This window comes from Terrabacter sp. FW104-15G4B (assembly GCF_058790095.1).
In genome coordinates this window covers 1-56,135 of record NZ_JBYTCI010000020.1, presented here as the reverse complement: position 1 = coordinate 56,135, position 56,135 = coordinate 1, and the positions used below count along the sequence as shown (strand labels likewise).

Genomic DNA, 56,135 nt, shown 5'->3' with positions numbered 1-56,135 from the left:
GGCGCTGCCCTCACCGCGCTCTTCGTCGCCGCGCTCGTGGTGCTCGGCACCGGCCGCACCGACACGCAGTCCGGGCGCATCGTCCTCGCTTGCCTGGGCGTCGCGATGGTCCTCGTCGTCGTCGCCCTGGTCGTCGTGCTGCGCCGCCACGAGCGCGCGCACGACACCCTCGCCGAGCGCGTACGCATGTACGACGCGCGGCTGCTCGAGCTGCGTCCGCGACGCTGACCGGCCGCTGACCCACCTCCGTCCCGGCCGGGTCGCCCACGGGCCGCCCAGCCGATCTGGCCATACTGGCGACATGACCGAACACGTCACCATCACGACCGACGCCGGCGAGATGCCGGCGCACCTCTGGCACCCGCCGACCGGGCACGGCCCCGGCATCGTCGTGCTGCAGGAGATCTTCGGGGTCAGCGACTACGTCCAGCGCCGGGCCGCCCAGCTCGCCGAGGGCGGCTACGTCGTGCTGGCTCCCGAGATCTTCTGGCGTCTCGGCGTCACCTCTCCTGTCGAGGGCGAGGACGCCCTGCAGCACGGCATGGACCTCGTGCAGCGCCTCGACTGGCAGGCCGCCGTCGCCGACGCCGTCGCGGCGGTCGAGTGGCTTCGCGACCGCGACGAGGTCACGGCGGGTGTCGGGGCGGTCGGCTTCTGCTTCGGCGGCGGGCTCGGCTACAACGTGGCCGCGCAGCTCGAGTCCGAGGGCTCCGACGGGACCGAAGGCACCGACGGGTCCGCGGGGCCGGCGCCGCTCGAGGCGCTCGTGAGCTACTACGGGTCTGCGCTGCCCAACCTGCACGACTCCCTCACGGTGACGGCGCCGAGCCTGCACCACTTCGGGCTCGCCGACTCGTTCCTCGACACCGAGACGGTGCGCCGCATCGAGGCCTCCCTGAGCCGGCAGCCCGCGACCGTCATCGAGACGTATGCCGGCGCCGACCACGCGTTCGACAACGACGACATGCCGTGGCACGACCCCACCTCCTCCACGCTCGCCTGGGCCACGACCACCGAGTTCCTCCGCGAGCACCTGCCGGTCTCCTGACCTCGGCAGGACCGGCGTGGCCGGCCGTGTCGAGATGGCGCCGCCTTGATCGACGTTGAGGTGAGCCGGCGACCGAGCCGGACACACCGCACCAGCAACACACACGAGGAGCACTCCCATGACGCAGTTCCTTCTCTCCGTCCACCACCGCGCCGGCGCCGCGATGCCCTCCGACGACGAGATGCAGCAGATGTACGCCTCCGTCGACGCCTTCAACCGCAAGCTGCAGGAGACGGGCGCCTGGGTCCACGCCGGCGGTCTGACCGACGTGAGCCAGGCCAAGGTGGTCGACGCGTCGGCCGGATCGGTCACCGACGGCGCCGTCACCGACGGCCCGTTCAGCGAGGCGCGCGAGTGGCTCGGTGGCTTCTGGCTCATCGAGGCACCCGATCTCGATGCGGCCCTGGCCCTGGCCCACGAGGGTTCGGCCGCCTGCCACGGGCCGGTCGAGGTCCGGGCGCTGCAGGATGAGTGACACCCAGCGGCTGCGCGGGGCCCATGCGAGGTTCGTGGCATCGGCCCCGCGCCGGCAGCTCCGTGGCCTGCCGGACCGGGTGGACGTGGGCGAGACCGGGTATGACCTTCAGGGCTGTGCTACTGCACGCCCGCACCGAACTGCCGAGGAGTACCCGTGGAGCTGGACCAGGTCGAGGCGGTGACGCCCGGCCTCACCGGGCGGATCGCACGGGCCGAGCGGGGCCAGGCACGACGCTTCGCCTTCCGTGTCGCGCGCCTGGCGTGCGCCGTGGCCGGGGTGCACGACGGCACGGCGTTCGAGGTGGCCCGCAACGGCTTCGAGCGCTACCCCGAGGTCGAGGAGCTCGTGGGGCTCTGGGACCTCGAGCGACGGCTCGACTCGGACTGCGAGGCGCGCCTGGGCTCGCACCCGAGCACCTGCAACCTCGACGAGCTGCGTCTGCACGACGAGTGCATCGAGGCGCGCGCGGTGGCCGCGGTGATCGCGGCGCTCAAGCCCGACCCGGTCGTCGCGGCCCATGAGGCGCTTCGAGAGGCCCGCAGCGCAGGCTGCGACCGGGCCGAGCTGGAGAAGCTGGCCGACGACCTCCTCTGAGGCGGTACCGGTTCGCCCCGTCCGCCGGTAGGCGATGCGTGACATCGACATCGGCGACGTCGTCACGCTGATGCGCGAGCGGGCGGTGCGGCGCATCCCCGTCCTCGACGGCGGCGTGCCCGTGGGCATCGTGTCGCTCGGCGACGTGGCCATGCACGAGGAGTGCGGACCGTCCTGGCCGAGATCAGCGCCGCGGCCCCCGACCGGCTCTGAGCGGCGCGGACGGCTCGCCGCTCGGCTGGCGGCGGCGGACGCGGCTGAGGCGGCGTGCCCAGCGGTAGGCGGGCTCGCGCATCACGACGACCCACGCCGGCGCGCTGGTGCCCTCGAGCTCGTCGACGATCGGGTCGAAGCGGGTGCGGGCGTCAGGCACCTCGTGCAGCAGCCGCACGAGGCCGAGCACGTGCCAAGGTCCGCGCCCGACGCAGATCGCGAGCTCGTACTCGTGCGCCTCCTCGTCGTCCCGCGCACCGTCCCGTACGCATGGCCGCACGAGCAGCTCCACGGAGCGCCCTCCGGCTCGCGTGGGCAGCAGGGTCGTCAGCGGGGCAGCGGTCGCGTGTCGCACGGGCCGCAGCACGTGCCGGCTGAGTGAGCCGGTGCCGGTGGTGGCGAAGAGCAGGTCGGCCGGCCGTCCCAGCACGCCGGCCTCCGGGATCCGCAGCGCGAGACCGCCGACGTCCCAGAACCCCTCGGGTGTCCCCACGGCACGTGACACCCGCACGGTGCAGGAGTGGACGCCGCGGTCCTCGAGGAGCGGGATGCCGAGCTCCGGCATCGGCGAGTCCACGCGCAGCTCGGACTCCCATGTGCGGCCGACGGCGTGGAGCGGTTTACGTCCGGTGGCCAGTGCGACGAGGCCCAGCCCGGCCGCCAGCACCGCGCCCACGACCCGAGGCGGTTGCGTCGGCAGACGGGCAAGGTCGGGGAGGTTGGTGGGCGGACGAATCACTCCTCTCACCTACCCAGCGCAACAGGCCGTCCGTCCTCCCGTGGGTCAGTCGGCGCGACGCTCCCCGGGCGACCGGAGGCGGGTGCTCATGGCGGCTGGCAGGTCGGCGGGGTCGGCCGCCGGCCAGCTCGCCGGCTCGGGTCCGAGCTCGACCAGGTGGGCGACCTGCTCACGGCACCAGGACGACACCTGCCGTCGCCCGGTGAGGACGTCGGAGGCGAACGTGCTCCACGGCACCCATTCCGCCTCCTCCACCTCCGCGGGGTCCGGGTTCGGCTCGGGAGCCTGGCCCTCGCAGCGGCCGACGAGGACGGGGCACAGCTCCCACTCGACGACGCCGTCCATCTCGGCGCGGTAGGAGAAGCGCGGCAGCACGAGGCGCAGGTCGCGGACGTCGATGCCGAGCTCGTCACGGCCGCGGCGGAGCACGGCGTCCTCGACCGCCTCCCCGGGCGCGGGGTGCCCGCAGGCGGAGTTGGTCCACACGCCGGGGAACGTCGCCTTGCTGATCGCCCGGCGCGTCACGAGCACGGAGCCCGCGTCGTCGTAGAGGTAGACGGAGAACGCCAGGTGCAGCGGGGTGTCGGCGTGGTGCACCGTCGCCTTGGGCTCGGTGCCGATGGCCCGGCCGTCGGGCGAGACGAGGACGACGAGCTCCTCGCCGGTGGTCGCGGTCATCGTCCGGGCCTCGCGAGCTCGTTGACGGCGACGCGGAAGACCGGCGGCAGCGTGGCCGCGGCCGGCACGAGCAGCCGCCGGCTCCAGGCGGGACGGGTCACCTGGACCAGGGTGTGGGTGAGCACGGCGTAGCGGCGGGTGGCCACGCGCCAGCTCCTCTCGTAGGACTGCGGGTCGCCAGCGGCGATGGCCGCGACCGCGGCCCGTGCGTGGGCGAGACCGAGCGAGATTCCCTCGCCGGTCAGGGCGTCGACGTAGCCGCTGGCGTCACCGGCGAGCAGGACGCGGCCGGCGACGCGTCGGGTCGTGCGCTGCCGGAGCGGTCCTGCCCCGCGGACCGACGAGACGACGGGCGCGGCGTCGACCCGCTCCCGCAGATGCCTGAACTCGGCGAGGGCGTCCGGCAGTGAGCCCCGTCGGCGGCTGAGGACAGCGATGCCGACGAGGTCGTCGCCCACGGGGGTCACGTACGCCTCGCCGTGGGCGCCCCAGTGCACCTCGACGTGGTCGCTCCAGGGACGTATGCCGTAGTGCTGGCGCAGCCCGTAGCGGCGCGGTGGGCGCGTCTCGCCGAGGTGGTCGCGGTCGAGCCCGAGTGAGCGGCGGGTCGGCGAGTGCAGCCCGTCGGCGGCGATGGCCCACGGCGCGGTGAGCGTCGGCCCGACCCGTCCGGCGTCGTCGGTGCGCACCGTGACCCCGTCGTCGTCCTGGGTGACGTCGGTCGCACCGACCGCGAGCACCTCGATACCGGCGTCCCGCACGGCCGACGTGAGGGCGTCGTGCAGCGTGGTGCGCCGCACGCCACGGCCGGGGCCGGCGGTGAAGTCGGCCTCGGCGACGCGGCCCTGGGCGACGTAGCGGATACCCCGGAGGTCGTGCCCGGCCGGGTCGACTCCGAGCTCGGTGAGGGCCGAGAGACCACCGGGCATGAGCCCCTCGCCGCAGGCCTTGTCGATGGTGCCGACCCGGGGCTCGAGGACGACGGGCTCGAGACCGCAGCGGGCGGCATACAACGCGGTGGCCAGCCCGACGGGACCCCCGCCGACGACGATGACGCCGGCGGTCACGCCCTCACCTCGCTGGAGGACGGTGCCGGGGCCGCGAGCTCGCGCAGGGCGGCGTTCTCGCACCGGAGGCGGACGACGAGCAGGGCGGCGTTGGCGACGGTGAACACGAGAGCCGTCACCCAGGCGGTGTGCACGAGCGGCAGGGCGATCCCCTCGAGGACGACGGCGACGTAGTTGGGGTGCGGTACGAGGCGGTAGGGGCCTCGGCGCACGAGCGAGAGTCCGGGCACGACGATGACGCGGGTGTTCCACTGGTTGCCGAGCGTGGCGATGCACCACCAGCGCAGCGCCTGGCTCAGGGCGACGAGGGCGAGCATCACCCAGCCCAGTGCCGGCACGAAGGGCCGGGCGCCGACCCAGACCTCGGCGAGCGCCCCGACGAGAAGCCCGGTGTGGAGGACCACCATGACGGGGTAGTGGCCCTGTCCGCGCTCGACGCCACCACGAGCGAACGCCCACGCGGCGTGACGGTTCGAGACGACCAGCTCGGCGAGGCGCTCGAGACCGACGAGCAGGACGAGGGCGGTGAAGAGCCACTCCGAGGTCACGCCGGCTCCTCGTCAGTCCGCCGCGCGAAGGAGCACGAGCTCGAGGCAGAAGCCCGGACCCATGGCCATCAGGACGCCCCACGAGCCTGGCTCGGGGGTGTGGTCGCTGAGGGTGTCGGCGAGGACGTGGAGCACGGAGGCGGAGCTGAGGTTGCCGATCCGGTCGAGCGAGCGCCACGTCACGCCGAGGGCCTCGCGCTCCACCTCGAGGGCCTCCTGCATGGCCTCGAGCACCTTCGGGCCGCCCGGGTGGGCGACCCACCAGCCGATGTCGGCGCGACTCAGTCCCTGGTCGGCGAGGAAGCGGTCGACGTCGTCGCGGACGTTCTCCCTCACCAGGTCGGGCACCTCGGCCCCCAGCACGATGCGCAGCCCGGTGGCGCCGACGTCCCAGCCCATGGCCCGCTCGGTGCCGGCGTAGAGCCGGCTGCGGGTGGCGACGACCCGTGGCTGGGCGGGTGCGAGCTCGGCAGCGCGGTTCGCCCCGACCATGACCACGGCGGCGGCTCCGTCGCCGAAGAGGCCGCTCGCGACGAGGTTGGCCACCGACCGGTCGTCGCGCTGGACGGTGAGGCTGCACAGCTCGACGGAGAGCAGCACCGCGACGTCGTCGGGGTGGCCGAGGAGGTAGTCGTGGACGCGGGCGATGCCGGCGGCGCCGGCCACGCAGCCGAGCCCGACGAGAGGGATGCGCTTGACGTCGTCGCGCAGGCCGATCTCGGCGGCCACGCGGGCCTCGACGGACGGCACCGCGAGCCCGGTGATCGTCGTGGACATGATGAGGTCGACGTCGCCGGGAGTCAGGCCCGAGGCGGCGAGCGCCTTGGTGACGGCGAGCGAGCCCAGCTCGGTGGCGACGCGGATGAACTCGTCGTTGGCCTCGCCGAAGTCCTTGAGCTGCCAGTAGCGCTCGAGCGGCAGGGCGAGGTGTCGCTGGCTGACCCCGGCGTTCTCGTGGAAGCGGTGCAGCAGGGCGCGGTCGGAGCCGGTCGAACCCAGCACCTCGGCGAAGGCCGCGGTCACCTCGGCCTGAGCGTACGTGTGCTCGGGCAGGACGCCGCGGACGGCCGCAAGGTGGCTCACCGGGCCAGCCTAGGCGGGGCGGGCGCGATCCGGGCTCGACGTTGGACAGCGCTTGTCATGGGGGCTGCGTACCCGCGGCCCCTAGGCTCACCCCGTGGCGGTTGGGCGGACGGTGCGCGGGCTGGCTCGCGCCTGCCATCCGGGACCGACCGTCGCGGTCACCGCCTTCACGGCGCTGCTCGCGGTCTCGGCTGGGCAGACCCTGTCTCGGGGAGCGCTGGTGACGGCGGCCGTCTTCACCGGTCAGCTGTCCATCGGGTGGTCCAACGACCTGCTGGACGTGCGCCGCGACCGGGCCGTGGGCCGCACCGACAAGCCGGTGGCCTCGGGTGAGGTCTCCGAGTCCGTCACCCGTGCTGCCTGCGCGGCCGCCCTGGCCGTATGCGTCGTGCTGTCCCTCGCGTGTGGGTGGGCCTCCGCGGTGGTGCACCTGCTGCTCGGCGTGGCGGCCGGGTGGTCCTACAACCTGTGGTTCAAGCGCACCGTGCTCTCACCGCTGCCGTATGCCGTCGCCTTCGGCGCGCTGCCCGCCGTCGTCACTCTCGCGCTGCCCTCCCCCGTCTGGCCGCCGCCGTGGGTGCTGCTCACCGGGGCGCTGCTCGGGGTGGGCGCTCATCTGCTCAACGCCCTGCCGGACCTCGCCGACGACGAGGCCACCGGGGTGCGCGGGCTGCCGCACCGTCTCGGCGCGCCCGTGGTGCGGTGGCTGGCACCTGCGGTGCTGCTGGCGGGGTCGGTCGTGGCGGCATACGGCCCCGGCCTGGACGCCACCGGGCTGGTGCTGCTCGCGGCCTGCGTGGTGCTGGCCGTCGTCGCCGTGGTGGCGCGGGGGCGGCTGCCGTTCGTCGCGGCCGTGCTCATCGCGCTCGCGAACGTCGTGAGCCTCGTGGCGCGCAGCTGACCTCAGTCGGTCGGGATGATGTGCAGGACTGCGCGGTCGCTGTTGCCGCGGCGCAGGACCCACTCGATGGCCATGAAGAGGCGGAACTCGAGCCCGTACTTGCGCTCGAGCCGCCGGTTGACGGCCTCGGACGCGATCGAGTCACGGATGATCTCGGCGCGGCCCTCGACCAGGGGGGCGCCGGGCCGCACCTTGCCGCGGCGGTCGCACGGCTGAAGGGTCACGCGCGGGTCGTGGGCCAGCCGCTTGAGCTTGCCAGAGCCCTCGGGCGTGCTGACGATCGCGGCGGCGGCCGCGTCGGGGAGCACCCACACCGGCGTCGAGACCGGCTCGCCGGAGCGGCGATAGGTCGTGAGCAGCACGAAGCGCTCGCCGCCGAGGTTGTGAAGGGTTGGCGCCTGGGTCATGGAGCACACGTACCCGCTAGGTGGGCGGTTGATCCCGGACTGTCCACGCGGGCGCTGTGCCTTGGGTCACCGGACGACTCGCGCGCCGCGCGTTCGGTGTCCCTGTCGCCGGGCGTGGCTACCATCGGCGGGTGAGCGCCAAGCCCGCCGTCGTCGCAGCGCCCAGTCCGTCCAGCCCGTCGGGGGTGCGGGAGGTGCGCATCTCGAGCCCCGACCGGGTGCTGTGGCCCGCCGAGGGCATGGCGGACGGCAAGCCCGTCACGAAGCTGGACCTGGCGCACTACCTCGTCGCGGTCGCCGACCCGATGCTGCGCGCGCTCGGTGACCGGCCGGTCACCCTCCAGCGCTTCCCCGAGGGCATCGAGGGCGAGGAGTTCTTCTCGAAGAACCCTCCCCAGGGCGCACCCGATGGGACACGGACCGTCATGTGCACCTATCCGTCCGGGCGCAAGCACCCGCAGCTGGTCATCGACGAGATCGCCGATGCCGTGTGGGCCGCGCAGATGAACACCATCACCTTCCACCCGTGGCCGGTCCGGACGGCCGACGTCGACAAGCCGGACGAGCTGCGCATCGACCTCGACCCTCAGCCCGGTCGCGGCTTCACCGACGCCGTCGAGGCCGCCGTTGCGCTGCGCGAGGTGATGGCTGAGATCGGGCTCACCGCCTGGGCCAAGACGTCGGGCAACCGCGGCGTGCACGTCTACGCGCGGGTCGCGCCGACGCACGAGTTCCTCGACGTCCGGCACGGCGTCATCGGCATCGCCCGTGAGCTCGAGCGGCGCCTACCCGACCTCGTGACGACGTCGTGGTGGAAGGAGGAGCGCGGCGAGAGGGTCTTCGTCGACTTCAACCAGGCGTGCCGCGACCGCACCATCGCCTCGGCCTATTCCCCGCGGCCGCTCGCCGGCGCACCCGTGTCAACCCCGGTGACGTGGGACGAGCTCGGCTCGGTCGACCCGAAGCAGCTGACGGTGCGCACGGTGCCGGACCTCGTCGCCGAGCGCGGCGACGCCTGGGCCGGCATCGATGACGCCGTCGGTGACGTCGCCGCCGCAATCGGCATGTGGGACAAGGACGTTCACGAGCGCGGGCTGGGCGAGCTCAACTTCCCGCCCGACTACCCGAAGATGCCCGGCGAGCCACCGCGGGTCCAGCCGAGCAAGCGGCGCCAGGACAAGTCGGACGGTGACTACATGGCGCCCAAGGCGGACCGCGACGCCGAGCTCCGGACCAGCTGGGGCATGCCGGTCGTCCCCCCCGTGGCGCCGATGCTCGCCAAGCCGGTCAAGGACTTCTCGGCCGTCAAGGTCGACGTGCTCTACGAGCCGAAGTGGGACGGCTTCCGGTCGATCATCTATCGGTCGGGCGACCTCGTCGAGATCGGCTCGCGCAACGAGAAGCCGATGACCCGCTACTTCCCCGAGGTCGTCGAGGCGGTGCTCGCGAACTTCCCGGAGAAGTGCGTCGTCGACGGCGAGATCGTCCTCATCTCACCCGAGACCGGAGACCGGCTCGACTTCGACCTGCTGCAGCAGCGCATCCACCCGGCCGCCTCACGCGTCAAGAAGCTCGCGGCCGAGACGCCGGCGTCGTTCGTCGCCTTCGACCTGCTCGCCCTTGGCGAGGAGTCGTTCATGGATACGCCGTTCGCCGAGCGGCGCGCGGCTCTCGAGGAGGCCCTGGGCGGGGCCGAGGCGCCGATCCACCTGACGGCGGCCACCGCCGACCGCGGCGTCGCCACGGGCTGGTTCACGCAGTTCGAGGGCGCCGGGCTCGACGGCGTCATCGCCAAGCCCGTCGACATCGCCTACGAGCCGGACAAGCGGCTGATGTTCAAGATCAAGCACGAGCGCACCGCCGACTGCGTCGTCGCCGGCTACCGCGTCCACAAGAGCGGCCCGGACGCCATCGGCTCGCTGCTGCTCGGCCTCTACGGCGACGACGGCCAGCTCGCCTCGGTCGGCGTCATCGGCGCCTTCCCGATGGCCCGTCGTCGCGAGCTCTTCGAGGAGCTCCAGCCGCTCGTCGCCGACTGGGACGAGCACCCCTGGAACTGGGCGGCGCCCTCCGAGGACAGCGGCGGGGTACGCACTCCGCGCTCGTCGGAGTACTCCCGCTGGAACAACCAGAAGGATCTCTCCTTCGTGCCGTTGCGTCCCGAGCGGGTCGTCGAGGTGCGCTACGACCACATGGAGGGCACGCGCTTCCGGCACACCGCGCAGTACGTCCGGTGGCGCGACGACCGCACCCCCGAGTCGTGCACCTTCGAGCAGCTGGACGAGGCGGTCCGCTACGACCTCGCCGACGTCCTCTCAGCCGGTCGCGACTGAAGAGCGCGCCGTTCTCAGTGGCGCGCGGCGCGCAGGCGACGGTGATGGTGACGGTCCGCGGTCTGGCGCAGCTGCGAGACCACCTTGGCCTCGGCCTCGGCCAGCGCGGCCTTCGTGTCGGTGAGGTGTGACACCCCCACGAGGGTCGGCAGGCCGCTGACGCAGACCTCGACCGAGGTGTGCATCCCGGGCTGTCCGCGGTCCTTGACTCGAAGCCCGATGTGCACCATCGAGGGGTCGAAGCGCTCCAGCTGGTGGAACAGCCGGGTCAGCGTGTGCTCGATGAAGGGGAGGTCGTCCTCGTGGTACCCGTCCTCGAGGCTGACCCGATCCATGAAGAGGCTGGTCGTGCTCATCGTGAGCTCCTTTGCCGCATGGGCGCCGGTCCGACGTCCACCTCGACTCTAGCGAGCCCCCCTGAACGTGCAGCCGTTCAACGGTATGAGAGTGGTCACCCGAGCAAGGCGGTGAGCCGTCAGGTGCCGCCGTGACCCGGCATGCTCGGGAAGCGGGACCGCGGCGTCGACTCGTCGGACCACCGCAGCAGCGCTCCGACACCGTCCGCCGGGTTGGCCTGTCCGGCGTCGAGCAGGGTGACGCCCGCCCGCGAGCACACGGCGGCCCACAGGAGCGCGTCGTCCGCCGGAACCGCCACGGGCTCGGCGGCGCCAAGGGCCTCGGCGTCCTCGCGGGTGGTGCCCAGCTGCAGGGCCTGGTCACCGACCCAGAGCTCCTGGTCGTGCTCGCGGCCCTCCACGAGGATCAGCTCGTCGACCTGGGCTCGTTGGAGCACGTCGACGACGGGCACGAGGCCCTCGCTCGCAGCCTCGGCCCGCCCGGTCTCCTCCTCGAAGCGAGCCACGATCGCGGCCTCGGCCTCGGCACGGCTGGCGGCGACGGCGGCCTGCGTCACCTCCTGCACCGCCTCCTCCGAGGCGCCCTCGGCCCGGCCGCCCGCCGTGGAGCTGGCGAGCACCGACTGCAGCTCCGGGCTTGCGTGCTGCTCGACGTAGCTCATGGCGCGCTGGTCACCGAAGAGGAGCACGACCTTGGGCCTATGCGTGCGCACGATCCGGTCCAGCTGCTCCGCGACCGTTGCGGCGTTCTGCTCCCAGGAGTCATGCGCGCGGTTCTCGAAGCGGCGCTGAGCGGTGGCACCGGTCTTCACCCTGCGCAGGTCGTCGTGGTCGCCCTGCACCTCGAAGGTCTCCTCGTCCTGGCCGTCGAAGCCGCCGTGCACCTCGACATCGGCGCCGGTGCGGTCGATGCGCACGACGACGTACGGGACGGCGCTGGCCAGCGCCCGCACGGCCGGCAGGAGCGAAGGGATGATCCCCCACCTCGCCTCCTCGTCGGGGCGTCGGGGCAGCTCGTGGCGGATGAGCAGCCCTTCGCTGGTGGCGACCAGGAGCCGGCCGTGCTCGCCGCTCCCGCCCGAGTCCTCGAGCGCCGCCTCCGCCAAGGTGTCGATGACCTGGTCGGGCGTCCCCTGGCCGCGCAGGCGCCGCTCGAGCTCACGCCATCTCAGCTCGACGTGGTCGGTGTTGGCGGGGTCGATGCGGGTCAGGTCGATGGTGACGGTCGCGAACGGGCCGGTGGCCTCCGCAAGCGGGTGGAAGAGGGCGAGGTTCATGGACGCCTCCTGGAGTCGGGTTCACCGAGCCCCTACCCACTGGGTTTCGATCGCACCGGATGCCCGGCGGATGCCTCCGAACGGGCCCGAGCGCGCGACGCCTCCCCGGATCCCAGCGCCGCCGAAGCACGCGGCATACAGTTCGGCCATGCAGAGCAGCAGCTTCACGCTGAGCACCTCCGACGGCACCGACCTCTTCGTCAACCGCTGGCTCCCGGACGGCCCGCCGAAGGCGGTCCTCCAGGTCGCGCACGGCATGGCCGAGCACTCCAGCCGCTACGCGCGGTTCGCGCAGCGCCTCACGGACCACGGGTATGCCGTGTACGCCTCGGACCACCGTGGGCACGGCAAGACGTCCGGGCCGCGAGCGAGCTTCGCCGAGAAGGACGGCTGGCAGAGCGTCATCGACGACCTGCACACCGTGACCGAGCGGGCTCGGGAGGAGCAGGCCGGAGTGCCCGTCTTCCTCCTCGGCCACAGCATGGGCTCGTTCCTCGCCCGGGGGTATGCCGCCCAGTACGGCTCCGAGCTCGCCGGCCTCGTGCTCACCGGGACTGCCGGCGGCGCCGGAGCGCTCGGCAGGGTCGGCCTCTTCCTCGCCTCGACGCAGGCGCGCCTGCGCGGGCACACCCACGTCAGCGGGCTGATGAACACCCTGACCTTCGGGCAGTACAACTCCGCCTTCAAGCCGACGCGGACCGACTTCGACTGGCTCTCGAGAGACCCTGACGAGGTCGACAAGTACGTCGACGACCCCGACTGCGGCTTCGTCTTCAGCGCCGGCGCCTTCACCGACCTGCTCAAGGGGCTCGCGGAGGTCAACACGGACCGGCTGGCAGCGCAGGTGCCCAAGGACCTGCCGGTGCACCTGGCCTCCGGCGACAAGGACCCCGTCAATGCCGGCGGCAAGGGCGTGCGCCAGGTCGCCGACCAGCTGCGCGGGGCCGGCGTGCAGGAGGTCACGGTGACGCTGTGGCCCGACGCACGCCACGAGATCCTCAACGAGACGAACCGCGACGAGGTGGAGGTCGAGATCCTCGACTGGCTCGACTTGCACCTGCCCGCCAAGGCCTGAGCGCGCGCAGCTCCGGCCTCGTCACCCAGCCCGCACGAGAGTGCCCACTCGACCACGAACGTCGAGTGGGCACCTCGGTTCCATGGGTCAGTCACCGCGGGGCTGGTCCGAGCGGGGTCCGACCGGACCGGTGGCCGCGGACAGCCGCCGGGTGCCGGCCACCGTCTGCAGGCTGCGCGCATAGCTCGGCAGGACTGTCGGGACGACGCGCGGGTCGGGTCGGGCGCTCGTCGGCACGGGTGTGTGGTGGTAGTCGGCCTGCACCCGCTCGGGCGTCACGTCGATGACGATGAAGCCGTGGCTGACCCCGTCGATGTAGCGCAGCCACGGGTTGACCTGCTGCGCGGCGCCGATCGCCTGCCGGGTCGCGCCGACCACGACCTCGGGCGGCTGGCCCGCGAGCTGCGGCGACTTGCCCAGCACCTCGAAGAAGCCGTCGCTCGTGACCGACGGGCAGACGAACTCCACCCCGGCGGAGGCGTAGGCCGTCTGGCCGGGTGAGGAGGTCACGGGCAGGTCGCACGAGAAGGACGCGTGGATGTCGCCGGTGAGCACCACGGCATCGCCCGCCGACTCCGGCTGCGCGGCGAGGTGCGTGAGCAGGCTCGCGCGGTCGGCCGCATAGCCGTCCCACTGGTCGGCGTTGACGAAGGTGTAGCCCGGCGCACCGAGGGCTGCGCCGGGGTAGAGCACGGGCGCGACCATGACCTGGTTGCCGAGCAGGTGCCACTGTCGGCCGTGCTCGGCGAGGCCGTCCTTGAGCCAGGCCAGCTGCTCGGGCTCGGGCAGGTGACGGGCCGGTGAGGCGAGGGCGGCGTCGATGGCGGGCGAGAGCCCGATCGGCACGAAGCCGTCGAAGGGCACCCCGGGCGCGGTCACCTGGGCGCTGCGGTTCTGCCTCGTCTCGAGGATCGACAGGTCGCCGAGGTCGCCGAAGGTGAAGCGCTTGAAGAAGCGGGTGCCCTGGTGTGGCACCGACTGGTCCGGCATGCGGAACGGCATCCACTCGAGGTAGGCCTGCATGGCCTGCGACCGCCGCTCGAGGTAGGCGCCCTCGTCGGCCTGGTGGTTCTGGGCGCCGCGTGCCCAGGAGTTGTTGGCGACCTCGTGGTCGTCGAAGATCGTGATCCACGGCAGCTTCTGGTGGGCCGCCTGCAGGTCGGGGTCCGCCTTGTGCAGCGCGTGGCGCAGGCGGTAGCCGAGCAGGTCGATGGTCTCGGTGGACGGCTCGCTGTCGCGGACGCCGACGAGGGCGCCCGGGCCGTAGCGGTCGGCGCCGTTGCCGTACTCGTAGATGTAGTCGCCGACGTGCAGCACGAAGTCGAGGTCGTCGCGCTCGGCGATCGCGCGGTAGGCCGTGAAGAAGCCGCCGGTGTAGTTGCTGCAGCTGACGAGCTCGATCCGCAGCGCGTGGGTCTCGCCCGGGATGTCGCCGGCGGTCTGGGTGCGGCCGATGTCGCTGAACTCGCCGAGCGACTGGAAGCGGTAGTAGTAGCGCGTGTAGGGCTCGAGCCCCGAGACGTCGACCTTGACCGTGTGGTCGGTGTTGGCCGAGGTCATCACGGTGCCGTGCGCGGCGAGCCGCGTGAAGCGCCGGTCGCGGGCGACCTGCCAGCGCACCGGAATCGAGCGGCCCAGGCCGCTGCCCGGCGTGGCGACGGGCTCACCCGGGCGGGCGGGCGGCGTGGCACGGGTCCAGATGATGACGGAGTCGGCGGTCGGGTCGCCGCTGGCGACCCCGTAGCCGAAGATGCCGCGACTCGCCGGCGCCGCAGCGGCTGCGGGGTCGAAGACGCGGGGGATGGCGAGCGCTGCGGTGGCCGCGGCCACACCCTTCAGGAGGGTGCGCCGGTCGAGGGACGGCGTTGTCATGTCCCGGAGGCTATGCCCGACGGGTGACCTTGAGGGGACAAGTCGGAAATCGCCCCTGAACGCCCATGAACGCACGGGCGCGGCTCTGCGTCAGTGACCCGCTCAGCGGGTCACTGACGTAACGAGCGGGGCGCCAGACCCGGCGACAGCAGGGGCGACAGCAGGGCGACAGCAGGGATGACGGAAGGCGCGCGGCGACGTACCGTCAGATCATGAGCCGTCCGCTGCGCGTCATCCTCGGCGTCATCCTGGTGCTCGTCGGCGCGCTGTGGACCCTGCAGGGCCTGGGCGTCGTCGGCGGGAGCGCGATGTCGGGGGTCACCCTGTGGGCGGTCGTCGGTCCGATCGTTGCTGTCGCGGGCCTCGGGCTGGCGCTGTCACGTCGTCGGGCGTGACCCGCCCGGGGCGGGCTCGACCGACAGGGTCCGGTTCGACGCGGCCCGCTTCCCACGTGAACGACGGGTGATCATCGCGATGGCCATGCCCGTGGCGTTGCCCAGCACGAAGGTCAGGCCGGGCAGGACGAGCAGGGTCCCGATGACGAGGGCTGTCCGATGCCGGTGACGCTTGGCCGGACGGGGACCAGCTGAGTCGACTGGCGTCGACACCGCTGTCGTCTTCAGGAAGGGGGTTCTCACAACTGTCGATGAGGTCATGCGTTCAGCTCCTTGGGAAACGGCCGCAAACGAACCGGACTGCGGCTTCGAGGATTCCGATGGCACTGCCGACGAAGCCGATGACGAGCAGCACCCGGGCGACCACCTCCCAGGTGGCGCTGACGTCGAGCGGGAAGACACGCCAGATCTGCAGGATCGCGGCGACGCCGAACCCGATCGCGACCATGTCGCCGAGTGCTCGCACGCGCGGCAGGTCGACCAGCAGGTTGACGAGGTCGGCGACGGCCCGGGCGATGATCGACGCGTTGACAGCGCCGACAACGAGCACCGTGGCAGGTGTCAGGAACGGCACCGCCTGCCATCCCGGCCAGGTGTTGACGAGAAAGAGCATGACGAGGCTGATGAGCAGGGAGCCGGCGTAGCCGGACCGACGGGCGGGCGGACCGGCCACCGTGACTGCCCCACGGTGCTGGTTGTGGTGGTCACCCGCGTCGGGGGGCCGGTGCTCTGTCGGGGCACTCATGGCGCGCTCCCTGCGGGGGTCGTGGCTGCAAGGGTCGTGTCCGCGCGGGCGTCGGCGCTCGTGACGTCCGTCTCGTCGAGCCTCAACGCCGTCCGGACGGCGGACTCGAGCCCGCCGGGCACCACCTCGCGCAGGTCGTAGCGTGCCCGGACGAGCGGGGCCGTGACCGACAGCACGCGGGTGAGGTCGATCGGGGTGCCGCTGACGACGGCGTCGCACGCTCCGGCTGCGAAGGCCGCCTCGATGGTGGCCTCGAGGTCCCGCACCTGCTCGGCGCCGTAGCCCATGGCGGGCAGCACGCCGCCCGCGTTCGGGTACTTCGCGTAGGTCTGCACGATGGAGCCCACGGCATACGGCATCGGGTCGACGATCTCGGCCGCGCCGGCCGCGCGGGCGCCGACGACGCCGGCGCCGTAGGTCATCGACCCGTGCGTGAGCGTGGGGCCGTCCTCGATGACGATGACGCGGCGCCCCTGGACGGGGGCCGGGTCGTCGAGGGTGACGGGGCTGTCGGCACGCAGGATCGTCGCGCGCGGGTTGAGGGTTCGCACGGACGCCTCGACGGCTTCGATGTCGACGCTTCGGGCTGAGTCGCACTTGGCGACGACGACGACGTCGGCCATCCGGACGTTCGCCTCACCGGGGTGGTATGCCGCCTCGTCCCCCGGGCGCAGCGGGTCGGCGAGCACGACGTGCAGGTCGGGCACGTAGAAGGGCAGGTCGTTGTTGCCGCCGTCCCAGAGAATGACGTCGGCCTCCTGCTCGGCGTTGCGCAGGATGCGCTCGTAGTCGACACCGGCGTAGGCGACGACGCCGGCGTCGAGGTGCGGCTCGTACTCCTCGCGCTCCTCGATGGTGCACTTGTGCCAGTCGAGGTCGGCGTAGGTCGCGAAGCGCTGGCAGGCCTGCGCCTCGAGGTCGCCGTAGGGCATCGGGTGGCGGATGGCGACGACGCGCAGGCCGAGATGGTTGAGCAGGCTGGCGAGGTAGCGGGTGGTCTGGCTCTTGCCCACTCCGGTGCGCACGGCCGTGACCGCGATGACCGGCTTGGTGCTGCGCAGCATGGTGCGACGGGCGCTGTGCAGGCGGAAGTCCGCGCCCGCGGCGATGCAGCGGGACGCGACGTGCATGACCTGCTCGTGGCGCACGTCGGAGTAGGCGAAGACGACGACGTCGACGTGCTCGCGCTCGACGAGCTCGGTCAGCTCCGACTCCGCGACGATCGGAATGCCCTCTGGATAGAGGTCGCCGGCGAGGACGGGCGGGTAGCGGCGTCCCTCGATGTCCGGGATCTGGGTCGCCGTGAAGGCGACCACCTCGTAGGAGGGGTCGTCGCGGAAGACGACGTTGAAGTCGTGGAAGTCGCGGCCAGCTGCGCCGAGGATGACGACGCGGGTCCGGGCGGCGCTCAGGGGTTCGGTGCTGGTGGTGCTCATGACCATCTCCACGGCTGGGTCACCGACGTGACCGACACACCCACCACGAGTAGTCCTGGCTGCGGAACCCGCCACCTCGAGTTTCCCACCCGGCTCAAGGCTTGGCAGCGATGCGAGAGCATGATCACCCCGAGAGGGTGATCACCCTGGCACCCGTCACATTCGGGTGTCGACCGCCTGTCGCAGTGCCACGATCGAGGGGTGAGCGACACGGCCGCACGACCCGGGGCCCGCGAGCGGACCAGCCCGACACCCGGCACACCCGCCCACCTCAGCACCCCCGAGCACATCTCGCTCGCGGGCGACTGGGTGGCGAGCAACTACAGCCCCCTGCCCGTGGTCATCTCGCACGCCGAGGGCGCGTGGATGACCGACGTGGAGGGGCGGCGCTACCTCGACGCCCTGGCCGGCTACTCCGCGCTCAACTTCGGCCATCTGCACCCGACGCTCGTGGCTGCGGCACGCTCGCAGCTCGACCAGCTGACGCTGACGAGCCGGGCCTTCCACAGCGACCGGCTCGGGCCGTTCTGCCGGGACCTGGCCATGCTCGCCGGCAAGGAGCTCGTGCTGCCGATGAACACCGGAGCCGAGGCGGTGGAGACGGCGATCAAGACGGCCCGCCGGTGGGGCTACGAGGTCAAGGGCGTCCCGGATGGGCAGGCCCGGATCGTCGTGATGGCCGGCAACTTCCACGGGCGCACGACGACGATCATCAGCTTCTCCGACGACCTGCTCGCCCACGACCACTACGGTCCCTACACCCCGGGCTTCGACATCGTGCCCTTCGGGGACCTCGAGGCGCTCGAGGCCGCCATCACCGACGACACCGTCGCCGTGCTGCTCGAGCCGATCCAGGGCGAGGGTGGCGTCATCATCCCGCCCGACGGGTGGCTGCGCGACGTGCGTGAGCTGACCCGGCGCCGCAACGTGCTCATGGTCGCCGACGAGATCCAGTCGGGCCTGGGGCGCACCGGCTCGACCTTCGCCTGCGACCTCGAGGGCGTCGTGCCCGACATCTACGTCCTCGGCAAGGCACTCGGAGGGGGCATCGTGCCCGTCTCGGCGGTCGTCGCGGACCGCGACGTGCTGGGCGTCTTCACGCCGGGCAGCCACGGGTCGACCTTCGGCGGCAACCCGCTGGCGGCCGCGGTCGGACAGGCGGTCGTGGAGCTGCTCGCGACGGGCGAGTTCCAGCAGCGGGCGCGGCGGCTCGGGCTCGTGCTGGAGGAGGGGCTGCGTGAGCTGATCGGCCACGGTGTGGACGCGGTGCGGTGCCGCGGGTTGTGGGCCGGCGTGGACCTCGACCCACGGCTGATGTCGGGCCGGGAGGCCTCGCACCGGCTCCTCGAGCGAGGCGTCCTCGTCAAGGACACGCGCGGCTCGACGGTGCGCATCGCTCCCCCGCTCGTCGTCGGTGAGCTGGAGATCGCGGTCCTCCTCGACGCCTTCGCCGCGATCCTCGAACATCCCTGAGGAGGGGGCAGCAAGGGCACGTGGACAGCGATCATCGCGATCGACTGCGTGGGGCCGCTCGCCTACTTCGCGCGCGGTTCCACGATCACGTCCCCGGCACCGGAGCAGCCGCTGTCCTGACCTGGGCGTCTCACGGAGCTCGGGTCAGATGAGGGCGTAGGCCGTCACCGAGGCCGCCTGCTCGGCGCGGTCGCGTATGCCGCGGAGCATCTTCTGGCTCATCAGCGAGCTGACGGCCGACACCGGCTCGACGAGGAGCGGGGACCAGCGGTGGGGGTAGCTGAAGCGCTCGCGGGTGATGAGCCGCGTCGCGCGGTGGGGGTGCCGGTGCAGCACGAAGGCCCAGGTGAAGTCGTAGGGCGCCGCCTCTGGATCGCCCGGCATGGCCGGTCCTGCGTGCAGCACGAGGGACCGGCCCGGATCGACGGCCACGACCGCGAGCGCGACCTGCGGGTGCAGGCGCACGATGTCACCGGGCTCGAGGTGCTGCCACTGCTCGACGACCGAGTCGGCGCTGTGCAGCTGGCAGCCGGCGAGGTTCTCGAGCCGGTCGTAGCTGTAGAAGCCGCCCCGGTCGGCGCCCAGCTGCACCACCCAGGGCCAGACGAGCTCGGGTAGGGCCTCGATGGTGATGGCGCGCGTGGCGACCAGTCCTGGTGTCGGCAGGATCTCGTCGCCGGGTAGGCGCTCGCGACACTCCTCGGTGGTCGCGCCCCAGTGCAGCACCGACCAGCGCAGCGTCATCACGGACAGTGCCGCGGCACCGACGAGTGCCGGTGCGGCGAGTGGCCTCATGCCACCCACGGTAGTCGCGATCGCCTTGTCCGGCGGGGTGATCCGCGTCAGCCGCCCCCCGCTCCACCGCACCGGGAAATGATGGGGCCCGGCTCGCGATCGCGATGCCGGGCCACCAGTGACGGTTCACGTACCACAACGGGCCAACCGTCGAAGTCTTGGTCTTGCTGGGAACGAGTCTCCTCGGGCCCACCGACACCGGCTCGCGTGACACGCCGGTGGCGCACGTTCTTTGCGACGACCGCGAGGTCACGGCACGCCCGGCAGCTCCCACGTGGTGCCGTCGGTGGTGTCGATGAGGGCGGCCCGGTCGAAGCGCAGCGTCAGGGGCAGGCGGTCCGACACCGCGTCGACGACCGTCTGCAGCCGCACTCCGGGCACGCCTGTGGTCGCCGACACGTGCGGCATCCAGTGGCCGGGCTCGTAGTGGTGGTGGATCGTCGCGCCGGTGGCCCGCAGCGCCTCGACGGTCCGGGCCTGACGCGTCGCCAGCGCAGCCTGCGCCGCCCCGGCGAGCGCCACGCGGCCCCTGGGGAAGATCACCGTCCCCTGCACGGAGATCTCGACCGGCCCGCCGTCGGAGAGCCCGGCCACGGCGCACCGGACCGGTTCGGGCTCCCAGGCCAGCAGGACGGCATACGACAGGTGGGCGACGTGCTGGCCGTGGGTGTGGGTGAGCAGCGTTGGTATGCCGTCCGCCTCGAGCCGCTGCCACAGCGCGCGCACGAGACGGTCGGACCTGCGGTCGAGCAGGAGGCAGAGCGCCAGCGCCATGCCCCATTGTGGACATGCCGGGGTTCCACAGGCGCGGCCTACGCTGGGCCCGTGCCCCCTCTGCCGAGCGACCTCGACGTCGTGAACGCCAACCGCTACGTGTCGCTGACGACCTTCCGCAAGACTGGGGCACCGGTGTCCGCGCCCGTGTGGATCGCCCGCGACGGGGATGAGCTCGTCGTCGTGACCGTCGAGCCGAGCGGCAAGCTGAAGCGTCTCGCGCACACCTCCCGCGTCGAGCTGCGTCCGTGCGACATCAGGGGCCGGGTGGCCGAGAGCGCGCCGACGTATGCCGGCACGGCCGTGGTCGACCGCACCCCGGAGGGCGTCGCGGCCGTCAAGCAAGCCATGGCGGGCAAGTACCTCATGGCCCGTCTGGGCGACCTGGTCGCGTCGGTCACCGACCGGGTGCGCCCGCGCGCGCCGCGAGCCGCGGTCCGGATCACGCTTGTCTGCGGACGAGACGTGTCCAACCTTGGACACAGGGTTTCGACAGGCTCCTGAGCTGCGTTTACCGTGTGCACATGAGCCCCACGGCAGGAGCCCGGCTGGTCCAGCGCCAGCTCGGGAGGCTGCTGCGCAGCAAGGTCGCCGGCGACGACGCGCCGGCGCGCGCGCAGCGGATCTGGGGCGCCCAGGGCGAGCGCTGGTTCACCGCGGAAGACCCCGTGTGGCGGGTGCACGCCGATGCCGCGATGTTCCCCGCCGGGATCACCTCCCTGCTGCTCCAGATGCTGCACCCGATGGCGATGGCCGGGGTCGCCGGCCACAGCGGCTACAAGAGCGACCCGTGGGGCCGGCTCCAGCGCACCAGCCACTACCTCGCGACGACGACCTTCGGCACCATCGAGCACGCCGAGGAGGCCATCGCGATGGTCCGCTCGATCCACGAGCGGGTGCGCGGCAAGGACGTCCACGGCCGGCCCTACCGCGCCGACGACCCGCACCTGCTGATGTGGGTGCACGCCGCGGAGATCGACTCGTTCCTGCGTGGCTACCAGACCTTCGGCGACGACCCGCTGACGGACGAGGAGGCCGACGTCTACGTCGCGCAGTCGGGGATCCCTGCGGCTCGGCTCGGTGTCGTCGACCCGCCACAGTCGGTGACGGAGCTGCGGGCCGTCCTCGGCTCCTACCGCCCCGAGCTGGAGGCGTCTCCGGCGGCCCGCGAGGCTGCGCGCTTCCTGCTCCTCGACCCACCCCTGCCCCTCTTCGCCCGGCCGGGCTACGGGACGCTCGCCTCCGGCGGCGTGTCCCTGCTGCCCGGGTGGGCGCGCGAGATGCTGGGCATCCCCCTGCCCGGCGTCGTCTCGGCGCTCGTGGCGCGGCCCCTCGGACACCTCGGCACGGCTGCGGTGCGGTGGGGCATGGCCGGACTGGCGGAGCGCCGCCCGTCCGACTCCCCCGGACACCCTGACGAGCCTGACGGCCTCGTCGGGGTCCCGGCCGCCAGCTGAGCGGCCATCTTTGACCGGGCCGGGTTGCACTCAAGAAGCGGGTGCACCCGGCCCGGCGCCCGGGTCGCCAGCATCAGGACCCGGATCCCCCGAGGCTCCGCCGCCACTGACGGCTGAGCAGCAGGCGGGTCCTGCGGTCATCGGTTGGTGGGCTCAGGAGCGCGGGCGCGACAGGGCCCACGCGAGCAGGTAGGCGCGGCTGTTGCCGTCGTCCACCCACTTCTCGTCGAGGTCCTCCGCCGCCCGCACTGCGGACTCTCGCTCCCCGGGGCCGGCCAGGGCGCTGTACATCAGCAGGTAGTCGCCGAACTGCTGCGCGTAGCCCTTACCGGCGGTCGCCTCGCTCACCTGTGCCCGGATCCGCGCCGGGTCCCCGCCGAGGTATGCCGGCGTGCTGGGACTGAGCGGCAGCAGCAGGATCGCGAGCATCGCCGAGGGCGCCGGGGAGAACCACGTTGCGTAGTCGCGCTTGCCGCCCCAGTTGAGCGAGACGACCTGGTGCCCGAACCCCTTGTAGACCGGGTCGGCGTGGTCGAGGCGCAGGCCGTAGCGCAGGGCGGTCGACTCCTCGCCGGCCAGCATCCACCGGCCCTGCCGCTCGAGGGCGGGGTTGCGGGATGCCTGACCCCACAGCGAAACTCCCAGCCAGGCGTTGATCGCCTCGGAGGTGCTCTCCTGGTTGTTGCCGTCGGCGAACGGCGCGGTGCCGCTGGCCCACGACTGTGCCGCGTAGGCGTCGAAGGTGCGACGGTCTGGGAACAGCCCGCCGGAGCCACTGCCGGCGATGTCCGCCGCGACGAGGTCGAGGACCGGCCGCCACCGCTTGACCAGCGACTGGTCCTCGGCTGCCAGCACCCCTGCGGTGTAGAGGAAGTAGCCGTAGTGGAAGTGGTGGTCGTTCCACTCGTCCGACCCGAATGACGCCGTGAGCCCGACGATCCCGTGCCCGGCCGCGTCGTGGACGAAGCAGCTCGCGGGCCGCCTGGCACAACCCTGTGGCTCAGCCCACCGGTCGAGCTCCGTGACGAGGGTCTTCTTGGAGGATGCCGCAACGTCCGTCAGGTCGAGCTGCCGGGCCAGGCGGTGCAGCTGGGTGAGCCGCTGGAGCGACTTGCCCCCGAAGTAGGTGTCCGCGGGGAAGGGTTTCGTCGCGGCGACGTCCTTGCGCACCTGGGTTGCGAGCCGGTCGCGCTCGTCGTCGCTCAAGCCCGAGAGGTCCAGGTCGGTCGTCACGCGGTGCGACGGCGCGTCCCACGAGAGGGCGCTGCCGCGGCATACGCGCGCGGTGCCGTAGACGGTCCGGAAGGTGCCGAGGTCGCAGCGGGTGCCCTCGGCGAGCCCGGCCTGCTGGTGCGGCAGGACGACCACCGCGGCGTCGCCCTTCGTCCCCTTGGGCCGGGTGTAGCTGAGCCGGGTCGTCGCGGTGTCCCTGGAGATCCCGTAGGCGACGGTCCCTCCGGTGACGGGAGCGGCAAGCGACGCCATGGTCCCGGCCGAGCCGCCGTCGGGGACGGCATACCACGTGACCGACTGGCCGCTCGGAAGGTCGACCTCGGCACCGGAGACTGGTCGCCCGTCCGTCACGGCGCCGTAGGCCCGCCCCGCGACCTGCACCGCGGCGGGGTTGCCTGTTGGCGCGACGGACTGCTTGAGCTTCACGCCGCGTGCCGCGGTGAAGGTGAGGAACGGTGAGCCGCGGGTGAGCACCGTGCGTCCGATGGCGCCGCCGTCCGACGCCCGGTGCTCCACGGTGACGGTGAGGTCGTCGTAGGCGACCACCGTCGTGGACGCGGCACCCGGCACGGTGACGGTGATGTCCGACACCGCGGCGCCGCTGATGTTCTTGTCCGACGTGACGACGCGCGGGACGCCGAAGCCGAAGCCGGAAGGGCTCAGCGTGACGCTGAGCGGCAGCGGGAACACCGGCTGTGACGCACCGCCCAGGGCCAGCGCGGAGAACCAACGGTTGGTGGGTGGCACCAGGCCCTTGGCGAGCCGGTCGGTGACGAGGCGCTTGGGGGTGCGCTGCACCAGCGCTGCTGCGTCCTTGCGCAGTGTGGCGGCGTCGAAGACCGGCTTGCGGGCGTCGACGAGGCCGTCCCCGGTGGCGTCGGGGCCGGAGTCGCCGCCGGAGCCACTGCCGGAGTCGCCGCTGGTCGAGCCAGTGGTCGACTCACCGTCCGAGCCACCCCCGGAGCCGCCGATGCATCCCGCGAGACCCAGCACGACGACGAGGAGCACCGCGAAGAGCCGGCGAGCCGGCCACAGGCGGCGGGCCGCGTCCGGGGCCCTCACGTGAGACCGATCTTCAGCAGGAAGTCGGTGATCGCGTCCCTGGTCCCGGCGAGCGGGCCGTCGTCGCGCAGGTGCAGCGTCGCCGCGAGCGGCGTGCCGGAGGCTGAGAGCTCCGGCCTGGTCGGCTGCTGCAGGGCTGGGCTGGCGACCGTCACGGTGGTGAGGGCCCGGCCTCCGTCGGTTCGCACGTTGACGTGGTCGACCTTGCCCTTGACCGTGCTGTTGTCGGGCAGCCGGAGGTCGACCGGCGCACCCTGCTCGATGCGCTCGTAGTCGCGCGGCGAGAGGACGAAGTCCGCGCGGGCGTACTCCGACCCGACGGCGCGGATCTTGGCGAGGTCGCCGCCGTCCTGGACGTAGGCGCCGACCCCGGTCGTGACCGCTGTGAGGCGCCCGGCGGCCAGGGACTTGTAGGTCACGGTGCCGGACCTCTTGCTGATCTTGAAGGCGTCACCCGAGGGGGCCTTGACACCGTTGGAGAGGTCGTACTGCAACGCGGGGCTGGTCACCGTGAACAACTCCTGACCACGGGTCACCATGTCGCCCTCCTTCGCCTTGACCGCAACGACCACCCCGCCGTATGCCGCGCCCACCGAGTACTGCGCGGCGACGACCTGGCCCGTGACGCTGAGGGCGCGGGCCTGGCGCTGGTTGAAGAAGAGGACGAGCACGGCGGTGAGCGCCAGGACGGCGAGGATGCCGCCATACAGTCGGAAACGGGTCTGCCAGGTCATCAGCTGTTCTCCTCTGGATGGGCGTCGGGATGCGCGTCGGCATGGGCGCCGGATCGGGTCAGGACCCGGCCCCTGGATCGGGCCGCCCGCGATGTGGCACGGCGGCTGGCGCGGCTGTCATGGTGGTCGTGTCGCTTGTGGCGGTCGCCGCGCCTGCCGGCCATGGCTTGCGCCCCGTCGCTGCCTCGAGATGGGGCCGGGGCACCGGTGAGCACGCCGTCGAACGCACCGTCCGGCGCGAGGACCGCTCCGGGGTGCTCGAGGGGCCGGGCGACGACCGTGCGCTGCGCGATCGGCGCGGGCGTCTCCAGGTGGCCGGGCAGCTCTGGGACGGCGCGACGCAGCCTCCGGGGCTCCCGCGCCGCCGTCACGACGAAGCTGGCCAGGATCAGGGTGTTGGTGATGTTCCAGAGCGTCGCGACCGTCAGGGTGCTGTGGTTGATGTCGCGCCACACCGCCACCGCCGACGTCGGCAGCAGGAAGGTCAGCATCAGCACCTGCGGGATGATGTAGGTGAAGGGCGATGTGGCCTTCCGACGGCTGCCGGTGACGTGCCACTTCTGCTCGCGGCCCAGCAGCACCCCGAACAGCGCGCGGGTGTAGATCGGGAAGGACACCGTCGCGAGGAGCAGGCACTCCCAGCGGAACGAGCCCACCGTCAAGAACGCCAGCAGGATCTGCATGACGTAGAAGCCGGCGTAGTAGAGCGCCCAGGTCCCGAGGCCGAGCTGCATGGTGACCGGCCGCAGGTCGAAGTAGATCTCGAGGGGCGGCACGAGGAGCAGCAGCAGCGGGGTGATGCCGGCGAGGTAGTGCGTCGCCGTGACGGCGTACATGATTCTCTGGTCGACGGTGAGCTTGCGACGGGGTGAGAGCGGGTTGTGAGTCAGGAGGATCTCGAAGCCGCCTGTGGCCCATCGCTGCTGCTGCTTGGTGAAGCCCTCGACCGTGTCCGGGGCGTCGCCGACCGCGAGCACGTCCGGGATGTAGACGCTGCGCCACCCGGCCTCGTGGAGCATCAGCGAGGTCCAGACGTCCTCCGACTTCGAGTCGGTGTAGATGCCGCCCACCTCGTCGATGGCGGTGCGGCGGAAGACGACGTTCGTGCCGACGCAGAACGCGGCGTTGAAGTGGTTGCGGCCCGGCTGGATGAACCGGTAGAAGACGGTCTGCATGTAGCCCGCCCCGCGGCTGATGACCGTGTGCAGGTTGCCGTAGGTCTGCGGCGTCTGCACGAAGGCGACGTCGTCCGTCGTGAAGAACGGCATCGTCTCCACGAGGAACTCGGTGTCGGGCACGAAGTCAGCGTCGAAGATCGCGAAGAACTCGCCCTTGGCGAGCGAGAGGGCGTGGTTGATGTTGCCCGCCTTGGCACCGTTGTGCGAGAGCCGTCGGACGTAGTGGCAGCCGAGCTCGGCGGCCAGGTCACGGACCTCGTCGCTGTCGCCGTCGTCGAGGATCCACGTCCGGTGGCGTCCGGTCATGGCCCTGGCCGCGGCGGCCGTGCGGCGGATGGTCTCGGGCGGCTCGCCGTAGACGGTGACGAAGACGTCGACGAGGACCTCCCGGCCCCTGATCCGCAGGGGCCACTGGGTGCGCGCAGCGTCGCTTCCGGCGTCCACGGGGTCGAAGAGCGCGTCCCGGGCCGTGAAGTAGGCGTAGTCGCGCGGGCTGGCGGCGCCGGACAGGATGGTCCACACCGCGAGGAGGGCCTGGCCGATGAGGATGGCCTCGGCCGTGATGACCATGCCATAAGGCAGCCAGTCACCCCGGTTGGAAGGGTTGAACAGGAAGCTGGCGTAGAGCAGGATGCCCAGCGCCGCCAGGACGGTGAGCAGGATGAGAACGGGTGTGTATGCCGTCCGCGCGGCGTCGCGCTGCGTGGGCGGTGTGACCGGTGTGAGCGGTGTGAGCGGTGTGAGCGGTGTGGCGAGGCGGTCACCGGGATCGATGGCCAGGGTTCGAGCAGGGTCGTGCGGCACGTGCACCCCCAGGTGCGGTTGCGGGGCGAGACGACATGGCCCAGCGTCCCGGCGACGCTCGTCGCGCAGGGAGGGCAGAGGGAAACCGGAAGAAGGGCCAGCCGTGGTCAGGGGTCTCCGAGGCGGCGGCGACCCGGAGAGAGGTCGGCAACGCTGCCGGCACAATGACACCCGCGGGATGCCGTTCAGCTGAGGGCATCCTCGCGGGCGTTCAGGCCCTCACCTACCCACAAGAGCCGGGCGTATGCCACCCTGGAGCCGACGTTCTTGCGCGCGTGGCGTCAGGCCTCCAGGGCTGGTCACTAGGCTGGGCGCGTGCCCAGACTCGTGCTCACCGTCATCGGCGACGACCGCGCCGGCCTCGTCACTGCTCTCGCGGACGTCGTCACCGCGCACGACGGCAACTGGGAGGACAGCCAGCTGGCCGAGCTTGCGGGCAAGTTCGCCGGCATCGTCGTCGTCGGGGTGCCGCCCGAGCGCGTGGACGAGCTGACGGCGGCCCTGCGTGAGCTCGACGGCCTGCTCGAGGTGACGTCGCACCCGGGCGCCGAGGAGGGCGGCGTGGCCGACGACGCCGCGGCGCAACGGTTGACCGTCGACCTGCTCGGCAACGACCGGCCCGGGATCGTGCGCGAGGTGTCGTCGGTGCTGAGCGGACACGAGCTGTCGATCGAGACGATGACGACGGGCACGCGTGAGGCGCCGATGGCCGGTGGGCTGCTCTTCGAGGCGCACGTCGTGGTGCGAGTGCCCGGTGGCTCGGACACCGCGGGGTTGCGCGCCGACCTGGAGCGGCTCGCGACCGAGCTGCTCGTCGACATCGCGGTCGCCTGAGGGGCCTGCCGGTCCGGACATGACAATGGGGCCCGCCTCGCGATGCGAGCTCGGGCCCCGTGACGGTTCACGTACCACATCGGGCCAACCGCCAAAGTCTGCGTCGTCGGTGGACGACTCCCTCGAGTGTTGGGGCGACAGCGTGGCGGAATGTCCCGATTCGAACGACCTTGCGCAACTCTTGCAGTCCCCTTGCAGTTCCGGGTGCGGTTCCCGTGCATCTGGCCCCTGACGGCGACATCGTCTACGAGTAGGGCCAGGTTGCGGGCGCGAGTCGCGGCCCGAAGCGGACGGCATACGCCATCAGTGGGCGCGGAGCGCGCCTCTTGTGCGCAGCAAGGGCGGCGAGGACTCTGAGGTCATGGACGCAACGGGCTTCACCGCGCATCCGGACGCCGTCGCGCCCGACGCCAGGACCGTTCCGATCGCGAACTACGGCTTCCTCTCCGACGGGGAGGTGACGGCGCTCGTCGCGCCCGGGGGCGACATCGACTGGATGTGCGTGCCGCGGCTGGACTCCCCGAGCATGTTCGGGGCGCTGCTCGGGCGGCACGCGGGAAGCTTCCGGCTGGGGCCGTCCGACGCCAGCGTGCCGACGGCGCGGCGCTACCTGCCGGGCACCATGGTGCTCGAGACGAGCTGGGGGACGTCGACGGGCTGGATCATCGTGCGCGACGTGCTGCTCATCGGTCCGTGGCACCACGACGACGGGGTGTCGACCAAGCACCGGCGCATCCCGATGGACTACGACTCGGAGCACACGCTGCTGCGCACGGTCCGCTGCGTGGCCGGCGAGGTGCAGACGGTGGTGGAGTGCGAGCCGGTCCTCGACTACGGGCAAGCACCGGTCACGTGGGAGCACACGGAGCACGGCTACCACCAGGCCCGGGCGCGGGCGGAGGGCTCCGACGTGACCCTGACGCTGACGACCGACATGCGGCTCGGGTTCGAGGGCGGGCAGGCGGCCGCGCGGACGCTGCTCAAGGAGGGCGACGAGCGGTTCATCGCCCTGTGCTGGGGGCAGGTGCTGCCGCCGCTGACGCGCGAGGAGGCGCACGACCGGCTCGAGTGGACGGCGCACCACTGGCAGCACTGGCTGGCCAGGGGCCGCTTCCCCGACCATCCGTGGCGCAGCTACCTGCAGCGAAGTGCTCTGACCCTCAAGGGTTTGACGTATGCGCCGACCGGCGCGATCGCCGCCGCTGCCACCACCTCGCTGCCGGAAACCCTTGGCGGGCAGCGCAACTACGACTACCGCTACACGTGGATCCGTGACGCGACGTTCGCGCTGTGGGGGATGTACTCGCTCGGGTTCGACTGGGAGGCAGTCGACTTCTTCTCGTTCATCGCCGACGTCGCCGAGCGTGACGAGGACCTGCAGATCATGTACGGGATCGGCGGTGAGCGTGACCTGGCCGAGTCGACGCTCGACCACCTGCCGGGATATTGCGGGTCGCGCCCCGTGCGCATCGGCAACGCCGCGCACTCGCAGGTGCAGCACGACGTGTGGGGCGCGCTGCTCGACTCGGTCTACCTGCACTCGAAGGTGGCCGACCACCTCGACGGGCGGATCTGGCCGATCCTCGGCAAGCAGGTTGAGGCGGCCCTGAAGCACTGGCGCGAGCCGGATGCCGGCATCTGGGAGGTGCGCGGCGAGCTGCAGCACTTCACGTCGTCGAAGATCATGTGCTGGGTCGCGGTCGACCGCGGGGCACGGCTGGCGACGATGATCGGGCAGGATGCGCAGTCTGCCGAGTGGCAGCTGGCGGCCGACGAGATCAAGGCCGACATCCTCGAGCAGGGCGTGGACTCGCGCGGGGTGCTGACGCAGTACTACGGCACCGACGCCCTCGACGCGTCGCTGCTGCTCGCCCCGCTGGTCCGCTTCCTGCCGCGGGACGACCCGCGGATCCGCGCGACGGTTCTCGCGATCGCCGAGGAGCTGACGGTCGACGGGCTCGTGCTGCGCTACCGCGTCGACGAGACGGACGACGGGTTCAGCGGCAAGGAGGGCACTTTCACGATCTGTTCGTTCTGGCTGGTCTCCGCGCTGTCGGAGATCGGCGAATACCGGCGGGCGCACGAGCTGTGCGCGAAGCTGCTGTCCTTCGCCGGGCCGCTCGAGCTGTATGCCGAGGAGATCGACACCCACACCGGCCGGCACCTCGGCAACTTCCCGCAGGCGTTCACCCACCTGGCCCTGATCAACGCGGTCATGCACGTGATCCGATCGGAGACCCGGGCCAACCCGGAGATGTGAGCGGCGCCGGACGCGCGGGCCGGCGGGACGGCATACGCAAGCAAACGGGGAACCGTTCGAGCGCCGCAGGTCGACAGTGGGGGTATGGCAGCGCTCGTCGCCCCCGACGACCAGACCCTCCTCGAGGCCCTGGCCGATGGTGACCTCGGCGCCCTGCGGCAGCTCTACGACCGGCACGCCCCGTGGCTGTCGGTGCGGCTCACCCGACGCTGCAACGACCGCGAGGTCGTCGCCGACGTGCTGCAGGACACGTTCGTCGCGGTGTGGCAGGGCGCTGGCCGCTACCAGGGCACGGGCGAGGTCGGCGCGTGGATGTGGGGCATCGCGATCCGGCGGCTCGTCAGCCGGCTCCGCACCCGCCGCCCCGTCGTGCTGATGCCCGACCCGACGGCCCGGGGCGCCGCGTCGGTCGCGGTCGAGGACGAGCTGCTGCAGGGGGTGGAGTACGGCGACCTCGGCCGCGCCATGGCGTCCCTCTCCCCCGAGATGCGCGCCGTCATCCAGGCCACAGTGCTCGACGGGCTCACCACCCGGGAAGCCGCCCGCCTGCTCCACATCCCGCAGGGCACCGTCAAGACGCGGGCGCACCGCGCCAAGGCGCACCTGAGAGCCAGCCTCGTGGAAGGAACCCGATCATGAGCACTCGTCACGTGCGACCCGACGACCTGCGGGCGTGGGTGCTCGGGGAGGCCGACGGGCTGGTGTCCCTCTCGGTCGAGCAGCACGTCGTCACGTGCCCCCAGTGCCAAGCCGCCGTGGCCGACGCGGTCGGTCACGTCCCGTCACCGATGGCGTATGCCGTCTCGCCGGCCGCCGCTGACCGTGACCCTTCGCGCGAGGCCTCGCTGCCGGACCTCGACGCGGTCTGGGGCTCGGTGCGCGACGAGATCGAGCTGCCGCGGCCGTCGGTCCTCGAGCGGCTCCTCGTCCGGCTCGGCCTGCCGCCGGCTGACGCGATGCTCGTCTCGGCGGCCCCGGCGCTGCGAGGCTCGTGGTTCTGCGCCGTCGCACTCGCCGTCGCCTTCGCCGCGGGCGGTGCGGTGGCGGCCCGGACCGGCGGCGTCACCATGTTCCTCACCGTCGCGCCGATCGTGCCGGTGCTGGCGGTGGCGACGGCGTTCGGGCCCGAGGTGGGGGCGTCGGCGCTGGAGCAGGAGAGCGCGGCGCCCTACCCGCTCGTGCGGCTGGTCCTGCTGCGCACGGCCGCCGTCCTGCTCGCCGCCCTGCCGGTCGTGCTCCTCGGACAGCTCGTCTTCCCCGAGGCCGCGGCGTGGCTCTGGCTGCTGCCGGCCCTGGGCTTCACCGCCGCGGTGCTCGCCCTGTCGCCGTGGTTCGGCCCGTGGTGGCCGGCCACCGTGATCACCGCCCTCTGGCTCGTCGGCACCGCCGCGGCCTCCCGCCTCGACACGATCTGGGTGGTCTTCGCGCCGCGCTACCTGGTGCTCTACCTCCTCATGCTCGTCATCGGCCCGCCGGTTCTCGTCCTGCGGGCAAGGCATCTCGGCACCATCGGAAGGATCCCGTCATGACCTCCACACCCCCGACCAGCTCGGGCAGCTCTGGCCGCTCGAACACGCCTGCCGGCTCAGGGCGCCCGCCCACGGTCTCGCTGCGCGGCGTCACGAAGCGCTACCGCTCCGTCGCCGCCCTCGACGCGGTGGACCTCGACCTCGAGCCCGGCATCACCGGCCTGCTCGGGCCCAACGGCGCCGGCAAGACGACGATGCTGCGGGTCATGGCCACGGTGCTGCGGCCCGACGAGGGCCAGGTGCGCCTGCTCGGCCGGGACCCCGGCCAGCCGGACGCCCGCACCGAGATCCGGCGGCGGCTCGGCTACCAGCCGCAGGAGCTCGGCTTCCCGCGCGGCTTCACCACGATGGCCTTCGTCAACTACATGGCCGTCCTCAAGGAGTGGGCCGACCGCGGCATCCGCACCACCGAGGTGCGGCGGGTGCTCGACCTCGTCGGGCTCGGTGACGTCGCGACGAAGCGCATCAGCCGCCTCTCCGGCGGCCAGCGCCGGCGGGTCGCCCTGGCGCAGGCCCTGCTCGGCACGCCGGAGCTGCTCGTCCTCGACGAGCCCACGACTGGGCTCGACCCGGAGCAGCGGGCGTCGTTGCGCGGAGTGCTCGCCGACATCGCCGCCACGTCGACCATGGTCATCTCGACGCACCAGACCGAGGACGTCGCCGCCCTCTGCAACCGCGTCATCGTGCTCGATGTGGGACACGTCCACTTCGACGGCACGGTGCCCGAACTCGTCTCCCTGGCGACCGGGAAGGTGTGGATGGCCACCCAGCCTGACGCCGCGGCGCTCGCGTCGTGGCGCACGGCATCCGGCCGCTACCGCAACGTCGGTGAGCACGTGCCCACGGGGGCCGCGCTCGTCGAGCCCAGCCTCGAGGACGCGTACCTTCTTCTTCGCGGTGCCGCGGGTCTTGCGCCCGCCTCGTCCACGGAAGCTGCGCCCTCGGCGGAGGTGGCGTGATGGCCACCGCATCGGAGGAGGCCCTCGCCGTCACGGCAGCGTTCGCCCCGCGTCCCGACTACCGCACCCTTCTCGGCACTCTCGGCCTGCTCGAGGCGATCCGCCTCGCCAAGCACCCGGTGCTGCTCGTCAGCATTGCCCTCGGGGTCTTGTTCACCGGGCTCGCGGTGGCCGACACGTCCACCACGGTGTCGACCGACGCCTTGGGGCTGCCCGTGGTGGCCGCGACGATCGGCCTCGGCGCGATGCTGGCCGCCTTCTACCTCACGCGCTCGTTCCACCGGGCCGACGAGCTCCTCGAGGCCTCCCCGACGTCGAGAACCGCCCGGACGGGCGCCCTCTGCCTGACCGCCATCGTGCCGGCCCTGATCGCCTCGCTCTGGCTGGCGTTCTACTACGGGCCGAAGCCGGCGGTGCTGGATGCCCCCGAGTGGATGTACGGCATGTTCTCGCACGCCGACATCGCCGCGGTGCTCGTCAGCCAGTCGGTCATCGCCGCGGTCGGCGGCACCCTGCTCGGCGTCGCCGCCGGGCGGTGGTGGAGCTTCCGGGCCGCCTCTGCGGTGCTCGTGCTGGGCGTCGTGGCGTGGACCATCGGTGTGCTCGGGGTGTTCAGCAGCGGTGATGCGGTCCACCCGGGATGGAACCGCTGGGTCCGCCTCTTCGCCCCGGTCGGCTACTTCAGCTCCACCAATGCCGACAACAGCAAAGTGGTGAGCCTCACCGGATCGACCCGGTGGTATGCCGTCTGGCTGCTCACGCTGTGCGCCCTCGCCGTCGTGGCTGCGCTGCTGTGGCGCTCGGAAGGCGCCACCCGCCGTCGGGTCATCCGGGCCGGGGCCATCACACTCGCCCTGTCGGTGATGACCTATGGCCTGGCCGCGAGTGGTGGCCTCAGCCACGAGGTCCGCACCTTCCCGGACGGCCACAGCGTCGTCCTGGTGGCGAAGTGAACGCGCGAAGAGCGCTCGGGGCCGTCTGGTCCGTTGAAGCTGGACCCTCGTCGGAGGTGGCGTCATGACCAGCACCCCGCAGCACGCCCTGGCGGTGACGACAGCCTTCGCCCCGCGCGGCGGCTACCGGAGCCCTTTCGCCGCGCTCTTCCGCACCGAGGCACGACGCATCGCGAGGCACCCGGCGCTCTTAGTCGGCGTCACACTGGGGATCGGCCTCACAGCCCCGGCTCTAGTCCAGCAGGCAGATCGGGCGACGAGTGACGCCCTCGGGATGCAAGTCTTGGCCCTCACGGTCGGGCTTGGCGCGATGCTGTCGGCCTTCCACCTCACCCGGTCGCTCCACCGAGCCGACGAGCTGCTCGAGGCCTCCCCGACCTCGCGAACGGTGCGAACGGGCGCGCTCTGCCTGACGGCAGTCGTCCCGGCCCTCATCGCCCTGCTGTGGCTGGCCTTCTACTACGGCGTTGCCCCGGGGGCCCTGAACGCTCCGGAGTGGATGTATGGCCCCTTCTCCCACGTGGATGTCGCCGCCGTGATCGTCGGCAACTCGCTAGTTGCCTGCGTCGGCGGCACCCTGCTCGGTGTCGCCGCCGGACGGTGGTTGCGCTTCCGCGCCGCCTCCGTGGTGCTTGTGCTCGGCGTCGCGGTGTGGACCCTCGGTGTGTTGGCAGCCTTCGGCGGCGGCAACGCTGCACCCGCAGAGTGGAACCGGTGGGTCCGTCTCTTCACGCCAGTCGGCTATTTCACCGCGAGCAACGACAACACCTCCGTGCTCGCCCTCACCGGATCGCCGTGGTGGTATCTCTGGTGGCTACTCACCCTCTGTGCCCTCGCCGCGGTCGCCGCCCTGCTGTGGCGGTCGGAGGGAACCACCCGGCGCCGCGTCATCCGGGCGGGTGCCATCGTTCTTGCCCTGTCGGTCGTGACCTACGCCCTCGCCGCGGGTGGCGGTCTCAGCCACGAGGTCCGCACCTACCCGGACGGCCACAGCGTCGTTCTGGTGCCGAAGTGAACGCGCCGCGAGCACTAGGGCCCGCGTCCTCCACGGAGGCCGCATCCTCGGCCGAGGTGGCGTCATGACGAGCACCCCGCAGAACGCCCTGGCGGTGACGACCACGTTCGCCTCGCGCGGCGGCTACCGAAGCTCTCTAGCCGCGCTCACTCGGATCGAGGTATTCCGCCTGGCCAGGCACCCGGTGCTCATTGCCGGCACCTTCCTGGGAGTCGTCGGCACGACCGAGGCCCTGATCCGAGCGGCCGGTCCGGCGACGGACGAGGCCTTCGCCCTGCCGGACGTCGCCAGCACGGTCGGCGTCGCCTCGATGCTGTCGGCGTACTACCTCACACGGTCGTCCTCCCGGGCCGGCGAGCTGCTCGAGACCTCCCCGACCTCGACCACGAACCGGACGGCCGCGCTCTGCGTCATCGCGGTCGTGCCGGCCCTGATCGCCGTGCTGTGGCTGGTGCTCTACTACGGCGTCAGGCCGGCGGCGCTCGCTGCGCCGGAGTGGATGTACGGCATGTTCTCGCACGCCGACATCGCCGCCGTGCTGGTCGGCAACTCGGTCGTCGCCGCGGTGGGGGGCACCCTGCTCGGTGTCGCTGCCGGACGGTGGTGGGGCTTCCGGGCCGCCTCCGCGGTACTCGTGCTCGTGGTGGTCGTGTGGACCATGGCAGTCCTGGGAGCCTTCAGCAGCAGCGACTCCGCTCCGGCAGCCTGGACCCGATGGTTCCGGCTCTTCGCGCCGTTCGGCTACTTCACCTTGGCGGCGCCGGACAACGCCTCCGTCATGAGCCTCACGGGATCGCCACGGTGGTACCTCGCCTGGCTGGTCACGCTGTGCGCCCTCGCCGCAGTGGCCGCCCTGCTGTGGCGGTCGGAAGGCCAGACCCGGCGCCGGCTCATCCGTGCCGGGGCAGCCACTCTCGCCCTGTCGATGCTCACGTACGGCCTCGCGGTGAGTGGCGGCCTCAGCCAGCCGGTCCGCAGCTACCCGGACGGCCACAGCGTCGTGATGGTGCCGAAGTGAACGTGCCGCGAGTCCTTGGCCCCGCCACGGGGATCCCGTGGCGGCCCGTCGCGGTGCTCACGGGAATTGGGGTCGGTCTGCTCCTTGTGGCTGCGGTCTGGACCGGGACGTCTGTGGCGAGCACCGCTGTGACAGTTGGCGTTCCGCTCCTGGCGGGCGCGACGGCATACGTGCTCGACGAGGCGGCCAGCGAGGCGGTGGCGGCGGTCCCGACGTCGCTGCGGAGGCGCAGTTTGGCGCGGTTCGTCGTCGCGGCAGTGGTCGTGGCTCTGGGTGCGCTGGCGCTCGTGGCCCTGGCGCTGCGCAGTGGGAGTGGCGCCAAGGCCGGGATCATCGTGCAGCTGGTGGGCCTCACGCTCGTGGCCGTGGCGGCCGCTGCCGCGATGCGACGCCGTGTGGCCGAGCCTGGCGAGGTGGTGGCCGGCGGACTCTTGGGGGCGGTGCTGGCCATCGTCCTCGCGCACCCGCTGGACCGGTGGGTCGACGTCTTCCCGTCCGAGGCGGGCCAGCGCTGGGCCGGCTCGCTGGTGCTCTGGGGGCTGGTGGCCGCCGTCAGCCTCGCGGCGCTGTGGGCCGCCACCCGGGACCCGCTGGACTGACGGTTCGCGCAAGCACGGTCTCGCCGACCCCTCGGAAGCTGCTCCCTAAAACGGAGCAGCTTCGCCTTCCCCGCCGGGAGCTACGGCGTGCGCCACGATGGGGGCGTGCCTGATGACTTCCTCATCGCCCGCAACCCGGACGAGGCGAGCACACAGCCGTACCTCGTACGGATCCCACTGGGCGAGCACGGGATCCTGCTGAAGAGCAAGAACACGTGGCCCCGAACGAGCAAGGTCTACTGCCACCGGGCCGACTCATGGCCGGAGGACGCCGAGGTGGTGGAGCGTGTCGCGACGCGGGTGTGCGTCCGTCGGGGCGCTGCCATCGAGCTCGTGCTCGACCGCACCAAGGAGAGCCGGTCGCAGTTCGTGCTGACGCACGTGAAGGGCCGCGAGGCCATCTTCTGGCAGAGCGCCCGGACTGCGAAGCAGGCGAGGCGCGCCGTCCGCATCCCGACGGCTCGCGCGGCCGGCGCGCCCGGGGAGGCTGACGCAACAAGCCCGCTCGAGATCGTCGTCGACGCGTATGCGCGCTACGCGTGGCGCTTCAGCCACCAGCAGGTGAGCACGCGCAAGCAGCGCCTCGACGCCGGCGACTACGCCGTCGAGTTCGATGGACGCGTCGTCGCCGCGGTCGAGCGCAAGAGCCTCGAGGACCTCACCTCCTCCCTGCTGAACGGGAAGCTGAGGTATGCGCTCGCCGAGCTGAGCGGCATACCGCGGGCAGCCGTCGTGGTCGAGGAGCGCTACTCGCGGGTCTTCGGCCTGACGCACGTGCGCCCCGCGGTCGTCGCGGACGCGATCGCGGAGTGCCAGGCCCGCTATACAGCGGTGCCGATCGTCTTCGCCGAGACACGGGCGCTCGCGCAGGAGTGGACCTACCGCTTCCTCGCGGCGGCGCTGCGCGAGGTGGCGGCCGAGGACCACGCCGACTCGCGGATGGCTGGCCTCGCGCCAGCGGGGACCGGTGCCCGAGCCGGCGCCGAGCACGGCGGTCGTGCGGGCTTGGGCGCTGGCCGAGGGGGTGGCGGTGAGCGACCGCGGCCGCCTGCGCCCGGAGGTCTGGGAGGCGTACCGCGCCGCGCACTGACTGCATGCACCTACCGGTGGAGGTGTCGGCGTACGGAGGGGTCGGCGAGCAGCTTGCCGTCGCGGCGGTGCAGGCGGGCGAGGAGGACGCCGTGCTCGGGAAGCTCCCCCAGCATGTGGTCGGCGAGCATGAGCAGGGGGCGGTCGACGTAGCTGTCGGGGACCGGCCCGTCGGGCCCGAGGATGGCACCGGCCGGCTCCTCGGCCCAGGCGATGACGACCTGGACGTGGCCGTGGCTCTCGTGCACGACGTCGCTCCCGTCGAGGGACGTCGTGCCGGCCAGGACGATCTCGCGCCCCAAGGAGTCGAGGGCGACCCCCGGTGAGACCTGCAGGCGGTCGCCGGCGACGGTCACGTCGAGGCCGGTGACGACGCCGTAGCCGTGGAGCAACCGGTTGTGCATCCACTGCCGCTCGCGCGCCTGCTGCTGCTCGTGCTCGAGGTCGCCGGCGGAGAGGAGGCGGCCGTGGAAGAAGTTGATCCTGCTGGGCTGTGCGATGTGCTCCGTCATCGGCGCTCCTTGACCGACACTCTGCGAAGCCCCATCGTCACGCGGGCCGGCGCGGCTCGTCAGCGGTTTGCGGCAAGGCTCGCGGCCTTGGGCTCGGCCGGCTTCGCGGCTCGTGGGTCCCCGCGCCGCAGGTGACGGGAACCTCGCTTCTACCTGCTGTCGGGGGACGACGACCTCAGCGAGGCGGTCGGGGAGGCGCAGAGTGACGGCATGCAGGTGGTGCTCATGGCCCTCCCGGATCGGTCACCTTGCCCATTCGAGGATCCAAGGTGGGCGCCAGCACCGGAAGCGTCGTTGCCTGGTCGAGGACGGGACGTTTCTTGGGGAAGCGCTACTCGCAGGCGACGCCGTCGCCGTCACGGTCGAGCTTCCGGGAGTATCCCGGCTCGCCGACGAGGATCGGGGCATCGCCGGCGGCACGGACGGCCGTGCAGTTCTGGTAGTAGACGTCGCCGGCCGGAGCGGGAGGCGGGGCGGGCTTCGTGCTGACGGCAGGCTTGGACGGGGTCTGGGGCTTGCGGGTTGCGGCTGGGGCCGGCGCGGTCGCGCCGGACCTGAGCGTCGTTGCTGCGGTGGACGATCGGGCGTCGGTGGGCAACGGCTGGCCGGGGCAGCTCGACAGGACGCGGGCGATCGCGTCGCGTTCGGCGGGGGTCACCCACAGGTGGTACTTGGCTTTCACGGCCACCTGCCGGGCCGCGTACGTGCAGCGAAAGCTCTTGTTCGGCGGCAGCCACGAGGCGGCGTTCGCGGCGCCCTTCTGCATGTTCAGGTGTCCGTCCGCGGCCAGCAGCACCAGCGGGTCGTTGGCGTAGTCGCGGCGGGTGTCCGCGCTCCACTGCTGCGCGCCCGACTGCCACGCGTCGGCCAGGGCGACCACATGGTCGATCTGCACCAAGGAGGAGGTGCCGGCGCCGCGGGTGAAGAAGACCGTCTGGCCGGAGTAGGGCTCGGTGAACGACCCGGTCAGGACCACGCACCCGTTGGTGCCGGGCTTGAGGGCGGTGTCGTGCAGGTCGCGGCGCAGGATGTCGTTGCGGGTGTCACACCCGTTGTGCCCGAAGGCGACGGTGACGTCATCGCTCCACGCCTGGCCGAACTGCTCGCGGGTGTAGCCGGTCATCGGGGCACGACCCTTGACCGGCAGGGCCGCCAGGACGGCTGCGGCCTTGCCGGTGACGGCCACCGTCGTTGCAGACGGCGTTGACGTGCTCGGCGTATGCGCTGGAGTCGTTGGCGTGGAGACGCGGGGGGCCTCGGCAGCGGGCTTGGCGGAGCCCGGGCCGGGCGTCGGCCCGGGCGCGTCGCTGGGGGTCTCGCTGGCGACCTGCGACGTCGCAGTGGAGTGGCGCTCGTGCCCGGTGGCCGAGCTTGCGCCCCAAGCGATGAGGCCCACGGCGGCGAGGGTGATGACGCGTTTCGGTGTCCACTTCATGACGTGTTCGTTCTGCCGTTTCATGTCGGGCGGTGGGACCTGTCCCCCGCTAGAGCGCCACTTGATGGGCTGACCGTTCTCTCGCGCGCGCGGCGAGCGAGGTCGAAGGCAGCGGGTGCGCGCGGTGCGGGCATGCCGGCGCCTCGGTGCCCAGCGACATCTGTCGATGCGGTGGGGTCACTGAGGCGCCGGGCGCCCTTGCGGCTACTCGCAGGCGATGCCGTCACCGTCGCGGTCGAGCTTGCGGGAGTACCCGGGCTCTCCGGCGTAGATCGGGTCAGCGCCTGCCGCCCGGACGGCGGAGCAGTTGGCGTAGTAGACGTTGCTGGCCGGCTTGGCGGCCGCCGCGGCCTCGTCCCGGGCCTTCTGAGCGGCAGCTGCCTGGGCGGCTGCCTTCGCCTTCGCAGCCGCCTTGGCCCTCGCGGCCGATGCTGCCTTCGCCTTCGCGGCGGCCTTCGCCTTCGCTGCGGCAACGGCCTTCGCCTTCGCGGCCGCTGCTGCCTTCGCCTTTGCGGCGGCTGCGGCCTTGGCCTTCGCGGCGTCCGCGGCGGCCTTGACCTTGGCTGCGGCGGCTACCTGTGCTGCGGCCGCGACCTTGGCGTCTGCGGCCGCCTTGGCCTCGGCTGCGGCTTGGGCGTCTGCGGCCTCTTGAGCCGCCTGCTCGGCTGCCTGCTCGGCTGCCGGGTCGACGGTTGAGGTGGTGATGGGCGGCGCGGACGGTGTGGCTGCCGCGTCCACCAGCTTGATCGGCGTCACGGTCGGCTGCTCGGTGCCGGCGCAGCCGCCGAGTGTTGCGGTGATGGCGAGCGCGGCGATGGCGGCGCGCGTGTAGAGCTTCATTATTCTCCCTGGGGTCCCTGAGTGCCCCCGAAGGATACGGTCGCTCTGTCTCAGATGTTTGCAAATGAGGATGTCCGCTCCCGAGTCGTTTCTGCCGACCGCGGCTGACCGCGTCTTTGCAGTGGACCGCCCGACTTGCGCCGCTTCGGCGCGGCTTTCGTTCCCCTCCGTGAGACTCTGCACAGATGCGGTCCTACTGCGCGCTCTACGTCGACGTCGGCTACCTCTTGGCCGCCGCGGCGACGCGCGTGACCGGCACGTCCCTGCGCAAGGGCATCGTCGTCTCGTATCCCGATCTCGTGTCGCGGCTCATCGCCGATGCGGAGAGCGCGAGCGGCCTGCCGATGCTGCGGCTGCACTGGTACGACTCGGGCAACCGGGCCGGAGGCACGCCGGACTCGACGCAAGAAGCCATCGGCATGCTGCCGCGGGTGAAGCTGCGCCTCGGCCGCACGTCTCCGCAGGGCGAGCAGAAGGGTGTCGACCTTCGGATCGGGCTCGACCTTGCGGCGCACGGCCGGAACCGCTCGGTCGACGTCATCTACCTGGTCTCGGGGGACGACGACCTGAGCGAGGCGGTGGAGGAGGCTCAGAGCCACGGCATGCAGGTGGTGCTGATGGCCGTGCCGGACCAGTCGGGGAAGCCACATGCGGTCTCACGCCACCTGATTCGCGAGTCCGACGACCTCATTGTGCTGGACGGGTCCGTCATCGACGAGACCGTGCACGTGCGGCAGCTGCAGCCGGAGACCGAGGTCGCCCTGTCGGCCGCGGCCGCGGCGGTGGAGGTGGAGGTGCCCCTCCCGGGTCCCCGCCTCGCTTCGAATGGCACGTCCGACGCGACGAAGGCCGACGGTTCCCCGGAGCCAGCGGTGGTCACCGCTGCGCGTCCCACCCCGGCCGTGCTCGCCGGCAGCAAGGTGCTGCAACGGCCGACCGCTGCCGCCTTGGGAGGGCCGGGCCGCGTGGTGTGGTCGAGCGCGAGCGAAGGGGCTGGCACTGCCGACCGTGCCGCGACCCCGGTGATCGGTCAGCGCGAGCTCGACCTCATCGACGAGGTATGCCGTGGGGTGATCGCCACGTGGTCGATCACCGCGAGCGCCACCGACCGTACGCGCCTTGTGAGCCAGAAGCCGTTCATCCCGGGCGACCTCGACCGCGCCCTGCTCCTCGACCTCTCCGCGCGGCTCGACCGATATGACGTCGAGGAGCAGCTGCGTTTCATGCTGCGCGACCACTTCTGGGAGCACGTCAAAGAGCTCGCCCGCTGAAGGGCGGCCACCGACTGCCCAGCGCGCCAAGGCGATTGGGGACGTATGCCGCTGGACGGGCCTGACGGCATACGTCCCCATGAGTTGCGCGGCTGGGTCAGGCCTTCTCGAAGGTGACGAGGATGCCGCTGACGCCGCCTGGGCCGACGCGACCCTTCACATCAACGGACGTGATCGCCTTCAGGGACCAGCCCTTGGAGCCGTACTCGTTCAGGACCTTCTCGAGCTTGTCGCCGGACATCTTCCCGCCGATCATCCCTTCGCGAAGCTCGACGACCTTGTACTGCGGCATGACGTCCTCCCTACCTATGGTCCTTCGACCCTACGGCGAGCACGACTCGGCCGCCGGGAACCCGGGAGGGCACGAAGGGTCCCTGGCGCGAGTAGCACCGCCTCGAAGGCATGGTCGCCGCCGGTGGAGACTGTCCTCTGTCGATGGACGCTTGGAAGGGAATGGCTGACCGTGTCTGACAGCGAGACGTATGTGACGCCCAAGGTGGCGCAGCCCTACTGGGCCAAGCAGGCCTACGAGGTATTGGTTGAGACCGCGGGCCGCTACAACGCCGTCATCACCTACTCCGAGCTCGCGGAGGAGGTGCAGCGACGGTCGTCGCTGCACACCAGGTCTGCGATGCGGAACTGGATGGGCGGCTTGCTGGTCGACCTCGCCAAGGTCAACCACCTCCGCGGGGAGCCACCGCTCACGTCACTCGTCGTGCACAAGCAGGACGGGCACGTGGGCGACGGCTACGACGAGGTGCTGCGTGTCTACGGCCAGACGCCGACCCACGACGAGCTCGAGCGGGAGACTCACGCAGCCGCTTCGCGTCTGGAGTGCTACCGCCACTGGGGAGCCGACGTGCCTGCCGACGCACAGCCGACCCTGACGACACGAACGCGCGAGGTGCGCGAGCGCACTCCCCGGGCGGCAGCGCCGGAGGTTCGCCGTGGGGCGGTCTGCCCGACCTGCTTCATGGAGATGCCGCTCTCCAGGGTCTGTACGAACTGCGAGTGAGTCCCTTGGCGGGGCTTGACGTCCGCCAGCACGACCGCTGGGACCACTCTTGGTCACGCCGGGGGCTCGGGCGCATCGGAGAACCCGCCGACCCCGCCCATGCGCAAGGCCGTCTGCTGGTGGAGCCAAGAAGACCCCAACCCTAACCCCCTGCTTGCAAAGGTCATTCGGGCGGTTTGCTCGGGTGGTGCGCGCCGTGGCTACAGTCCACTGGTGTCTGTGGTTGGCGGCGTTCATGACTGGCCGTCGTCAGGCAGTCTGTCAGGCGGCCAGGACGAGCCACCGAACCGATAGCGGAGCAGGGCAGCGCGCCGGAGTGGCCGGGTCAAGGGTGGCCGGAGGCCATCACGGAGTGACGCGTAGCGCCCTTGATGCGGTCCGGAGGCGCGCGGACAGTGGAGCGTCGGGTCGGCGGCGTAACGAGCGGCTATCCGGTGACTTGGTCGGTCGACTCTCCGGTGTCCGTGAGGTCGACGTACTCCAGGCCGTACTTCTCACGTGCGTACTCGGCGAGGGCCCTACTGGCCGTGCCCAGCGACCAGTTCGCTTCATTGATTCGTCTTTGCTCGCCGGGCATTTTCGTTGTGAACTGGAGCTGGAACGTGCGGCCGACCTTGCGGAGGCCACGGAGAGGCTCGTCGGTGTGGGCGGCGAACACTTCTGCGGCTGCGAGAGCCAGCGCATTCGTCAGTTGAACCGTCTTCGGATCGCCGGTCAGCCAGACCTTGCCCGAGGCTCGCGCCAGCGCCTGATCGGCATCTATAAGTCGATCGAAGGCCGCGTCGACGTCAAGGGGGACCATGTGTCCCCAGCGGCGTTGATGTTTGGCGGCCTCAGACTGGATGAGTTTTACGGTCATGCGAAACCCGTTGGCTCGGTGCGCGAGCAGGCGTGCTGCGGCCAGGAGTTCCAGGATGGCCTCCTGTTCGTTCTTGCGCTCTGCGGCCGCAGCCTCGCTCGCCGACCTGGCGTTTCGGTCGGCCGACGTGTTCCAGCGAGTTATGAGGCCGCCCACCGTGACGCCGACGATGGCCGTGGCGGCGGCAATGACTTCGGTCCAGGGCATGGGCGGAGCGTAGGGCTCAGTACCGACAGCGTGCTTTAGCGCGGGGTGCGGTGGGGTGCGCGTAGGCGCGCCAGCGCCGGAGCGCGGGGTCCCCATCGCGGGGTCCCGCGCTTCTTCGCGCCGGAGGCGCGCTTGAGCCAGTACAGAAACTCTTCACGTCTGACTGTGCGCCACGGAGCTAGGAGTGTTCCCTGTCGCTGCGCTGAGTTCCAGAACTGGGAAGGCCAACCGCGTCCTCGGCGCATTCGATGGCAAATTGGAGGGCCTTCGAACTCTGACTTAGTGCCGTACAAGCACGATCAACCAGAGCATCCACTTGAGTCTCAAGGGAGCGAGTGAACTCCGGAACGGGCAGATGCCGCAGATCCGTCGGGTAGAGGTGGGCAGACTGTCCGCGGACGATGCGCTGGGTAGCGATCCTAATCTCCGGCAGGTTTAGGAACATGGTCAAAGCTGCCGACGCCTCCATGCGGGCTGGCCGCACCACTATCAGTTCAGCTACCGCGCGCGCGTCGGGCTCAGGCGGCTCCGTCCGAACCATCGCTGCCTTGCCGATGTATCTCGCGTCATGCGCGGTCGCCAAGACAAGGACGTCCCCTCGGCGTACGGAGCCTCGATCTCCACGAAGCTGCGAGTCCGAATAGCTGCCTCGCTCTCCGCGCCACTCGGCGAGGCCGATGCGGGTGAGGTCGCCGACCTTGTATACGGGCACGGATGACGCGCCCCGATTAGCGGCCGTCGGAGACACCCCAGCGGTGAGTCTGCTGGTGACGGCGGGCGAACCCAATGGCCGAAGGGTCACCCCCTTGTCAAAGAGGACCGGGGAACGACAGATGAACTCAGCGTCTAGACGGCGAAGTTTCCGGACCGAAGAAATCGAGCTGACTGAGGTGCGGTGTCCACTGGGGCCGAGGATGCCGGACGCTTCGCGGACCAGGTCCGAGGCCTCAGCCATCGCGCTCCGGGCCTCAGCAAGCAGAGCGACCCTGAGGCGTGCGTGTTCGACTATCGCGTCTTGAGTTCGTGAATCGAGGCGAGGGAGTTGTATCCGTCGCAACGACGTGAGGCTCAGGTAAGGATTCATCTGCTCGGTCTGAATAAGGCGCGCCTGGTCTTGTCCGATCCGGCTGTTTAGGCAGACCGCCATAACTTCGGGCTTCAGGATCCCGTTAGATCGAATTATGGCAACGTCCTGATTCACCACAGAATCTGCAACGTCCAAGCCAGCCACGGCAGCGATGCCGATCCGGCGCTTGATCGTGACAAGAACATCTTCGTCGCGCACTCGAGCTCTTCTTAGGGGTCCTCTCCGGTGCTCGCGTGTGACGCGCTTTCCCCGTGTTGTATCTATCAGTAGTGGTTCAATGCATTCGATCGTTAGGAACGGAACCTCCCCCGTCCGGAGGTCATGTCTCAGAGGCGTTCCGCCACTGGCGAGGGAGGTGAACAATCTTGGCAGAGATAGCCATTCCTGTCCGTTGGCTAGCATGCCCTGCACCTCCTTCTGCAAAGGAGAGGTGAAGTACTCTGCATCGAGGCGGCGGCGCCGATCGACGGCTCGCGTGTGGACCGTGAGGCTGTTAGGCATTGGTGCCGCCAACAAAGGACAAGTTCTGGGACTTTGCGAAGATCGCGAAATCTAGCGCAATCTCGTCCAGGTCATGATCCACCACGAGGTGGTCATGGGCATCTAGTACAGGGCGACCAAACTCGTCGGTCAGGTAGACGTAGTCTCCCCGGGAATCCTTACCAGATTTGTCGCTCACCGCGAAGAAGACGTCGTAGTCGTCCACTTTCGGATTGAGGGGGCCAGCCTTCGGGTCGTCATTCCAGGTTTGCAGAAAGATGACGCTCGTCTTTGTGGTGGTGTGCGGCTTGAACGTATTTCCGTGTAGCCCTACCACGGCTAGGATCCGGGCACGTTCATCCACATACTCACGTATTTGGTCGTCTGTCAGATTGTTGAAGCGCCCTTGCGGCAGCACGATGGCGGCGCGGCCACCCGGCCTCAAGAAGTTCAGGTTCCGCTCGATGAATAGGATGTCACGCCCAACCGCTGGCTTCCAGGTCCCATCAGTTTTACGGGCGAGGTCGTATTGATGGAGAAGGCGACCATCCTTGAGGTCGCCGGCGAAGGGGGGATTTGTCAGAACGAGATCGAAATTGAAGTACCTGAACTGTTCTCTATTCCGTCGGTCCTCCGCCGCTTTCCCAGAGATCCGAAGGCGAGGAGTCAGTGCTGCGCGAACATCATCACCCCAATCGCGGGAGTCCAAGGAGTTTGCACGGAACACGTTGGTCTTTCCGTCTCCCGCGATCAGGTTGAGGGCCTTCGCGATCTTGACTGAACGGCTGTCGAAATCCAGCCCATAAACCCGTTCGCGAGCGTACTCCGACTGCCATGCGTTGGGGCCATTGGCCGTGAATTCTGAACCCCAAACGTGGAAGATGGAATGGACAGTGAAGCCACACGAACCGGCGGCAGTGTCGATCACATTCTCGTCCGCATTGGGGTTCAACATCCGCACGCACATATCGATCACGTGGCGAGGAGTGAAGTATTGTCCCTTTTTCGCCTTGCCGACTTCAGTAGACAGGTACTCGAACGCCTCGTCGATGATCTGGAGGTTAGAGTTGAAGAGCTTTATGTCTTCAAGAAATGAGCCGCAAGTCACCAAGTGGTTGGGCGTCAAGTCGATCTTCTCGTCCGCAAAGAATACGCCTGGCCACTGACGCTTGGCTGACTGAAATAGAGCGTCAATACGCTCATAAAATTCGGAAGGGGTGGCGCCACCCACTCGAAACCTGAGGTACTTGTTGCGACCTCCGCGTGCAGCCGACCACTCATCGTAGAGCTTGGCGTAGATGAGTTTGAACACCTCTTCGAATGCATCAACACCAGCGTTGGACAAGACAAGGTTCTCCATGTCGAGGATGACGCCTTTTAGGGTCATCCTCTCCGTGACGAGGCGGTTATTCGCCGCCAAATCCGCAAGTGTCCAGCGAGACTCCATCAACTCGGAGAGGGATTGATCCGCTCGAGGCAACGCGTTCAAGCTACGGAATAGATTGCGCTCTTCACGGTGTAGATAGATGGCTTGGCCGCCGTTTGTCCAGACACCAATGGGAGAGCCTTCGGCATTGCAGTAGCTTTTCAGCTGTTCCAAGCCATCGCTGCGCTTGGCTTGCTTGACTTCGACGATGATGTAAGCACTGGTTGGGTCATCCTTGTCCGAGATGACGATGTCAGCAGCCTTCTCATGAACGGAGCTGCCGAAGTACACCGGTTTTTCAACCGCAATTCGATCCTTCGGGTAGCCATAATCTTCCATCAGTCGGTGGATATACAGCTGACGGACGATCTCTTCTGGCTTTGCGGGGCGCTCCTTGTCGCTCGCCAGACACGTGAGGTACGGCTTATCCCGTTTCCAGAAGAGTTTGATCGCCGCAATCTCGCTAGATCTGAATAGGACCAGCGAGTGCGAGGAGTCCTTGAGAATGTCCTGGATGGAGGGGGGCGTCGACGGCGTCTGGCTCACCTGCCGCACCCTAGCCCGGACGGAGCCCTCTGGCATGCATGGGCGTGACGCGTCCGCCACGCGAGGACCGCGGTAGGTTCTGCGCGAGCTGCTGCCAGCAGTTCAGCTCCGGTTGGCTGGCCGCCCCCCGGCCAACGTGGGGCACCGCGGCCTGTCGGGACTGCGGAGCGCATCCGCCGGGGGCGTTTGCCCGCGGGGAACGTTGGTGACATGGTGGGCGTTACCAGATAGGTAAAGGACAAGTCGTGGATGTCGAGTACGCTAGCGCTGACCTCGAACGCGCCTGCCTGGACGACCGGCGTGCACGGCGTGAGCTCGGAGAAGTTGCGGGAAAGGCGCTCGGCAAGCGGTTCAAGCAGATTGAGGCCTCGGCGAGCGTGCAGGATCTGCTCGACGGCGTCGGAAAGTGGCACTGGCTCAACGGAGATCGGTCAGGCCAGCTCGCCGGGCACCTGACAGCCAACCAACGGATCGTGTTGGAACCGTTGAGCGAGATGGCGAAGGACGCCGCGGCGACAAGCGTCCGAATTGTAGAAATAGTCGATTACCACTGAGAGAGATAGTGCCGGGGAGGTGTGATGGTGTCGATCGCTAGCCACAAGACGAACTATGCGGTGCCGACCGGAGACTTCATTCGCGAGTGGTTGGATGAGAGCGCGATGAGTCAGGCTGAGTTTGCGCGCCGACTCAACGTGTCCCCGAAGCACGTCAGCCTTCTCCTTAACGGAGTCGCACCTCTGTCCCAGGACGTTGCGCTCAAGGTCGAGTCAGTGACTGGGATCCCTGCCCGCATCTGGAATAGCTATGAAGCTCTCTACCGTGGCGACCTCGCGCGGTTGGCGAGCGAGCGGGAGTGGGCAGCGGAGTTCGAAAAGTTCAGTTCGCTTCCTCTGGTGGAGTTGCGGAAGCGAGGCTGGCTCACCGCGGACGCGACCGACAAGTCCGGCGTGGTGGGGGAGATCCTGCGGTTCTTCAAGGTCGCAGACTTCTCTTCGTGGTCGAAGGTGTGGCTGGCGCCCCAAGCTGCGTATAGGCAGTCGCAAGCGCATGATGCCTCGGCTGAGGCCATTGCCACCTGGTTGCGCCTCGGCGAGATCAAGGCGGACGAGCTCTCCCTGGCTCCTTACGACCGTGAGGCGCTCACTCAGGTCATTCCGGACCTGCGCGCGCTGACACGCAAGAGCGTGGGCGAGTGGGAGTCTCAGTTGAAGTCGCTGGCCAGTTCGGTGGGTGTGGCCGTGGTCTTTGTCCCGGACATCGCTGGCACTCGTTGCTATGGAGCCACGAGGTGGGTGCACGGCAATCCCATCGTTCAGCTGTCTCTGCGGGGAAAGAAGGACGATCAGTTCTGGTTCACCCTGTTTCATGAACTGGGCCACGTACTGCTCCATCCACGAACTGCTGTCTTCATCGACCATGAGAATGGCCAGTCGGCTAGTAATGAGGAGGAAGAGGCCGACAATTTTGCTGTCGACACCCTCATCCCTCCCGACGTCGCGATCGACTTGCCTAGAGGGCGAAACATCGCCGCCGTGAGGCGTTTTGCCTCGGATGTAGGTGTTTCGCCAGGGATTGTGCTGGGTCGAATTCACAGGGAGAGCGGCGACTACGGGTGGGGCCACCAGCTGAAGGTCACCCTCAAGTTCGCTGAGGACCTTCACTGAAAGTCAGGCAACAACTGCTTCCCGTCGTGTGCGCGTGCTTGGGCCGGCTTTTGCTCGAACGCATCCCTGATACGGATCGCGTACGCCTCGTCCAGGAGGCTGAGAGCCGACTCAAGCGGGTGCCATTGGACGGCGGCCGCCTCGCTCGTAGACGCTTCAGGGTCACCGATCGACCGACATCGAAACACGAGGGCAACGATGCCTCTGCGCATGTTTTTGTAGACGCCCGTTAGGGCTTCGACCGTAATTGCGAGGCCGGTCTCCTCGGCCACCTCACGCCGCAGGCCTATCTCGAGGGTTTCGGCGAGCTCGAGGACGCCCCCTGGGGGTTCCCAGTGGCCATTGTCGCGGCGCTGGATGAGCAGGACGTTCTCTCCGCTCTCGTCGAAGATCGCGGCGGCAACGCTTACCGAGTGCCGCGGAGTCTCGGTGACGTCGGGGGTGCTCATCTGCCAAAGTGTAGGTACTACAGACGTCTGGAGGAGTGACCATGCTGGAGTTGGGCCAGGTCGACAAGACCTCGGACACTCCTGCCTTCAAGCAGATCGCAACGGCGCTGCGTGAGGCAATCGGGTCGGGCCGAATCGCGCCCGGTGACAGGGTGCCCTCCGAGACTCAACTGAGGGAGCAATTCGGCGTTGCACGCATGACTGTTCGACAGGCGTTGGGGGAGTTGAGCGCCGAGGGGCTGCTGGTTGCTGAGCATGGGCGCGGTGTGTTTGTCCGGGAGCGTCCCCTGGTGCGCCGAGTTGCCTCTGACCGTTTCGCTCGGCGGCATCGAGAGGCTGGGCAGGCTGCCTTCATCGCTGAGGCCGAGGGAGTCGGCGTCCCGTCGGTCGACGAGATCGAGGTTGGGCGTGAGGCGGCGTCTGGCGATGTGCGCGAGGCCCTGACCCTTCCGGCTCGGTCGAGGGTGATCGCACGTCGACGTCGACACCTGATGGATGGCCAGCCGGTCGAGTTGGCGTCTTCGTATGTGCCGCTGTCGATTGCGAAGGGAATCGCGATCGAGGAGGCGGACACCGGTCCGGGCGGCATCTATGCACGAATCGAGGAGGCTGGCCATGAGCTGGCTGAGTTCTCCGAGGAGGTCGCTGCACGCATGCCATCGCCTGAGGAGCGTCGCCGGCTCCGTCTGCCAGCCGGTACGCCAGTACTCACCGTGCGACGAATCGCCTTTGACACCAATGGTTCCCCGGTCGAACTGACCGACACGGTGAAGGCGGCCCCGAGCTACGTTCTCGAGTACCGGTTCCCGGCCAACTAGCGTCGTCTCTTGCCACTTGTCTAGATGAGTGCTCTACTGTTGTCATGGAGCAACTGCTCTAGACGACTGGACAAGAAGCAGTCATGGCGATGCAGAAGCGGTTCAAGGTCGGTTTCGGCGACGTGTTCCCGAACGGTGCGTTCCTCAAGGGCTCGGTCGAGCCGGTCCTGGACTTCAACGCCGAGAAGCGCGCGGATGGGTCGCGGCCGCAGCAGGTGGACCAGGAGACGGGCCTGCTCGTGTGGTCGGTGACCGTACTGGACGCCGACGAGGAGGCGAGCAAGCGCGAGACCGCGGTGACGGTGAAGTTCTTCGCGAAGGTGCAGCCGGTTCCTCCGGAGAACAAGACGCCGTTCCCGTGGACGCCGGTCGAGTTCACCGGTCTGACGGCGCTGCCGTGGATCGAGGAGACCTCGATGGGCCGAGGCCGGATCTCGTGGTCCTTCCGGGCGGAGTCGATGGTCGCACCCGGCCAGTCGAGCCAGTTCGGCCAGTCCGGTGCCTCCTCTGGCCAGGCCAAGGGGGCGGCGTAATGCGTGCCTCAACCCTGGGTGGTCTGACACGTTCGCGTGGTTTCCCGAGCCTAGGAACCGTCGCGGGGCAGGCTCGCTCGACACTGCGAGTAAGTGCGGTCCTCGTCTGGGCGGTCGTGCGCTGGACGTACCGGCACCTGCGCTGGGCCGTTTCCGTCGCGGGGCTAGCGTTGGCCGTCCGGCTGCTCCCGAACGGCCAACCGGCGGCGATCCGGCTGCTCATCCTTGGCTGGGTCGTCCCTGCCGAGGTCGCGGTGGTGTGGGCTCGCTGGTCACCGGCCTCGTATGAGCGGTGGGCTGCCGGACCGCTGCAGCGCGCCTCGTGGCGGCACTGGGCTTGTCGCCGTTGGCCGGTTCTCGCCCGGGAGTGTGGCCTGTCGGTGCAGCGTGACGAGCGCGCCAGCTGGTCGGCTTCTGCCCTGCGTGCGGTCACATCGCGCCGCCCTGCGAGCAGCTCGAGGGTGTGGGTGCATCCGCGCGAGCAGGTGCGGGAACCCATGAGGGTCCCCGCACCACTCAGTCAGCGGCTGGCCAGGTAGATCGACAGCCAGCCGACCCAACTCGCCGGCTCGAACACCAGCGCCATGGCGGCAGCGCCCCAAACGGTCATCCGTCTGCCCGTGGGGAAACTCGGCGGCGGGTATCACGGCCAAGCGACGTTCGTCTCGCGACGAAAATTGGGCGCGATTGCACCTTGCCATGCGAGCCTGCGCAGTTGCCTCAACGAACCATTATTTGACCGCACCTGCGAGGCGCCGTGCTGGCTCAGCCATGCGGGTCTGAACTGGCGGCCATCATCTGACTTGGGTAGTGGTGGGGTTCAGGACTTCGCCACGCGCCTGACCGCTCCATTTCGTCCTCAGCGGTTGAGACTCTGCCTCGCGGCTGAGGGGGTTCGGGACGGGACGACTCAGCCAGTGGCCCGGGCGCGTTGCTGACCGTTGGTGAACGACTAGACGTTGGCTTCGGCCGTTAGGCAGACGCCCGCGTGAGGAAGGCGTCCAAAGTCCCTGCCGGCTACCAGTGCATCACTCTCGCCGCAGCATTTCGCGCAGTTCGGCCAATGTCTTTCCGGAAGGAATGTGAGTCCAAGTGATCCACCCATTCACCGAGCTGCCAAGCATCTTGGTCAACGCGGTGGACGGTGCGCGGAAGGGGCCAAGGACGGTGTCCAGGCCTCCCGAAGGAGTGATGGTCGCGGTGTACGTCCGGCCGCTTCGTACTTTGGTGTGCCGCAAGATATCTCCGGGGGCCACGAGCCCGCGCTGTATCAGGGGCAGAAGATCGCCCTGAACGTCATGCGTCATGCTTTGTCGCTGGGCTGGAACCAGCAGCGGGGCGGAATCACCCACTGCGATCTCCCCGCGCTCCACTTCCTTAACAGATGCCAAATTAGGTGGAACAATGCCTGATCGCGGCCAAGTGCGCATAGCCTCTCGAACCAGCGCCTTCTCCCGGAGCGAAATTCGTTGCTCGTCCCACTCGGCGGTCCATTGTTCTTGCGAGAACCCGTGCACTCCTTCTGGGCTCGTCAGGATAGAAGCCGTGGTGAGACGCGCAAGGCTGTGTGTCTGTAGCGTTTGCCGCTTCTTGGCCCACGGTTCGTTGCTTAGACTCGAATTCAAGCTCTGCGTCGCCAGTGTCAGGTTGCCAAGCCGGTGCACGGCCTCTTGCCGCCGGACTTGCTCGTCCTCAGTCGCGCCTGTTGGCAATCCCCAATGAGCCTCCCACTTGACGGGCATGACGTGCTCGATGGTCAAGTGCTTGGCTGCCGCGCGGTGAGGCAGCGCAGGCTCACTTCGACTGGTGTGCAAAGCATTTTCGAGGCCGACAAGGAAGGAGCGCAGTCGAGGGCGAGTTACGTCGTTGTACAAGTTGTGGTTGCCCAGGGCCCTGGCGAATTGCGCATCATCGGGCCACATGCGACTGGGGGCAGTCTGAGCGGCCAGGCCCTCTACGAGAGCGTCTCCAGCGTGCCGCGGATCCACCGCTTTAATGGATCCGAGCAGGCTGCCGAACAGTCGGTTGTAGTCACTCGTTGTGAGTCGACAAATGGCTCGCCGCATGAGGAAGGAGTCGATTGCCATCGTCCCAATCTCAGCCTGCTCTTGCGGAATTTCACGAGTCGCATGAAGGAACAAGACCAATGGCCATGGGGTGGTCGTTCCTGTGGCGTCGAGCCGGTCCAAGGCCTGGGCCACCGAGGATGTCATTGGCAGCTGCTGCAGGCGCTCCATGGTGTCTGCGTAGACGCGTATGTCTCGGATCACGTCGGCGGCACGGATGTGCGAGGTACGCATCCAGCGCTTGATGTCTTCGAAGAGATGTTCGACCGAAGATTCCTCGCCACGCTGCGCCGCGAGCCAGTACGCGAGCAAGCTATCCACACGCACCCGCTTGATGCGCCCGGTCGTCACTTCTGAGCGCCAACGGTCACTATCGAGGACGGACCAGTGCGATGTTAGGAGCTCGCCCTCTAGATGGTGATCGCCTTGCCGGTCCAGGAGTTGGAATAGGAAATTCTTCACCAGGTCGGCCGCATCGAGACGAACTCCTCGATGGTTCAGCGCCTCGAAAATGACTTGCGGGTCATCCGTCGGATCCAAGTAGATGCTTACGACTTTGATCCGGTTCTCCACTGCAAAATGCAGAAAGTCGAGCCGTTCGCTCGCCGACGGTGCTTCCGCCACCCAGTCTCGCAAGGCGCTCTCGAACCAGTGCGACGCGCGAGCCAGACGATGATGTCTGTCCGGCACCGTGGCAGCATGACCAGGGTCACGAACCGCCCATTCGAATGCGGGTGCATCGTGGGCCAAGGGCACCACCTTATAGCGGTCTTCGGGGTGGTCAGTGTCCTGGCTTACACGATTGCGTACCAAGGCGGCGAAACTGTCGGCTGCGTGCACGGCGTCGAGCTCGACGGCAACCCGACGGGCTGCCGCGAGAAAGACCTGGAAAGTAGTGAGTCGCTGTTGTCCGTCGATCACCATTGACATCTGCGTGCGCCTGGGAACGGGGCTGCGGGACTGCGTGACAAATGCCCCAAGGAAGTACTCTGAGGGGGTTTCATCTTCGGGGTGCCCGGACCCCTTTTCTGCTCCTTCCGCCGCCTTACGAAGGTCCTCCCACAGCGGTAGCCAATTCTTCGCCTCATCCCATACGTAGGGCCTCTGAAAGTTGGGGATGACGTAGCGGTGATCCTTGTTGAAGACAGCGCCAAGAAGTTCGTCTGCGGCTTTCATAGGAGGGACTCCGACATCATGAGCGTTACCCTAACCAAGCGGTGGTCTTGAGATCGGGTTCCCGGCCTGAGTTCCGTGAGTGTCGGGCGCCGCTTGGTCGCCCGGGTCGTCATCGGAGGGAGCGGGCTGGGGGCTCATCGGCGCAGCCGGGCTGTTCTCGCAGCTCAGATGTTCGGCACTGGCCACCTCGCCCGCACACCGAGGCAGAACGCGGTCGTTCGACGGGCTCATGATCGGCCAGAGCAGGAGTGCTTCGGCTAGTGCCCACGGCTCATCGCCTCAAGCGATCACATGCCGGCTGTCGATGGCCAAGGTGAGTTGCAGATGATCGCCATCCCAGGTGACGGCATACGGGTCGGTGATCTCGCCGACGCACCCCCGTCCCGCCCCAGCTCTGGATGGGACCGGAGGTCAGGCGCCCCAGCGGCGGATGAGCTCCGCTGCCACGGCGTCGGGCTCGGGCAGCCGGCCCAGCTGCGCCTGCAGGCGCTGCGCGGCCGCCCTCTCGGGTGCGACCGGGTCGAGAAGCGCGGTGACCGCAGCGCGGACGCTGCCGGGCGCTGCGCCGGGCAGCACGACCCGGGCAGCGCCCTGCTCGACGAGACGGTTGCCGTTCCAGAACTGGTCTGCGCCCTGCGGCACGACGACCTGCGGCAGCCCGTGCTGGACGGCGCCGAGCACGGTCCCCGAGCCGCCGTGGTGCACCACGAGGTCGACGTGGCCCAGCACCGACACCTGGTCGACGAACGACTCGACGTGCACCGACACATGCTCGTGGCTGACCTCGTCGGCCGAGCCGGCCCGACCGGTAACAGCGAGGACCTCGCAGCCTGCAGCCGCCACCTCGTCGGCGACCGCGAGCAGGGTCGCGCTGTTGCCGAAGATCGTCCCGAGCGTGAGCAGCACCCTCGGTGGATCGCCGGGAACGCGGTCCCTCGTCAGCCAGTCCGGGACCGGCGGACCGGACTCGGACCACGCGTGCGGTGCCAGGTCGAGGGTCGGGAACGGCGGCTGGGACCCGAAGGCGGCGTCGTCCGACCCCACTCGCGCCTCACGCAGGAAGGCCGGGTGCGCCTCGAGGTAGACGTCCACGAGGTCGGTCACGGCCGACACCGCTGAGCCGTCGCTGCCGCGCAGCTCGCCGCCCCACCGCTCGATCGCCGCCCGGTAGACGCCGTCCCACCGCGGCCCCCAGCCGACGACGCTGAAGAGGGCCGTCGGCGCACCGATCCGCTTGGCCGCGACGAGTCCCGCGACGTTGGTCTGCTCGACGACGACGAGGTCCGGACGCCACTGCTCGACCACCGTGCTGGTCGGTTCGAGCAGGTGCGGGCTGGTGATGTCGACGAAGAGCAGCCGGGCGAAGTCGTCGTCGGGCGGCCGGCCGCCAGGCCGGTCCCGGAACGCCTCGGCGTGCCCGTCGACCAGACGCCAGCCCGGCTCGGCGCCGAGGGCAGTCGGCACGGGCAACCGGTCCTGGAACTGCGACCCGGTGGCGAAGAGCACGTCCGCGCCCAGGCTCTGGAACGCGACGGCCAGCGGCACGAGCGGATAGGTGTGTCCATGGGCGGGCACTGCGGCGAAGAGCACCCTCATCCGCACACGATCCCACCGCCGCTGCCCCCGCGACAGGAGAACGGCTGCGCCGAGATCAGTCCGGCCCAGTACCACCCCGCGACAACGAGCCCGGGGCTCAGCGCCGCTGAGCCATCACCGGCTCAGCGGCGAGAAGGCCAGGCGGTCGCCGTCCCAGGAGACGGCATACGGGTCGGTGATCTCGCCGACGAAGGCGCCGTCGCGGTCGTGCACGAACGCGAGGAACTTCGTCTCGCCCGTCTCGCGGTCGGTGATGAACTTGCCGACGTAGAGCGACGGGTCGTCGATGACCTGCGCTCCGGCGATGTCGTACGGACCGAGCGGCGACTTCGCGTCAGCGATCCACACCCCGCCCGTCGCGCCCCCGGCGCGTGCCGCCTCCGGCATGTCGCCGACGAGGCAGTTGAAGAGCAGCACCTGCCGGCCGTCGACGACGAAGGGCTGCAGCACCTCGAGCTGCCCGAAGCCCTGACCCGGCGACGTCAGCGGCTCGCGCAGCTCCCAGTTCTCGAGGTCCGGCGACCACGCGTGCCCGACGACGCCACGGTCGTAGCCCTCACCGTGGTTGGCGCGCGCCGTGATCAGCATGTGCCACCCGTCGCCGTCCGGGTCGGGCAGCACCCACGGGTCGCGGAAGGCCTCGTCGTGCCACTGCCCGTCGGCGTACTTCTCGTACCACCGCGGGTCCGCCGAGAGCACCGGCCCAGGGGCCTTGTCCCACACGTAGAGGTCGGAGGACACGGCATACCCGATGGACTGGATGTTCGCCCCGTACGCCGGGTCGAGCCTCGCCCCGGTGTAGAACATGAACCACCGCCCGTCCGGATGCCGCACGACCGACCCGGTCCACGTCGCGAGGTCGTCGAACGCCGGCGCATCCGAGCGCACGAGCGCGTCCACCACCCGCTCCCAGTTGACCAAGTCGGCCGACACAGCGTGCCCGACCGACGCCCGGAAGTGCCGGGCGTGCGGGTCGCGCAGCGCGCGGGACGCGTAGAGGAAGAACAGGTGGTACTGCTCGCCGTCGTCGACGAGCCAGAAGTCCCACACCCAGGCCTCAGGTAGACGAAACACGCCCTCAGCCTTTCACGCCGGCGCAGGCGTGGAGCTACCCGTTCAGACGCGGACCCGCCCGCCCGCGCAC

Annotated in this window: 53 protein-coding genes and 1 pseudogene (1 of these 54 running past the window's edge); 28 read left to right on the top strand and 26 right to left on the bottom strand. The window is 69.9% G+C overall.

Annotated elements, in window-relative coordinates:
- From AC3WRT_RS15105 to AC3WRT_RS15085, 5 genes and pseudogenes are all read left to right on the top strand, one after another.
- Positions 1-228, top strand: the 3' end of a protein-coding gene (locus AC3WRT_RS15105) for a hypothetical protein (RefSeq protein ID WP_492723270.1). 231 nt of this gene lie to the left of the window's left edge; 228 of the gene's 459 nt are visible here — the last part of the coding sequence; its start codon lies beyond the left edge, outside the window; the stop codon is at positions 226-228.
- Between the two features lie 73 nt (positions 229-301).
- Positions 302-1,048 carry a dienelactone hydrolase family protein gene (locus AC3WRT_RS15100; protein ID WP_492723268.1) on the top strand — a complete coding sequence of 249 codons (747 nt, stop codon included), beginning with the start codon at positions 302-304 and terminating at the stop codon, positions 1,046-1,048.
- Between the two features lie 118 nt (positions 1,049-1,166).
- Positions 1,167-1,523, top strand: a complete 357-nt coding sequence (locus AC3WRT_RS15095; RefSeq protein WP_492723266.1) for a YciI family protein — start codon at positions 1,167-1,169, stop codon at positions 1,521-1,523.
- A 156-nt stretch (positions 1,524-1,679) separates the two neighbouring features.
- The gene (locus AC3WRT_RS15090) at positions 1,680-2,120 is read left to right on the top strand and encodes a hypothetical protein (RefSeq protein ID WP_492723263.1); all 441 of its coding nucleotides are present in this window, start codon (positions 1,680-1,682) and stop codon (positions 2,118-2,120) included.
- 34 nt (positions 2,121-2,154) lie between these two features.
- Positions 2,155-2,220, top strand: a pseudogene (locus AC3WRT_RS15085) (hypothetical protein); the annotation flags it as partial.
- 84 nt (positions 2,221-2,304) lie between these two features.
- Here the strand turns inward: AC3WRT_RS15085 and AC3WRT_RS15080 are convergent.
- The 5 genes from AC3WRT_RS15080 to AC3WRT_RS15060 are packed head-to-tail and all read right to left on the bottom strand — an operon-like array spanning position 2,305 to position 6,448.
- Positions 2,305-3,072 carry a phosphodiesterase gene (locus AC3WRT_RS15080; RefSeq protein ID WP_492723260.1) on the bottom strand — a complete coding sequence of 256 codons (768 nt, stop codon included), beginning with the start codon at positions 3,070-3,072 and terminating at the stop codon, positions 2,305-2,307.
- Between the two features lie 45 nt (positions 3,073-3,117).
- Entirely contained in the window at positions 3,118-3,750 is a 633-nt protein-coding gene (idi, locus tag AC3WRT_RS15075) for an isopentenyl-diphosphate Delta-isomerase (RefSeq protein WP_492723258.1), read from the bottom strand.
- Entirely contained in the window at positions 3,747-4,817 is a 1,071-nt protein-coding gene (locus AC3WRT_RS15070; RefSeq protein ID WP_492723256.1) for an NAD(P)/FAD-dependent oxidoreductase, read from the bottom strand. The genes idi and AC3WRT_RS15070 overlap by 4 nt, the downstream gene beginning before the upstream one ends.
- Positions 4,814-5,365, bottom strand: coding sequence for an isoprenylcysteine carboxyl methyltransferase family protein (locus AC3WRT_RS15065; RefSeq protein ID WP_492723254.1), 552 nt, complete (start codon positions 5,363-5,365; stop codon positions 4,814-4,816). Before AC3WRT_RS15065 ends, AC3WRT_RS15070 begins: the two co-directional genes overlap by 4 nt.
- A 12-nt stretch (positions 5,366-5,377) precedes the next feature.
- Positions 5,378-6,448 (bottom strand): type III polyketide synthase, encoded by a 1,071-nt coding sequence (locus AC3WRT_RS15060; RefSeq protein WP_492723253.1) that lies wholly within the window; start codon positions 6,446-6,448, stop codon positions 5,378-5,380.
- A gap of 94 nt (positions 6,449-6,542) precedes the next feature.
- Here AC3WRT_RS15060 and AC3WRT_RS15055 point away from each other — a divergent pair, with 94 nt between their 5' ends.
- Positions 6,543-7,349, top strand: a complete 807-nt coding sequence (locus AC3WRT_RS15055; protein ID WP_492723251.1) for a UbiA family prenyltransferase — start codon at positions 6,543-6,545, stop codon at positions 7,347-7,349.
- 2 nt (positions 7,350-7,351) lie between these two features.
- On the opposite strand, the gene AC3WRT_RS15050 is transcribed toward AC3WRT_RS15055, so the two are convergent.
- Positions 7,352-7,756: a PPOX class F420-dependent oxidoreductase gene (locus tag AC3WRT_RS15050; RefSeq protein ID WP_492723249.1), complete on the bottom strand. Its 405-nt coding sequence runs from the start codon at positions 7,754-7,756 to the stop codon at positions 7,352-7,354.
- A 131-nt stretch (positions 7,757-7,887) separates the two neighbouring features.
- Between AC3WRT_RS15050 and AC3WRT_RS15045 the strand changes: the two genes are divergently transcribed.
- Positions 7,888-10,089: an ATP-dependent DNA ligase gene (locus AC3WRT_RS15045; protein ID WP_492723247.1), complete on the top strand. Its 2,202-nt coding sequence runs from the start codon at positions 7,888-7,890 to the stop codon at positions 10,087-10,089.
- Between the two features lie 14 nt (positions 10,090-10,103).
- On the opposite strand, the gene AC3WRT_RS15040 is transcribed toward AC3WRT_RS15045, so the two are convergent.
- Both AC3WRT_RS15040 and AC3WRT_RS15035 read right to left on the bottom strand, forming a co-directional pair.
- Positions 10,104-10,445 (bottom strand): hypothetical protein, encoded by a 342-nt coding sequence (locus AC3WRT_RS15040; protein WP_492723246.1) that lies wholly within the window; start codon positions 10,443-10,445, stop codon positions 10,104-10,106.
- A 119-nt stretch (positions 10,446-10,564) separates the two neighbouring features.
- Complete coding sequence (locus tag AC3WRT_RS15035; protein WP_492723244.1) at positions 10,565-11,722, bottom strand: baeRF2 domain-containing protein; 1,158 nt, start codon at positions 11,720-11,722, stop codon at positions 10,565-10,567.
- Between the two features lie 148 nt (positions 11,723-11,870).
- Here AC3WRT_RS15035 and AC3WRT_RS15030 point away from each other — a divergent pair, with 148 nt between their 5' ends.
- Entirely contained in the window at positions 11,871-12,797 is a 927-nt protein-coding gene (locus AC3WRT_RS15030; protein WP_492723242.1) for an alpha/beta hydrolase, read from the top strand.
- Between the two features lie 87 nt (positions 12,798-12,884).
- Here the strand turns inward: AC3WRT_RS15030 and AC3WRT_RS15025 are convergent, their stop codons facing one another.
- On the bottom strand, positions 12,885-14,669 hold the full coding sequence (locus AC3WRT_RS15025) for an alkaline phosphatase D family protein (protein WP_492723240.1): 1,785 nt from the start codon (positions 14,667-14,669) through the stop codon (positions 12,885-12,887).
- Positions 14,670-14,881: 212 nt separating this feature from the next.
- Between AC3WRT_RS15025 and AC3WRT_RS15020 the strand changes: the two genes are divergently transcribed.
- Complete coding sequence (locus AC3WRT_RS15020) at positions 14,882-15,064, top strand: hypothetical protein (protein ID WP_492723238.1); 183 nt, start codon at positions 14,882-14,884, stop codon at positions 15,062-15,064.
- On the opposite strand, the gene AC3WRT_RS15015 is transcribed toward AC3WRT_RS15020, so the two are convergent.
- The 3 genes from AC3WRT_RS15015 to AC3WRT_RS15005 are packed head-to-tail and all read right to left on the bottom strand — an operon-like array spanning position 15,047 to position 17,245.
- Positions 15,047-15,325, bottom strand: a complete 279-nt coding sequence (locus AC3WRT_RS15015) for a hypothetical protein (protein WP_492723237.1) — start codon at positions 15,323-15,325, stop codon at positions 15,047-15,049. The genes AC3WRT_RS15020 and AC3WRT_RS15015 overlap by 18 nt on opposite strands.
- A 4-nt stretch (positions 15,326-15,329) precedes the next feature.
- The gene (locus tag AC3WRT_RS15010; protein WP_492723236.1) at positions 15,330-15,809 is read right to left on the bottom strand and encodes a hypothetical protein; all 480 of its coding nucleotides are present in this window, start codon (positions 15,807-15,809) and stop codon (positions 15,330-15,332) included.
- Complete coding sequence (locus AC3WRT_RS15005; RefSeq protein WP_492723235.1) at positions 15,806-17,245, bottom strand: cyclic 2,3-diphosphoglycerate synthase; 1,440 nt, start codon at positions 17,243-17,245, stop codon at positions 15,806-15,808. Before AC3WRT_RS15005 ends, AC3WRT_RS15010 begins: the two co-directional genes overlap by 4 nt.
- 201 nt (positions 17,246-17,446) lie before the next feature.
- On the opposite strand from AC3WRT_RS15005, the gene rocD reads away from it, so the two are divergent.
- The gene (gene rocD, locus AC3WRT_RS15000) at positions 17,447-18,718 is read left to right on the top strand and encodes an ornithine--oxo-acid transaminase (protein WP_492723234.1); all 1,272 of its coding nucleotides are present in this window, start codon (positions 17,447-17,449) and stop codon (positions 18,716-18,718) included.
- A gap of 144 nt (positions 18,719-18,862) precedes the next feature.
- Here the strand turns inward: rocD and AC3WRT_RS14995 are convergent, their stop codons facing one another.
- Both AC3WRT_RS14995 and AC3WRT_RS14990 read right to left on the bottom strand, forming a co-directional pair.
- Complete coding sequence (locus tag AC3WRT_RS14995; RefSeq protein ID WP_492723233.1) at positions 18,863-19,513, bottom strand: SRPBCC family protein; 651 nt, start codon at positions 19,511-19,513, stop codon at positions 18,863-18,865.
- A 249-nt stretch (positions 19,514-19,762) separates the two neighbouring features.
- Positions 19,763-20,287: a 2'-5' RNA ligase family protein gene (locus AC3WRT_RS14990; RefSeq protein ID WP_492723232.1), complete on the bottom strand. Its 525-nt coding sequence runs from the start codon at positions 20,285-20,287 to the stop codon at positions 19,763-19,765.
- A 51-nt stretch (positions 20,288-20,338) separates the two neighbouring features.
- Here AC3WRT_RS14990 and AC3WRT_RS14985 point away from each other — a divergent pair, with 51 nt between their 5' ends.
- Positions 20,339-20,791: a PPOX class F420-dependent oxidoreductase gene (locus tag AC3WRT_RS14985; protein WP_492723231.1), complete on the top strand. Its 453-nt coding sequence runs from the start codon at positions 20,339-20,341 to the stop codon at positions 20,789-20,791.
- Between the two features lie 20 nt (positions 20,792-20,811).
- A complete protein-coding gene (locus AC3WRT_RS14980) occupies positions 20,812-21,744 on the top strand; it encodes an oxygenase MpaB family protein (protein WP_492723230.1) in 933 nt (310 codons plus the stop codon).
- A gap of 153 nt (positions 21,745-21,897) precedes the next feature.
- Here AC3WRT_RS14980 and AC3WRT_RS14975 read toward each other — a convergent pair whose 3' ends face one another.
- The 3 genes from AC3WRT_RS14975 to AC3WRT_RS14965 are packed head-to-tail and all read right to left on the bottom strand — an operon-like array spanning position 21,898 to position 26,755.
- The gene (locus tag AC3WRT_RS14975) at positions 21,898-24,039 is read right to left on the bottom strand and encodes a glycosyl hydrolase (RefSeq protein WP_492723228.1); all 2,142 of its coding nucleotides are present in this window, start codon (positions 24,037-24,039) and stop codon (positions 21,898-21,900) included.
- Entirely contained in the window at positions 24,036-24,773 is a 738-nt protein-coding gene (locus tag AC3WRT_RS14970) for an efflux RND transporter periplasmic adaptor subunit (RefSeq protein ID WP_492723226.1), read from the bottom strand. Before AC3WRT_RS14970 ends, AC3WRT_RS14975 begins: the two co-directional genes overlap by 4 nt.
- On the bottom strand, positions 24,773-26,755 hold the full coding sequence (locus AC3WRT_RS14965) for a glycosyltransferase family 2 protein (protein WP_492723224.1): 1,983 nt from the start codon (positions 26,753-26,755) through the stop codon (positions 24,773-24,775). The genes AC3WRT_RS14970 and AC3WRT_RS14965 overlap by 1 nt, the downstream gene beginning before the upstream one ends.
- A gap of 315 nt (positions 26,756-27,070) precedes the next feature.
- On the opposite strand from AC3WRT_RS14965, the gene AC3WRT_RS14960 reads away from it, so the two are divergent.
- The 10 genes from AC3WRT_RS14960 to AC3WRT_RS14915 all read left to right on the top strand — a co-directional run bounded on the left by AC3WRT_RS14960 (position 27,071) and on the right by AC3WRT_RS14915 (position 37,164).
- Positions 27,071-27,589 (top strand): glycine cleavage system transcriptional repressor, encoded by a 519-nt coding sequence (locus AC3WRT_RS14960; protein WP_492723223.1) that lies wholly within the window; start codon positions 27,071-27,073, stop codon positions 27,587-27,589.
- Positions 27,590-27,950: 361 nt separating this feature from the next.
- Positions 27,951-29,849 carry a glycoside hydrolase family 15 protein gene (locus AC3WRT_RS14955; protein ID WP_492723221.1) on the top strand — a complete coding sequence of 633 codons (1,899 nt, stop codon included), beginning with the start codon at positions 27,951-27,953 and terminating at the stop codon, positions 29,847-29,849.
- An 84-nt stretch (positions 29,850-29,933) separates the two neighbouring features.
- Positions 29,934-30,488 (top strand): RNA polymerase sigma factor, encoded by a 555-nt coding sequence (locus AC3WRT_RS14950; protein WP_492723219.1) that lies wholly within the window; start codon positions 29,934-29,936, stop codon positions 30,486-30,488.
- Complete coding sequence (locus AC3WRT_RS14945; RefSeq protein WP_492723217.1) at positions 30,485-31,378, top strand: hypothetical protein; 894 nt, start codon at positions 30,485-30,487, stop codon at positions 31,376-31,378. Before AC3WRT_RS14950 ends, AC3WRT_RS14945 begins: the two co-directional genes overlap by 4 nt.
- Positions 31,375-32,337, top strand: coding sequence for an ATP-binding cassette domain-containing protein (locus AC3WRT_RS14940; protein ID WP_492723215.1), 963 nt, complete (start codon positions 31,375-31,377; stop codon positions 32,335-32,337). The genes AC3WRT_RS14945 and AC3WRT_RS14940 overlap by 4 nt, the downstream gene beginning before the upstream one ends.
- Positions 32,337-33,290 (top strand): hypothetical protein, encoded by a 954-nt coding sequence (locus AC3WRT_RS14935; RefSeq protein WP_492723213.1) that lies wholly within the window; start codon positions 32,337-32,339, stop codon positions 33,288-33,290. The genes AC3WRT_RS14940 and AC3WRT_RS14935 overlap by 1 nt, the downstream gene beginning before the upstream one ends.
- Before the next feature lie 64 nt (positions 33,291-33,354).
- Positions 33,355-34,305, top strand: a complete 951-nt coding sequence (locus tag AC3WRT_RS14930; RefSeq protein ID WP_492723211.1) for a hypothetical protein — start codon at positions 33,355-33,357, stop codon at positions 34,303-34,305.
- A 64-nt stretch (positions 34,306-34,369) separates the two neighbouring features.
- On the top strand, positions 34,370-35,323 hold the full coding sequence (locus AC3WRT_RS14925) for a hypothetical protein (RefSeq protein WP_492723209.1): 954 nt from the start codon (positions 34,370-34,372) through the stop codon (positions 35,321-35,323).
- A gap of 128 nt (positions 35,324-35,451) precedes the next feature.
- On the top strand, positions 35,452-35,922 hold the full coding sequence (locus AC3WRT_RS14920) for a hypothetical protein (protein ID WP_492723207.1): 471 nt from the start codon (positions 35,452-35,454) through the stop codon (positions 35,920-35,922).
- Between the two features lie 105 nt (positions 35,923-36,027).
- The gene (locus AC3WRT_RS14915) at positions 36,028-37,164 is read left to right on the top strand and encodes an ERCC4 domain-containing protein (protein ID WP_492723205.1); all 1,137 of its coding nucleotides are present in this window, start codon (positions 36,028-36,030) and stop codon (positions 37,162-37,164) included.
- A 690-nt stretch (positions 37,165-37,854) separates the two neighbouring features.
- Here AC3WRT_RS14915 and AC3WRT_RS14910 read toward each other — a convergent pair.
- Both AC3WRT_RS14910 and AC3WRT_RS14905 read right to left on the bottom strand, forming a co-directional pair.
- Entirely contained in the window at positions 37,855-38,958 is a 1,104-nt protein-coding gene (locus AC3WRT_RS14910) for a GmrSD restriction endonuclease domain-containing protein (RefSeq protein WP_492723203.1), read from the bottom strand.
- A 204-nt stretch (positions 38,959-39,162) separates the two neighbouring features.
- Entirely contained in the window at positions 39,163-39,798 is a 636-nt protein-coding gene (locus tag AC3WRT_RS14905; RefSeq protein ID WP_492723201.1) for an excalibur calcium-binding domain-containing protein, read from the bottom strand.
- A gap of 185 nt (positions 39,799-39,983) precedes the next feature.
- Here AC3WRT_RS14905 and AC3WRT_RS14900 point away from each other — a divergent pair, with 185 nt between their 5' ends.
- Positions 39,984-41,069, top strand: a complete 1,086-nt coding sequence (locus tag AC3WRT_RS14900; RefSeq protein ID WP_492723199.1) for an NYN domain-containing protein — start codon at positions 39,984-39,986, stop codon at positions 41,067-41,069.
- 97 nt (positions 41,070-41,166) lie between these two features.
- Here the strand turns inward: AC3WRT_RS14900 and AC3WRT_RS14895 are convergent, their stop codons facing one another.
- Positions 41,167-41,361 carry a DUF4177 domain-containing protein gene (locus tag AC3WRT_RS14895; RefSeq protein ID WP_492723197.1) on the bottom strand — a complete coding sequence of 65 codons (195 nt, stop codon included), beginning with the start codon at positions 41,359-41,361 and terminating at the stop codon, positions 41,167-41,169.
- A 171-nt stretch (positions 41,362-41,532) separates the two neighbouring features.
- Here AC3WRT_RS14895 and AC3WRT_RS14890 point away from each other — a divergent pair, with 171 nt between their 5' ends.
- Positions 41,533-42,084, top strand: coding sequence for a hypothetical protein (locus AC3WRT_RS14890; protein ID WP_492723195.1), 552 nt, complete (start codon positions 41,533-41,535; stop codon positions 42,082-42,084).
- A 427-nt stretch (positions 42,085-42,511) separates the two neighbouring features.
- Here AC3WRT_RS14890 and AC3WRT_RS14885 read toward each other — a convergent pair whose 3' ends face one another.
- Both AC3WRT_RS14885 and AC3WRT_RS14880 read right to left on the bottom strand, forming a co-directional pair.
- Positions 42,512-43,150 (bottom strand): hypothetical protein, encoded by a 639-nt coding sequence (locus AC3WRT_RS14885; protein ID WP_492723193.1) that lies wholly within the window; start codon positions 43,148-43,150, stop codon positions 42,512-42,514.
- Between the two features lie 1,580 nt (positions 43,151-44,730).
- Positions 44,731-46,689, bottom strand: coding sequence for a type I restriction-modification system subunit M (locus tag AC3WRT_RS14880; protein ID WP_492723191.1), 1,959 nt, complete (start codon positions 46,687-46,689; stop codon positions 44,731-44,733).
- Between the two features lie 245 nt (positions 46,690-46,934).
- Here AC3WRT_RS14880 and AC3WRT_RS14875 point away from each other — a divergent pair, with 245 nt between their 5' ends.
- Positions 46,935-47,243 (top strand): hypothetical protein, encoded by a 309-nt coding sequence (locus tag AC3WRT_RS14875; protein WP_492723189.1) that lies wholly within the window; start codon positions 46,935-46,937, stop codon positions 47,241-47,243.
- A gap of 24 nt (positions 47,244-47,267) precedes the next feature.
- Positions 47,268-48,353 (top strand): ImmA/IrrE family metallo-endopeptidase, encoded by a 1,086-nt coding sequence (locus AC3WRT_RS14870; protein WP_492723187.1) that lies wholly within the window; start codon positions 47,268-47,270, stop codon positions 48,351-48,353.
- On the opposite strand, the gene AC3WRT_RS14865 is transcribed toward AC3WRT_RS14870, so the two are convergent.
- Positions 48,347-48,802 (bottom strand): NUDIX hydrolase, encoded by a 456-nt coding sequence (locus AC3WRT_RS14865; RefSeq protein WP_492723185.1) that lies wholly within the window; start codon positions 48,800-48,802, stop codon positions 48,347-48,349. The two genes, AC3WRT_RS14870 and AC3WRT_RS14865, sit on opposite strands and share 7 nt — an antisense overlap.
- 41 nt (positions 48,803-48,843) lie before the next feature.
- Between AC3WRT_RS14865 and AC3WRT_RS14860 the strand changes: the two genes are divergently transcribed.
- Entirely contained in the window at positions 48,844-49,620 is a 777-nt protein-coding gene (locus AC3WRT_RS14860) for a GntR family transcriptional regulator (protein ID WP_492723183.1), read from the top strand.
- 83 nt (positions 49,621-49,703) lie between these two features.
- Positions 49,704-50,153: a plasmid replication, integration and excision activator gene (locus tag AC3WRT_RS14855; RefSeq protein WP_492723181.1), complete on the top strand. Its 450-nt coding sequence runs from the start codon at positions 49,704-49,706 to the stop codon at positions 50,151-50,153.
- Between the two features lie 1,028 nt (positions 50,154-51,181).
- Here AC3WRT_RS14855 and AC3WRT_RS14850 read toward each other — a convergent pair.
- The 3 genes from AC3WRT_RS14850 to AC3WRT_RS14840 form a co-directional block, all read right to left on the bottom strand.
- On the bottom strand, positions 51,182-53,395 hold the full coding sequence (locus AC3WRT_RS14850) for a GmrSD restriction endonuclease domain-containing protein (protein WP_492723179.1): 2,214 nt from the start codon (positions 53,393-53,395) through the stop codon (positions 51,182-51,184).
- 411 nt (positions 53,396-53,806) lie between these two features.
- Positions 53,807-54,991 carry a glycosyltransferase gene (locus AC3WRT_RS14845; RefSeq protein ID WP_492723177.1) on the bottom strand — a complete coding sequence of 395 codons (1,185 nt, stop codon included), beginning with the start codon at positions 54,989-54,991 and terminating at the stop codon, positions 53,807-53,809.
- Positions 54,992-55,105: 114 nt separating this feature from the next.
- Positions 55,106-56,065 carry a glycosyl hydrolase family 32 gene (locus AC3WRT_RS14840; protein WP_492723175.1) on the bottom strand — a complete coding sequence of 320 codons (960 nt, stop codon included), beginning with the start codon at positions 56,063-56,065 and terminating at the stop codon, positions 55,106-55,108.
- Between the last annotated feature and the right edge of the window lie 70 nt (positions 56,066-56,135).

Coding starts and splice junctions, on each gene's coding strand:
- AC3WRT_RS14930 (WP_492723211.1), top strand. CDS start 33,355: ATGACCAGCACCCCGCAGCACGCCCTGGCGGTGACGACAGCCTTCGCC.
- AC3WRT_RS15030 (WP_492723242.1), top strand. CDS start 11,871: ATGCAGAGCAGCAGCTTCACGCTGAGCACCTCCGACGGCACCGACCTC.
- AC3WRT_RS14895 (WP_492723197.1), bottom strand. CDS start 41,361: ATGCCGCAGTACAAGGTCGTCGAGCTTCGCGAAGGGATGATCGGCGGG.
- AC3WRT_RS14940 (WP_492723215.1), top strand. CDS start 31,375: ATGACCTCCACACCCCCGACCAGCTCGGGCAGCTCTGGCCGCTCGAAC.
- AC3WRT_RS14860 (WP_492723183.1), top strand. CDS start 48,844: ATGCTGGAGTTGGGCCAGGTCGACAAGACCTCGGACACTCCTGCCTTC.
- AC3WRT_RS14910 (WP_492723203.1), bottom strand. CDS start 38,958: ATGAAGTGGACACCGAAACGCGTCATCACCCTCGCCGCCGTGGGCCTC.
- AC3WRT_RS15005 (WP_492723235.1), bottom strand. CDS start 17,245: ATGAGCACCACCAGCACCGAACCCCTGAGCGCCGCCCGGACCCGCGTC.
- AC3WRT_RS14900 (WP_492723199.1), top strand. CDS start 39,984: ATGCGGTCCTACTGCGCGCTCTACGTCGACGTCGGCTACCTCTTGGCC.
- AC3WRT_RS14970 (WP_492723226.1), bottom strand. CDS start 24,773: ATGACCTGGCAGACCCGTTTCCGACTGTATGGCGGCATCCTCGCCGTC.
- AC3WRT_RS14925 (WP_492723209.1), top strand. CDS start 34,370: ATGACGAGCACCCCGCAGAACGCCCTGGCGGTGACGACCACGTTCGCC.
- AC3WRT_RS14845 (WP_492723177.1), bottom strand. CDS start 54,991: ATGAGGGTGCTCTTCGCCGCAGTGCCCGCCCATGGACACACCTATCCG.
- AC3WRT_RS15095 (WP_492723266.1), top strand. CDS start 1,167: ATGACGCAGTTCCTTCTCTCCGTCCACCACCGCGCCGGCGCCGCGATG.
- AC3WRT_RS14935 (WP_492723213.1), top strand. CDS start 32,337: ATGGCCACCGCATCGGAGGAGGCCCTCGCCGTCACGGCAGCGTTCGCC.
- AC3WRT_RS15050 (WP_492723249.1), bottom strand. CDS start 7,756: ATGACCCAGGCGCCAACCCTTCACAACCTCGGCGGCGAGCGCTTCGTG.
- AC3WRT_RS15025 (WP_492723240.1), bottom strand. CDS start 14,669: ATGACAACGCCGTCCCTCGACCGGCGCACCCTCCTGAAGGGTGTGGCC.
- AC3WRT_RS14990 (WP_492723232.1), bottom strand. CDS start 20,287: ATGGCGCTGGCGCTCTGCCTCCTGCTCGACCGCAGGTCCGACCGTCTC.
- AC3WRT_RS14955 (WP_492723221.1), top strand. CDS start 27,951: ATGGACGCAACGGGCTTCACCGCGCATCCGGACGCCGTCGCGCCCGAC.
- AC3WRT_RS14855 (WP_492723181.1), top strand. CDS start 49,704: ATGGCGATGCAGAAGCGGTTCAAGGTCGGTTTCGGCGACGTGTTCCCG.
- AC3WRT_RS14870 (WP_492723187.1), top strand. CDS start 47,268: ATGGTGTCGATCGCTAGCCACAAGACGAACTATGCGGTGCCGACCGGA.
- AC3WRT_RS14850 (WP_492723179.1), bottom strand. CDS start 53,395: ATGAAAGCCGCAGACGAACTTCTTGGCGCTGTCTTCAACAAGGATCAC.
- idi (WP_492723258.1), bottom strand. CDS start 3,750: ATGACCGCGACCACCGGCGAGGAGCTCGTCGTCCTCGTCTCGCCCGAC.
- AC3WRT_RS15010 (WP_492723236.1), bottom strand. CDS start 15,809: ATGAGTGCCCCGACAGAGCACCGGCCCCCCGACGCGGGTGACCACCAC.
- AC3WRT_RS14945 (WP_492723217.1), top strand. CDS start 30,485: ATGAGCACTCGTCACGTGCGACCCGACGACCTGCGGGCGTGGGTGCTC.
- AC3WRT_RS14905 (WP_492723201.1), bottom strand. CDS start 39,798: ATGAAGCTCTACACGCGCGCCGCCATCGCCGCGCTCGCCATCACCGCA.
- AC3WRT_RS14885 (WP_492723193.1), bottom strand. CDS start 43,150: ATGCCCTGGACCGAAGTCATTGCCGCCGCCACGGCCATCGTCGGCGTC.
- AC3WRT_RS15040 (WP_492723246.1), bottom strand. CDS start 10,445: ATGAGCACGACCAGCCTCTTCATGGATCGGGTCAGCCTCGAGGACGGG.
- AC3WRT_RS14950 (WP_492723219.1), top strand. CDS start 29,934: ATGGCAGCGCTCGTCGCCCCCGACGACCAGACCCTCCTCGAGGCCCTG.
- AC3WRT_RS14865 (WP_492723185.1), bottom strand. CDS start 48,802: ATGAGCACCCCCGACGTCACCGAGACTCCGCGGCACTCGGTAAGCGTT.
- AC3WRT_RS15020 (WP_492723238.1), top strand. CDS start 14,882: ATGAGCCGTCCGCTGCGCGTCATCCTCGGCGTCATCCTGGTGCTCGTC.
- AC3WRT_RS15015 (WP_492723237.1), bottom strand. CDS start 15,325: ATGACCTCATCGACAGTTGTGAGAACCCCCTTCCTGAAGACGACAGCG.
- AC3WRT_RS15035 (WP_492723244.1), bottom strand. CDS start 11,722: ATGAACCTCGCCCTCTTCCACCCGCTTGCGGAGGCCACCGGCCCGTTC.
- AC3WRT_RS15100 (WP_492723268.1), top strand. CDS start 302: ATGACCGAACACGTCACCATCACGACCGACGCCGGCGAGATGCCGGCG.
- AC3WRT_RS14980 (WP_492723230.1), top strand. CDS start 20,812: ATGAGCCCCACGGCAGGAGCCCGGCTGGTCCAGCGCCAGCTCGGGAGG.
- AC3WRT_RS14995 (WP_492723233.1), bottom strand. CDS start 19,513: ATGAGGCCACTCGCCGCACCGGCACTCGTCGGTGCCGCGGCACTGTCC.